Below are 57671 nucleotides of genomic sequence, written 5' to 3'. Positions count from 1 at the left end.
CGCTTGGATTGACCCTCGTCGATTCGCTGTTTTATCCCTTTATTGTGGTCTTGGTAGGCTTGAGTAACATTCTCGTCGTGTATATTGGTGGGCAGGAAATCATGGCAGGACGGCTCACCCCTGGCAACATCACTGAGTTTATTTTGTACGTAAGTATGCTAACATGGCCCGTGATGGCCCTTGGTTGGACAACCAGCCAAACCCAACGAGCGGCGGCGTCGCAGGTACGTATCAATGAGTTTTTGACCACTAAAACCGACATTGTTTCGGAGAAAAATACAGTACGCGACATTCAAGGCGCCATCCGTTTTGACAATGTTTCGTTTGTTTATCCCGACACGGGCATCAAAGCCATCAAGCATTTTAATCTAAGCGTAAAAGCAGGGGAAACGGTCGCTATTTTGGGAACAACAGGTTCGGGAAAAAGTACCGTAGCCAGCCTTCTCACGCGTTTGTACGACCCTACCGAAGGGCAGATTTTGGTGGATGGTGTTCCGCTCAAAGAGTATAACCTTCAATCGCTCCGAAGCCAAACAGGCTACGTGCCTCAAGACGTGTTTTTGTTTTCAGATTCTATTGCTCAAAACGTAGCGTTTGGAACAACAGGCTTGCCGTTTTCTAAAATTGAACAAGCAGCCAAAGACGCTGATTTGTACACCAATATCATTGATTTCCCCGAAGGATTTGACACCAAAGTAGGCGAACGCGGCATCACGCTGTCGGGTGGCCAAAAACAGCGGCTTTCGATTGCGCGCGCCATTGCCCGCGACCCTAAAATTTTGATTTTGGACGATTGCCTTTCTGCCGTAGATACGCAAACCGAAAACACGATTTTGAGCAACCTCCAACGTATCATGCAAGACCGCACCTCGGTGATTATTTCTCACCGTGTGTCGTCGGCCAAACTCGCCGATTTCATCGTGGTTTTAAACGACGGAGAAATCATCGAACAAGGTACGCACACCGAGCTTCTCGAACGAAACGGCTCTTACAAAGAACTATACGACAAGCAGTTGCAAGGCGAAGAGGTGTAAAACACGCCAAACCTTGCTTACTTTTCGTCCAAACTCATCAAATAGAGCGTTTCTACTTTTTGCCTCGCCCACGGAGTTTTACGAAGGAATGCTAGGCTTGATTTGATACTGGGGTCAAATTGAAAACAGCGGATGTTGACGTATTCGGCCATGGTTTCCCATCCATAATGTGCCACCAAATGATGTAACATCATTTCGAGGGTAATGCCGTGTAACGGATTATTGGCTTGCGGATTATTCATACAATTTTAAGGTTATTTTTTCTTCAAAATTTCAATCAATTAGGTCGTTCCTGATACAAAATAACGTACTTCTGCCACCGTATCTTTCAACAACGCTCGCGTTCGTTCGGGACGGGCATCAGTCAAAAATACTTGACCAAAAGTATCATTTTCAACCAATTGTATCAGTTTTTGGATACGTCGGTCGTCGAGTTTATCAAAGATATCATCGAGCAACAACAACGGCTTCATTTCTTTTTCAATGGCAATAAGGTCAAATTGAGCCAATTTCAAGGCCAACACAAACGACTTTTGCTGTCCTTGCGAACCAAATTTCCGTAGCGCTACCCCGTCCATTTCAAACCCAAAATCATCTTTATGGATGCCCATGAGTGTCCGTTGGGCATTCAAATCGCGCGACCTATGCGCCCGAAAATGATCACGAAAATCGAGGCTTTCAACTTCTGATTCGTACTTAATCGTTACGGACTCTCGCCCCTCTCCCAAAAACGAATAATAGTGCTGCACCAAAGGCTCAAAACCTTCCAAAAAGCGCTGACGACGTTCAAAAATTCGGTTAGCGAGCGCAACAAGTGGCTCGTCGTACGTATCTAGCAAATCATCGTCCACGTAGCGGCGGTCGTAAAATAGCTTCAAAACGCCGTTGCGTTGCGCCAATAATTTATTGTATTGAAGCAAATTTTGGAGATAGTGTTGATCAAGCTGCGACAATACCCCGTCAAAAAAACGGCGTCGTTCTTCGCTCCCGTCGCGGACTAAATCAGTATCATTGGGCGCTACCAACACCACAGGATACAGCCCAATGTGGTCGCTGATACGCTCATACGGCTTTTTGTCGGACAAAATTACTTTTCGTTGTCCGCGCTGCAAACTGCACGTAATTTGGACAGTTTTATGATCTTTCCAGAATACCCCATCCACCATCATAAAATCAGCTTCGTGCTGAATGCTAAAAGCATCTTGCACCTGAAACGCGCTTTTGGTCAGCCCCAACCAATAAATAGCGTCGAGCAAATTGGTTTTGCCACTACCGTTTTCCCCCACGATACAGTTGAGGGAACGACTAAACTCAAAACGTCCCTCTTCGTAGTTTTTAAATCCCATAAGTTGGAGTTTTTCTAGGTATAGCTGTGGCATTGAATGGTTTTATGCTTAATTTCGCGTGGCAAAGATAGAACAGTCAACAGTTCACCGTTCATTGTTTGACCAGAAAACCTTATTTATTGTAAAAAATGGCAACCAAAACCAAAGCAACCCCAGCTAAAATAACCCATCCCAAAGAGAGATACATGTATTGGTATGAGTCGATGTTGCTTCAACGTAAGTTTGAAGAAAAAGCAGGACAACTCTATGGGCAACAAAAAATACGTGGTTTTTGTCACCTTTATATTGGTCAGGAAGCCTGCTCTTCAGGAAGTGTCAGTGCCCTTACCAAAGACGACAAGTGGATTACAGCTTACCGCGACCACGGCTTCCCATTGGCGCTAGGTACAGAACCTAAAGCCATTATGGCCGAGTTGTACGGAAAAGCAACGGGTACGACCAAAGGAAAAGGCGGCTCCATGCACATTTTTGACAAAGAGCATAATTTCATTGGCGGCCATGGTATCGTAGGAGCGCAAATTCCACTAGGTGCTGGTATTGCTTTTGCGGAAAAATACAACAAGACATCAAACCTTTGTATGTGCTTTTTTGGTGACGGAGCCGTTCGCCAAGGTGCACTACACGAAGCGTTTAACATGGCAATGACGTGGAAACTCCCCGTGATTTTCGTCGTTGAAAACAACGGATACGCCATGGGTACGTCAGTCAATCGTACTTCTAACGTGACCGATTTATATACCATTGGCGAAGGTTACGATATGCCATCAGAGCCCGTGGACGGCATGGATGTAGAAGCCGTACACGACGCCGTTAGCCGTGCTGCTGAGCGCGCTCGCCGTGGCGATGGCCCTACTTTCCTCGAATTCAAAACGTACCGTTACCGTGGTCACTCTATGTCTGACCCTCAAAAATACCGTACTAAAGAGGAAGTAGAAGAGTACAAAAAGCGTGACCCAATCGAAATGACGAAAGACCGCATTTTGACAAATGGCATCGCGACTGAAGAAGATCTTGCGGCGATTGATGCCAAAATCAAACAAATTGTGGAAGAATCTGTAAAATTCGCGGAAGAGTCTCCGTGGCCAGATCCATCTGAAATCTTTACGGATATGTACGTAGAACCTGATTATCCGTTTATTGTTGATTAGCCAATGGTCGATAGTCCACAGTCGATAGTCCATAGTAATTTTACCATCGACCATCGACTGTGGACTATCGACTGTCTCAAAAACCATGAAAACGTTAGGAAGGTATTTTATTTTTTTAGGGTCTTTGCTACGAAACCGTGAGAAGTTTCGGGTCTATGTAAAGTTAGTACTCGACGAATGTATTGAGATTGGTATCAATTCCGTCTTTATCGTGGCAATCGTGGCGACCTTTTTGGGGGCAGTAACTTGCGTCCAAACGGCCGACAACTTAGTAAGCCCTTTCGTTCCCAATTACATCATTTCGCTCATTGTGCGCGACAGTAGTATTTTGGAATTTGCCCCCACTATTACGTGTATCGTACTTTCAGGAAAAGTAGGCTCTCACATTGCAGGTGGGCTGGGTACCATGCGTATTACGGAGCAAATCGACGCCCTTGAAGTAATGGGAATCAACTCCATTTCGTACTTGGTTCTCCCCAAAATCGTAGCGGCCATCGTCATGTTCCCCATGTTGGTCATCCTTTCGGGTTTTCTTTCAATCTTTGGAGGATACGTTGCAGGCGTAGCAACGGGCGTCATTACCCCTGAAGACTATATTCGCGGTTTACGTTTCGATTTCCGTACGTTCAACATTCCTTTTGCCCTCATCAAATCGGTCTTTTTTGCCTTCTTGATTACGTCTATCTCTTCTTTCAAAGGCTTTTTTACCCAAGGCGGAGCGCTCGAAGTAGGTCAAGCTTCTACCGCAGCCGTAACCAACAGCTGTATTGCCGTTTTGATTGCCGATTATTTGCTCGCACAACTTTTGCTTTTGTAAAAAACGTATCGTCGGGTTGCATCTGTGAGTCAGGTTGCTCACAACCTGACCTTATCCCGTTTTTGAATCGGGTTGTGAGCAACCCGACTCACAAGGGCTCACAACCTAACCTCTTTCTACCAACTAATTTCTCCCAGCCCGCGCCCGCGAAGGTAATTATTGGCTTGGCTAAAGTGTTTGGTTCCGAACCAACCGCCGCTGTTGGCCGACATCGGCGAAGGGTGTTTAGCCTTCAACACAAAATGGCGTTTGGGGTCAATTATCTTTCCTTTATCTTGCGCATATCGCCCCCAAAGCATAAACACCACCCCTTCTTTTTTGTCGTTGATACACTTGATGACGGCATCCGTAAAAAGCTCCCAGCCACGCCCTTGGTGCGAGCCTGGGCTTGCTTCTCGTACAGTCAGCGTCGAATTGAGCAGCAATACACCTTGCTCAGCCCAACGTTCCAAATTACCCGATACTGGAAACGGCTGCCCGAGGTCTTCCTGAATTTCTTTGAAAATATTGATGAGCGATGGTGGTTTGGAAACACCGTCATTAACCGAAAAACACAAGCCATTGGCTTGTCCGCGCCCGTGGTAAGGGTCTTGCCCCAAAATCACCACTTTTGTTTGGTCAAACGGACATTTATCAAAAGCATTAAACATCAGTTTTCCAGGCGGATACACTTGTTGGGTTTTGTATTCCTCCCGTACAAATGCCACCAAATCAGCAAAATACGGCTGTGCAAACTCCGATTGCAAATAAGCTTTCCACGAAGCGTCGATTTTAACGTCCATTTTTCTAATTTTTGCGTCAACTATTGGTTTTTCAACTACAACGACCTAATTTTGGTTACAAAGTTAGGAAAGTATCAAACAACCATGACATCAGCGATAACAGAAGGTGTGAGAGTTAGCGTTATGACGCAGTATCAGCCCGAGTATTCGAGCCCGGCGCAAGCTCATTTTGTGTTTACGTATCGCATTACCATCGAAAACCACAGCGAGCATACCGTTCAGCTTCTACGCAGGCATTGGCATATTTTTGATTCCAATGGCACCATTCGGGAAGTAGAAGGGGAAGGCGTAGTGGGTCAACAACCCACGCTCGAACCTGGCGAAATTCACGAATACGTATCGGGCTGTAATCTTCGTACCAGCATTGGCAAAATGGTAGGCACTTATCTCATGGAGCGCCTCGTGGATGGAAAGCAGTTTAACGTTGCCATTCCCGAATTTACCATGATTGCGCCCTATCGTTTGAATTAAAGACAACTTCTTACCTAATCACCCTATTTTGCAATTACGTTCGCTTTTCAACTACTTTTTGAAAGCTCAAGACGAGCACGGACTTCACTCTCCGTTTGTATTTGATTTGTACCTAAATACAATAAAAAAAGACCCTCAACTCCCTTCTTTTGAGGTTATTGAAGCTATTCGCCAAACGATGCTTCACAGCCAAGAAACCCTCCAAATCACGGACTACGGCGCAGGTTCTCGGGTCAATGCTTCTTCTACTCGACAAGTAAAAGACATTGCCCAGCATTCCAAAAAATCGGCGCGGTTGGCGCGGCTGTTCTATCGCCTCATTCAGCGTTTTGAGTATCATTCTATTTTTGATTTAGGCACCTCGCTTGGGCTGACAACACTCTACATGGCGCAAGCCAATCCCTCGGCCCACATCACTACCTTTGAAGGCTGCCCCGAAACGGCGAGCGTTGCCCAGCAAAATTTTAAGTCGTGGGCCAATCGTGCATTGTCTCCACAGCAATCGTTACCCATTCAGACGGTGGTAGGAAATTTGGACGAGACACTTCCCAAAGCCGTTGAAGACACCCAACGCCTTGATTTTGTTTTTTTTGACGCCAATCATCGCTACGAACCTACAGTAAGGTACTTTGAAACGTGTTTGACCAAAGCGCACAACGATAGTCTCTTCGTTTTTGACGACATTCACTGGTCGCCTGAAATGGAACAAGCGTGGGAATACATCAAAGTCCACCCATCCGTTTCAGCCACCATCGACTTAGCCGCCGTGGGTTTAGTTTTTTTTCGGCAGCAGCAACGCAAACAGCATTTTGTGCTTCGTTGGCCGTTTTGGAAGTAAAAACAAATGGGCAAAAGGCAAGTTGGCAAAGGGTAATCTAAAGCGCAACAAACTCTACTCGGCGGTTTCTTTTGCGGTTTTCTTCAGAAGTATTGGGAGCAAGAGGGTCAAGAGGGCCTCGACCTCTACTTTCGAGGCGGTCGGCACTGATGCCCTTTGTTTTTAAATATTCGACCACTGCTTGGCAACGCTCCCGCGAAAGTTTGACGTTCAAGTCAAAATCTCCCGCATTATCGGTATGCCCACGGATTTCGATTCGTGCCGTTGGATTTTTTTGTAAAATCGCCACCAACTCATCCAACTGTGGCGCCGACTCTGGGCGTAGCACGGGGCTACTTTGGTCAAAATAAATATTATTTAGCGTAATTACCTTCCCCTTGACCAACTCGCTAAAAGGCGATGGTGCAGGAGCTTTCGGTGGTTCTTTAGAAAATACCGACGTTCTAGGCGGTTCGTTGGTCGCAGCAGTAGCCTTGGGAGCAGCAGGGGGCGGCGTGGTCGCTACCACAGGAGGCGGCGTAGGGGTTGGCGCGGGTGGTGCAGGAGCAGCGGGAGCCGCCGTTTTATCTAATCGGTACGTTAGTTCGTACGACTTACCAGTCAGCGCCGTTTCTATCGTTATTTGTTTGGTATCAGGGGTGAATCCTTTGGCCGAAGCCTCCACTTCTAATTGCTCTTCAGCATCGTAGGTCAGTTCAGTAAAACCATCTTTTAAGGCCATAAACTCAACGTCATTATTACTTTTGGTACGTACATTGAGAATACTGCCGATAATGGGTCGATCCGTTGCTTTGTCTAACACCCTAATTTTTAGTACCGATGGTTTTATTTTTTGAAGCTCAAACCCCAACACTCGGTCGTGCTTGATGTCGTTGATATTGGCCGACGCCTCGGTATATCCTTTGGCCGTCACGTAGATACTAACGACGGTATTGGGCAAGACATTGATGGAAAAATTTTTATCAGCGCTGTTAAATTTGGGCTCAAACTCCTGGCCTGTTTTTGAATCTTTGGTTCTCAATTTAACCCGTGTAAGCAGCGCATTTGTTTCCACGTCTCGAATCGCGAAGGTAACTTTGATCAATCCCGACTGTTTTTCTGAATCAACAATCTGGGCGTCTTTAACCTTTAACTCCCCTTTGCTATTGTCCAACGTCGATTTTACGACCGTTTCTTTGGTCTTCTTAGGCTTAACCGTATCAGCAATGGACACTGCCATAAGGGTTTCCTCTTTTTTGGTAAAATAACGGGCTGGGAGAGCAAATGAGCCCCATGCTTCTCCTACACACACCCCCACTAAAAGCAACATCGTCTTCATACAGGCCAAATATCGGGCTTATTTTTTGTTCATCAAACAGTTTTTTAGCACGGTTTTAGTAGCAAATTACCGTCTATCGTGGCTTACGATTTGATAGTCAGATATTCTTGTTTTATTTTGCAAATCAATAGTTAGTAAGCCAACTTGTGTTTCTAGGTCTATAGTAAACGATAAAAATGACTCACCCATCTGATTCCCGTGCTTATTTTTTTAAAATCGACACCACCATTAAGAAAATCAGGAACGTCCTACAAAAGCGTTTTAATGAAGCTGGCTTTGACCTGACCGTGGACCAATGGGTGCTCATCGACCACGTGGCTCGCAACGAAGGAATCAGCCAAAATACCCTTGCCGAGCTTACCACCAAAGATGCCCCGACCGTTACTCGTATTCTGGATTTGCTCGTTAAAAAAGATTTGGTCGAACGGCGTATGTCGGAGGAAGACCGTCGGAAATTTAATATTTATTTAAAACCCGAAGGCCAAAAGACCTTTGAAACGGTATTGCCTGTCGTCAAAGAGATTCGTCGGCAAGGCTGGGGACAGCTCAGCGAGGAAGATTACGGGCATTTTGTTCGGATTATGGACTCGATTTATCAAAATTTTAGCGATTAAAAGTGCGCCTTTTCGTCGAAAAAATCCCCTATTCTAGCATTATTTATTACCAGTTAGTACCTGTTTAACCCCTTAAATCGTCTGCCCAAAATAAGGATTTGATATTTTTTACACAAAACCCTCCTATATTTGAAGGCAGAATTGGGACCAAACACACCCTCCATGTCAAAAAACTTAGTAATAGTAGAGTCGCCGGCTAAGGCCAAAACCATTGAAGGATACCTCGGGAAAGACTTCACCGTCAAGTCCAGTTTTGGGCACGTGCGTGACTTACCCGATAAAGATTTAGGGGTAGATGTCAAAAATGGTTTCCAACCCCTCTACGAAGTATCGCCTGATAAAACCAAAGTTATCAACGAGTTGAAAAAGCTTGCCAAGTCTTCCGAAGAAGTATGGCTCGCTACCGACGACGACCGTGAAGGAGAAGCCATTTCGTGGCACCTCAAAGAAGCATTAGGCTTGTCTGATGGCACCAAGCGGATTGTTTTTCGAGAAATTACCAAAACCGCCCTACAAAAAGCGATTCAAAGTCCACGTTCGATAGACATGGATTTGGTCAATGCCCAACAGGCACGTCGTATTCTCGACCGCCTTGTAGGCTATGAGCTTTCGCCTGTCTTGTGGCGTAAAATCAAAATCGGCAACAACAGCGCCCTCTCAGCAGGACGGGTGCAATCGGTGGCGGTTCGCCTCATCGTAGAACGCGAGCGAGAAGTAGATGCCCACGAGTCGAAATCCACCTATAAAGTAACGGCACGTTTCGATTTGGCAGGGGGCAAAGTATTGGAAGCCGAACTTCCTAAAAACTTTGAAACCGAAGCCCAAGCACGCGCTTTTTTGGAAAAATGTAAAGGAGCCACGTTTAGCATCCGTAACTTGGAAGTTAAACCTGCCAAAAAATCACCCGCTCCGCCATTTACTACCTCTACCTTACAACAAGAGGCTTCGCGTAAGCTGAGTTTTTCGGTGGCCCAAACCATGACGGTAGCTCAAAAACTCTACGAAGCAGGTAAAATCTCGTACATGCGTACGGACTCTACCAACTTATCGGAAGAGGCACTCCAAAAAGCAAAAGACCAAATTACGACCGAGTACGGCGACAAATACCACCAACAGCGGGTTTTCAAGACCAAATCGGAATCGGCACAGGAAGCCCACGAAGCCATTCGTCCGACCAATTTTGGAGAACTTAAAGCCAGTAGCGACCGCAACGAGCAACGCTTGTATGAGTTGATTTGGAAACGTGCCATTGCATCGCAAATGTCTGATGCGCAGCTGGAACGTACGATTGCCACCATTGGCATTTCGACTACTGCGGAAGAACTCGTAGCTCAGGGAGAAGTCATTAAATTTGACGGTTTCTTAAAGGTATATCTGGAATCGAAAGACGACGAGGAAGAAGATACCAAAGGAATGCTTCCTCCGCTCAACATTGGGCAGGTGTTGGCCTTAAATATTCTTAAAGCAACGGAGAAATTTTCACGTCCAAAACCACGCTATACGGAAGCGAGTTTGGTGAAGCAACTCGAAGAAATGGGCATTGGGCGACCATCAACCTATGCGCCTACGCTTTCGACCATCATTCGCCGCGAATACGTGGTAAAGCAAGACAAAAAAGGACAAGAACGCGAATACAATGAGCTTTCGCTCCGCAACGACCAACTTACCGAAACCAAAGGTAAAGAGACGTTTGGGGCCGAAAAATCAAAACTTTTTCCCACCAACACAGGCATGGTGGTGAATGACTTTTTGGTGGACTTATTCCCTGACGTCGTTGATTTTTCTTTTACGGCTAATGTCGAAAAAGAATTTGACGAAATTGCCGAAGGTAAACTGTCGTGGCAACAAATGATTGATGGTTTCTACCAAGGTTTTCACCAAAAAATCGGAGATGTCGAAGGCTCAAACATCGTTAAGAAAAATACGGTTCACGACCTAGGCATCGACCCTAAAAGTGGGAAGCCCGTTTCGGCACGTATCGGCAAATTTGGCCCATACGTTCAGATTGGCGAAAACATCGAAGGGGAACCCAAACCACAATACGCCAACCTCAAAAAAGGGCAGTTGGTAGAAACTATCTCGCTCGAAGAAGCACTCGAACTCTTTGCCCTGCCGCGCGAAGTTGGGTTCTTTGAAGACAAACCGATGATTGTGGGAGTTGGGAAATACGGGCCTTACGTAAAACACGACGATAAGTTTTATTCGCTCGACCGCAACGACGACCCTTATACCGTAGGCGAAGAGGCGTGTGTACTGGCCATTAAGCTCAAACGCGGCGACCTTGCCAACGAAGGTGAAGGACTCGGCGAGCTGGAAGGAAAACCAATGACTACTGGCACAGGACGATACGGGCCGTTTATCAAGCACGATGACAAATACTATTCGTTGCCTAAAGGCGCTAGTTTACAACGCCTTACCCGCGAAGAAGCACTGGAAATCATCCAGAAAAAGCGGGAAGCAGAAAGCAACAAAGTCATCAAAGAGTTTCCCGAAAACACAACGGTCAAGGTACTCCGTGGCCCTTACGGCCCTTATATTGCCGTTGGAAAACGCAACATCAAAATACCAAAAGATACCGATCCAGCGTCTCTTACGTTGGAAGATTGCCTAAAACTAGCAGGGAGCTAGGACTTGGCAATCTCAATTTAAGCTATTTTTTGAAAGTGCGGGCGGTTATGAATAACCGCCCTTTTTTATGTAAATTTTTTAGGATAGGAAGCTTTGAAATCGCCCAAAAAACAAGTAGTTTTTAACCAAAATTGTGTTATTAACTTACTCAGAATCAATACCCATTGCTAAACTACTTACCATCATGGATCAACGCATTATTAACCTCTTCGACGAGTACACCCACAAACCCCTCAAGCGCGAAGATTTTTTTCAACGCCTTACTTCACTCACGGGCAGCACCGCCGCTGCCATGGCCGTTTTACCGCTTTTGGAAGTCAATTATGCCAATGCAATGACGGTCAAACGCAACGATGAGCGTCTTACGACCGAGTATGTTACTTATCCAGGAGAAGAAACCCAAATGAAGGGTTACTTAGCTCGCCCAGCAGGAACTGGCAAGTACCCTGCGGTGGTGGTCATTCACGAAAACCGTGGACTTAACCCGCACATTGAAGACGTTGCTCGCCGCGTGGCTTTGGCGGGCTTTATTGCCCTTGCTCCCGACGCCCTCTCGCCCTTTGGAGGAACACCCAACGGAGACGACGAAAAAGCACGCTCCTACTTTGGACAACTCGACGCCAAAAAGAACCTCAGTAATTTCATCAAAGCTTTTGATTACTTAAAAGGCCGTGCCGATTGTACGGGCAAAACTGGCTGTGTTGGGTTTTGTTGGGGCGGTGCAATGGCCAATCAGCTTGCCGTAAACGTGCCCTCGCTCAACGCTGCCGTCGCTTACTACGGACGCCAAGCCGAAGCAGCCGATGTCCCTAAAATCAAGGCGTCGTTGATGCTCCACTACGGGGGTCTCGACGAGCGCGTAAATGCGGGTATCCCTGCCTATGAAGAAGCCCTCAAAAAAGCAGGTACCGATTACCAAATTTTTGTGTACGAAGGTGCCCAACACGCTTTCAACAACGATACCGCACCTACCCGCTACAACGAAGCTGTGGCTAAACAAGCTTGGGGTCGGACGATTGAGTTGTTTAACAAAAAATTGAAGTAAATCTCAAAAAAGTGGGGTTGTAAGCAACCTTTGTCACGGGAGGTTGTGAGCAACCTCCCACACACGAAAAAAGCGGGGTTGTAAGCAACCCCTGTCACGGGAGGTTGCTCACAACCTCCTCAATACCAGCAAATGGTTTTGGCATCCAAAGCAAAAGCCCCTCCGATTGCTCGGTAGGGGCTTTTTTCTAACGATATGGATATAATCAAAAAGCTGTCCTAACCACCACGGCGTCCACCCATGCCGCCTCCACCACCTTGGCCACCGCCATCGTTGGAGTTATCACCGCCTTGTTTCGAGTCGTCGTTGTTCACGCTTTTCTTACGTTGGAAGAAGTTGCCATCAAAAGACATCTTACCAAAACGCTTGCGGAACGTAATACGGAAACCACGGTTGTACATGTAGTTAACTTGCTCCTGAGTAAATACGTTACCCGGTGTGCTGCTGCTTAAATTTGTACGCTGTTTGAAGGCATTTTGCAAGAAGTTCTCAGCACCAAAGCCAAGGCTTGCTTGTTTCTTTTTGAATTCTTTCAAGATGTTGAAGCTATAGCCCATAAATCCACCTTGCGTTCCTTGCAACTGAATTTCACGAGCACGTCCAAATCCGAACAACTGCGCACTCCAGTCTTTCCCTAATTGGTACTGTACTTGTCCAAAAAGGTTAAATGTCCAGTTTTGGTTGCTGATTCCCAACGCAGGGCTGTTCAACATGATATAACGCACATCGAAGTTACCATTGATGGTCAATCCACGGGCTGGTTTTACCATCGCAAACACGTTAAGTCCGTACGCACGGTTGCTTCCAATGTTTTGGAAAGTTGTTAACAGAGAATTGTTATTCACAACTACTGTTCCAGTACTTACGCCCTGTGCCAAGGTCAATTGGTTAAACAATTCTTGGCCACCACGATAACGAACCGTCTCAATCGAGTTGTCGGTCATACGGGTATAAGCTGAGAAGTTCAAGGTCGTTGTTTTGAAGAACGTACTCAAGTTTACTTCAAAGTTGTTGGTATATTCAGGGTTCAAGTTCGGGTTACCAAACGAGATATTGAAAGGATCACTTTGTGAAACGTTAGGATTCAAGAACTGAATCGAAGGACGCTGAATACGACGGTTGTAGCTAAAACGGATTGTTTTTCCACCTCGCAAGCTTTTCGATACCGTCAAACTTGGAATCAATGAGCCAAAATCAGGCAAGTTTGTTTCTGGCGCATCTTGGTACTTAGCAGCTAACTGCGTGTATTCGTAACGAAGACCAGGTTTGAAGCCCCACTTGTTTTTGGTTTGGAACAAGAAAGATAGGTAACCCGCATACACGTTTTGGTCGTAGCTAAATACGTTGGTACGAAGTGGATTGGCTTTCAATATACCTGTTCCTGTGCTGTCGTAGTTGAAACGGAAATCACTTTCGATGTGGCGCAAAATCATTTTAGCCCCTGTTTCGATTTGTACGTATTGGCTCAACGGGTCTTGGTAGTCAATTTGTACTGTGCGTTCTTGTGTCTTGCTCTTGTTGGGGTTACTTTCACGGTAAGTGATTTCGCCTACTGACAATCCTTGATACAAATCACGCGTGTAGCTGTTATCACCCGTGTTTTGGCTAAACTGGGCCAACACACTAAACTCTTTTCCTTCTTTCTCAAACTTGCGGGTATAGTCCAAGTTGAGGTCTAAGTTATTCCCCAAATTCTTGGTATTAATTTCGTTACCAAACGTAGGTGTTTTTACGCTATTAATAAAGCTATACGACTGCTGGGTGTTATCGAGATTAAACGCACGGCGGCTATTGCGGGCACTAAACGTAAGGCTATTTTTAGCATCAATCGAGTAATCTAAGCTCAACTGAACGTTTCCAAAACCACCCAACTGTTGTCCGTTATTTTCTTGACGTGTACGCAAAGTCTGACCGTTGGCAAGTTCGCGGCTGATGTCGATATAACCACCCGTTGGCGGGTACATCATACGGCCACCTGCATTGAGGCCAACTCCCAATTTCTTGGTACGCAAGTTGACGTTTCCAAACAAGTTGCTCGAACGATTACCACCTGCTATATCAACCGACCCTGTGATTCCTTGAAGGTTGTTTTTCTTGGTAATGATGTTAATAATCCCTGCCGAACCTTCCGCGTCGTATTTTGCTGAAGGCGACGTGATTACTTCAATCGTTTTGATTTGGTCAGAAGGAATCATTTTCAACGCATCGGCTACGCTGTTGGCAACGATGGTCGAAGGCTTGCCATTGATAAGCACGCGGATGTTTTGGCTTCCACGCATCGACACGTTTCCGTCCAAGTCCACCGAAAGCATCGGCACTTTACGAAGTACGTCTCCAGCGTCACCACCTGCGTTAGAAATATCTTTTTCGGCGTTGTACACCAAGCGGTCCACTTTGTCTTCGATAAGGGCTTTTTCACCTTTTACCGTTACTTCAGTCAGCGTAAGTACATCTGGTGGAAGGCTCACATTGCCTAAGTTTTGCTCTTTTTGTCCTTTACCAATGGTCAATTTAGCAACTTCGGTGTTTTTGTAACCGATAAAACTTACCACAAATTTAAAATCACCATCGGGCACACTCTTTAACAAAAATGCACCTTTCACATCCGTCACTGTTCCATCGACAGGCTTTCCTGACTTTACATCAAAAATGGCCACAGTAGCATACTCCACTGGCTTGCCTGATACTGAGTCAACCACAATTCCTGAGATACGACCGTTTCCTTTAGGAAGATCAGGCAACGCTTTCTGTTGTTGATTCATTCCTCCCATTGAACCGTTGCGATCCCCTCCTCTTCCCATACCACCACCACCAAAGCCTCCTCCTCCTGGGAACTGAGCAGAAGCGGCGTAATTCATACCTAAAACGGCTGTTAGAATGTAAAATATTCTCTTCATTGTTGTATTTATAAAAAGTCTGTCTATCTCTTAGACAATAATTCAAGTACAAATGTTGCTGACTCTCTGTTAGTATTCAGAGAAAAACGACCAAATGCAAGGTCTGGACGACTAAATGGGGGTAAATTATAGACGAACTATTAGTCAAATAGCGGCCAATTGATGCCAAAGCCCAAAGAGCGCCCTACAACAGGGTAAAGGGGAGTAGAGAAATAGCCACGGTTAAAAGGCCCTTGAAAACCTTGACCCGCGTTGGCCATTTTGATAAATAACCGCACACGGTTGATACGGGCATTGATAAAAAACTCCGTATAAACCACGCCTTCGGTTTTGATCGAGTTTTGAAGATGAAACTGCTGGGTCAAAGGCATATACGCATCCGCATAATACGTTGATTTATAGTGGATTTCTGCCCCTAACTGCAAGAATAACACTTTATAATAAACGAAGTCAAAAGTAGCTCTAAAGTTGGCCATGAAGCGAGGAATCCGCAGTACGTTGTCGTTCGACACAAGTGTGTAGTAGGTCTGGCTCAAAAACTGAAACTTCCCAGGTTTCCATTGCGCCAATGCCCCCACTTTTATTACACTAAAAGGCGACGTAAATTGTCGTACTACCGCTGCCGTATCATAATAAATATAATTGCTAATCAAATGATAATCAAGGCGTGGGCTGAAATGGACTTTTTTGGTATTGAGGTTAATCTGCCCGTAAATAGTGTTGGAGTTGACCAATCGAAATTGATTATCCCAACGAAGGTGATTACTATTGTAATACTGTTGAAGGAAAGTAGGCGACGACAAAGACGTGAGATAACCCACAGAAAACCATTTACTTACGATATCTCCTTTTATTTTAAAGTCTTTTCCTAGAAGATATTCAAATTCGGCAGTAGCGCGCTGGGTGCTATCTTTCAAATAATAAGCCAACCAAAGCCCCACAAAGTTTTCAAATCTCCTGTGTTTGCTACTTCCATCTGTATTTGATGACAAAAGAGAATCTAACACAATGCTGCGAGGTATTTGATTATGCTTTTCTACCATGTTCATCAAACGCACTCGGTAATGGGCGCGGTAATTGAAGCCAAGGTAACGGCCTTTTATACCAAATTTGTTTTCAACCAGCCTAAATGCAACTTGCTGACGGGTACTTGCCGAATTGTAAATATAAGACCTAGACTGGAGGGTATTTATTTTTTGTAAAGTTGGTATCTGGTAGGTAGAATCATAGTAGTAGTTATTGTAAAAACCGTATCGACTCCCCTGCGATAAATCGCTATCAGAATAAATATCAATGGTTCTTTTATAATCAAACACATGATACACCTGAAAACCCTGCGCCAATACGTATTGCTGGTAAATATGCCAATTGTTACGGCGTTCCCACGATTGGGCCGTTTTTAGAATTGCCGACGGGTTGTTGTATTCTATCGTTCCATCTGACCTAAAATTCAGTGTATCCGACGACATCCCGCCTTGCTCGTATGCACTGTGATTCAGGTGGTTAAACTGACCCATTAGCAGGTATTTCTCGTCTTTGGAACGATAATTTCCGTGAAATACAAAAGCCCAGTTTTGCGTCAGGTTGTTTTGGGAGTCGCTGGTACCACTCGTACCGAAGTACTTGTTGGTTGTAAAACGCTGGGCGTTGATACCCAAATTGAGGCGAGGCGTGATGTTTTGGCTGTGGTCAAAACGGGCAATGTTTTGCCCTAAACCACCCAATGCTAAATAAAGATTGGTGTAGGGAGACTTCGTATCAAAATACTTAACATCCTGAACAGCATAAGCGTAAGGCGTGTACGCATCGTACCCAAACTGCGTTCCAATCTGCTCAATAGGGCGGTAAAAGAGGGAACGAGAAGCCGTTCCCAAATTCCCCAAATCGACCAGCTGAAAATCAGCCCGCTGGACGAAATTATAGCGATGAAAACCGTCGTAAGACGTGTCTATGGCATAGAGCGTCTTGCGGTTGTTGAAGACATCTTCTTCCAAAAAATAGCGCGACGTATGCGGCCCATAAATCATTTTGGTCGAATCGTCGAGTTTGACTTGTCCACCTTGACCTAAGCCACCTCCCCCGCCGCCGCCAAACGACCCGTTTCCTGGCATACGAATTTGGCCGTAGCTTACTGCCGACCAAATGCTACAAACGATGATGAATAACCACTTTTTCACACCGCAAAGTTAGCATAAGTTTCTGCTCAATGCGTTTTCAAAAAGGATTTAAGAAAATTTAACCAATCAAACATTAATCTGGCAGTATCTTTACCATGATGTCTTTGTACATCACTTTGCTTTTGGGGTCGTGGGCTTGGAGGGCAAAAGTACCGTTGCTGATTTTACGGCCTTCCGTAATTTTTTGTCCTACTTCCTCAGGTTCGGTATAGTCAATCACTGTTTTGTCATTGATTTTGACCCGAATACGCTTGCCTTCCACGATGATGTGCTCGGTGTACCATTCGTTGTCGTTGACAAACACATCTTTCAAATCTTGCACGCCATAAACACTTCCTGTACGGCGCCAGTCGGTATGTGAGTTATTTACTTGAATTTCGTATCCTTTGGAAGGCCAGCCTTTTTCTTGGTACTTAGTATGAATGTACATACCAGAATTGGCACTTGGGAAGGTCATTACTTGGGCCTTGTATTCAAAATTTTTGAAGTCGTGGCCGTTGATTTCGCCGTCGTAAAACAAGTGACCGCGCGGGCCATTGACCACAATAGCGCCGTCTTCGACTTTGAACGAACTCGCATTTTCGCCTACTTTCCAGCCTGCCAACGATTTTCCGTCAAAAAGTGAAATCCATTTTCCTGTTTTTGCTTTTTGGGCAAACCCAGCCGTCGCCAAAAAGAGTAGTGCGACAAGACTAACCGTTTTTTTCATCTTTGTTATGGATATAAAGGTTTAAAACTGTATAAGGATGTCGAGGGGTTATTACTACTTTTGTTGTGTCAATTCTTTTTGTCAACCATCGTAATTTTAACGTGTTTTGATTGAGCAACTACTTCTTCGTCATGACTTTGCGCCTGTGGTTCCTTTTCAGTGGTCAAAAGGCAACTACCTTGTGCTTGATTTTACGGACAACAATCCCGACCTAGCCACCGTCGATTTGCAAAACAGTGAAGCTTTTTCGGGCTATGTTTTTGGAAAGCTGCAACAAGCCAAAGTGGTGGTAGGCGTAGGTGGCTATAACGAACACCGCACGATTTACCGCCGCAGTGCGCATTTCCAACAAACCGACGAGCCGCGTTGTATTCATTTGGGCATTGACATTTGGGCGTCGGCGGGTACACCCGTCTTTGCCCCACTCGACGGCAAGGTGCATAGTTTTGCTAATAATGCTAACTTTGGCGACTACGGCCCAACGATTATTTTGGAACATCAACTTGAAGGAACGACCTTTTATTCGTTGTACGGCCACCTCAGCGAAGAGTCCTTGTGGGGATTGTACGAAGGCAAGGTCATTGAAGAAGGGGAACGTTTTGCGAGTTTTGGCAATTACCCTATCAACGGCGATTGGCCGCCTCACCTTCATTTTCAGCTGATGACAGCTATGCTTGGCCTCAAAGGCGACTTCCCTGGTGTGTGTTCATTGGCAGAACGGGAAAAGTTTTTGCAACTTTGTCCCAATCCTAATCATATTTTGAAAATCGAAGAACTGTAATAGGGAGTGTCGAGGGTCGAGTGCAGACGGGGTCGCCCGAGCGATGTCGAATGTGTGGAGAATTGCTCTCGTGAAGAGGGTTGCTAGTGTGAAGAGGGTTGCTCACAACCCGACGAGCCTGCGAATGTCGAGTACAGACGGGGGCGCCCGAGCGATGCAGAACGTCGAATGTAAGAAGGGCGCCAACGTGAAGAGGGTTGCTCACAACCCGACGAGAAAGCCAGTAAATTACCGCACGAGCGGCTCCGTAGTGCCTCAGAATAACAAAAAAACTAGAAAAAGTAACTATAAATATGGGAAATCGTCGTTTGCGAATGGGACAATACAACCGCTTGAAAGTCATTAAGCAGTTGGATTTTGGGATTTATCTCGATGGATTTGAAGATGAGATTTTGGTCCCCAAACAGTACGTTCCAGCCGATATACAAATCGGGGATTTTTTGGATGTCTTTATCTATCGCGACTCCGAAGACCGTGCCATTGGTACCACACTTGAGCCCTACGGAACCGTAGGCGAGTTTGTGTATTTGACGGTCACGATGGTCACTTCGTTGGGCGTTTTTATGGATTGGGGACTCCCTAAAGACCTTTTTATTCCGTTCAAACAACAACGGGATAACATGCTCTTGGGTAAAAGCTTCTTGATTTTTATCCACCTCGATACCAAAACCGACCGTATTGTGGGTTCGGCCAAAATTGAACGCTTTTTGGAGGAAGATATTTCGGAACTTTCGGAAGGGATGCAAGTCGATATTTTGCCCTACGAATACACCGACATGGGGATCAAAGCCCTTATCAATCAGCGGCATTTGGGGGTTTTGTACCGCGATGAGGTATTCAAAAACATCGAATTAGGCAAGCCTACGGTGGGGTACATTAAGAAAATCAGGGAAGACCAGAAGATTGATTTGGCACTGGTAGAGCAGTCGTACAACCGCATCGAAGGCAGTAAAAGTGACCTCTACACCCAACTCCAAGAAGCTCAAGGATTTTTACCTTTTACGGACAAATCAGCTCCCGAGTTGATTTATAAAACCTTCGGAATGTCAAAAAAAGACTTCAAAAAAGCCGTGGGCGGATTGCTCAAAGAGCGTAAAATTGAGCTAAAAGACGACGGAATGTACTTGTTGTAAAGCAAAAAGAGCGTGGCCATGGGTCACGCTCTTTTTCACTAATTTCTATTGTTTACCCCAATAGATGTCTTTATATTCAAACGGGAATGTCAGCGTTAATAGGTAGCTACCACCCTAAAGACGCACCTACTGAGGAAAAGGTTGGAATCGTTTTCAATTATTTTTCACTTTCTTTCATTTTTTTCAAATCTTCCTTCTGGTCATCACGTAGCGTCGGGTATTTGATGCCCAATTGCTCCAAATACGTTTTGTATTTTGTGGGGTCATAATAATACTTCGACAACTCAGGTTTGAACTTCTCCATGATGTTGCGATTCAAATACACTGCAGGGACTTCTTTGGGCGAAATAAGTGGTTCGTACTTCTGCTCTTTGGTTTGGTCGTTGCGGTAATACTCCCACGCTTCTTTGATGATTTCTGGCTTCAACAGCATGTCTATCAGCGTCATAGCCTCCGCTTTTGCACCATACACAACGCCTTTGTGCGCGATAGGCGTCGCCATTGAAATGGCATTGGCCCAGTGGTGACCTGGCAAGCCAGGTATATTGGAAGGATACCGCAGCACGATGGTGGGCAACGACCACGAAATATCCGCAATGTCGTCAGACCCTCCTCCAATCGACATCATTTGCCCGCCCATCATACGAGTAGGCGCCGAAGCCACTGGCAAGCTAATGGTATCTAGTTTGGTCGCTAACCCCGAAATTTTAGGCGCTTGCAATTCTTTTTGCGAAGCTTTGGCCAGCATTTGATCTTCTTCTGACCACGTAGGTAATCCTACTTTTTTGATGTTTTGGTACATGGCCTCGGCAATCGGCTTGTTGAAGTGCCCAGGCCAAGCTGATCCCAAAATTTCGTAGGTAAATTTAGTATCGGTCATCAAGGCCGCACCTTCTGCAACTTTCACCCCGATGTCGAACAATTTTTTGATTTTAGGATAGGTACGTTCGCGGAAATAATACCAAACCGCCGCTTTGGAAGGCACCACGTTGGGTTGGTCGCCTCCGTCCGAAATCACGTAGTGCGAGCGCTGCGTTACCTCTAAGTGTTCGCGTCGAAAATTCCAGCCGACGTTCATCAATTCGACCGCATCCAACGCACTCCGACCGCGCCACGGGGCTCCCGCCGCGTGCGCCGCCGCGCCTTCAAAATTGAAACGAACCGAAACAAGGCCGTTGTTTCCTGCATCGCCGTAGCCAACGCCTAAATTATCGCCCACGTGCGTAAAAATACACGCATCCACGTCCTTGAAATAGCCATCGCGAATGTAAAATGCCTTCGCTCCTACCAACTCTTCGGCTACGCCAGGCCACAACACCAACGTGCCTGGGATTTTTTCCCGCTCCATGATGTCTTTGACCGCCAACGCCGAAATGATATTGAGGGCTTGTCCCGAGTTGTGCCCTTCGCCGTGGCCAGGTGCGCCCGTCACGATGGGGTCTTGGTAGGCTACTCCAGGTTTTTGGGACGCTTTAGGAATACAGTCCACATCCGAGCCAATGGCGATGATGGGTTTTCCACTGCCCCATTTGGCGAGCCACGCGGTGGGCATGTTGGCAATACCACGTTCGATGGTGAAGCCATTTTTTTGCAACAATTCAGTCAGATAACGCGAACTTTCAAATTCTTGGAAACCAAGTTCCGAAAAACTGAAGAGCATATCGTTGATTTGCTGCCCCAATTCTGCGCGTTTCTCAACGCCAGCCACAGCCTCTTGTTTGAGTTTTTCGAGGCGGGCTTGTTCGGGGGTAAGTTTGGGCGCTTTTTTGGATTGGGCAAAACTAACCATGCCTAATCCCACCAAAAGCACTACGGTGTAGAGCGTTTTTTTCATAGTTTGGGTTAAGAAAAAGTGTAACTTACCCAAATGTAGGAAAAAACGCTCATTTTGGCCTATTTTGCCCTTAAAAGTAATTTTTAGCGGGTCGTTTTTAACGCAATTCCCCCGTCGTATCCGTCAAAATGAATAGGGCTTTATATTTTAATGCGTTCAACCTACTATGATTGTTGAGATAACAGCTTATCAATTTCTTTTCGAAATTTTTTCGTTGACCGATGAAGCTTGGGAGCTGGGACTTTTTTGAAATCAAACGCCTTTCTTTCCATCCACACAATTTTTTCATTTTTCACATCTAACTTGTGTTTCTTTACAAAAGCAGGGTATCGATTGTACTCAGGTTCGAGTATATCCACTTTTTTTATGTAAGATGGCTTTAGCGACTTCACAACTTCCTCTTGCACCTTCATACCATCCAAATAATAAATCGGAGATTTGCCCATCCCAATAACCAAACCCGTTGCGGCAGTCCCCTCGCCCCCACGGGCAAAAATCAACATCTCTTTTATCCCGTCTGTTTTTGATGTAATCTCAACTCGTTTGAAGAAAATATCCTTTGAGCGCATTTCCTGCACAATCTTATTGAATTCTGTATATGAATTTTCATCAGGAAGGCGTTCGTCTTGAGCTGTTTTTTGAGGTTCAAAAGGTTCTAAACGCCCATGCTTTTTCATAGACTCAGTCCAGTCTGAACCGATTTCAATATTTGCTTCGCCTGTTATCTTATCTATCTCAAGTATCAGCGCTTCATCAAATCTGTCTTTTTTCCCCTTATCATTATTCCAAGAAACAACATGTCGCAGATCATCCAATACCACTTCATAAAACGCGATTCCTCCATTTTCGTTGTACAGGTCCAACGTCAGCGAAGCCAGTTCTCCCTCTTTTGTATATTTTTCATCTCTAATTTTCAATTCAAACCCTGCTTCTTTGAAATACCTTTGTACTTTTTGAAGAGTTGGAATAGAAATTTTGTCAGGATAGACCGTGTATTTAATTTGGTCTTGGCTAAGTTTTAACATTGACATCTCCCCAGCTACTCCACCCGCCTCATGCTCCTTAGCATTCTTAGTACATTGGCTGATTTTGAGAGATTTGTCACCATAAATCAACGCTATCTGTGGTTTCCAATATGGATTTCTTATACTAATCTCCAAATAACCACCTTGTTTACCCAATTCTCTGGCTTTGACCATATCAATCGCTTCAGGCTTGGTAGATTGGTTGGTTTTTAGATTTTTAACGGCTAAACTAATTTTATCTAGTTTACCATTCGAATCAAAAGAATGTTCTAGCACTTCAACTTTTACCTTCCACCGATTACCAATCAACCGATTGACTTCAGCAATATCTTTGAGATTCATGGAATTAGGATTCACAACGTAATATACCCCGCCTGATTCCAGCATACACAAGTCATTCAATGTCAGATTACTTTCACCGAAAGCCTCCATTGATTCCATATTTTGTTGCTTAAAATACCACCAAACATGTTTATCATGAACTCTCAAAGGATACGTTTTCGCGGGTACTTCTTTGGGGGTAGTCGTTGCTGGTAGTTCGTTATACACAAGCACTTCTTTACGCGGCGCAAAGGCCAAGACTCCCGCTACTCCCAGCGGTAATCCAAAAGCATACAATAGTTTTTTCATGGCAGAAGTTGGTTTTTGAAATAAAAAATGAATACGATTTGTGACGGGATGTTTTCCAAAAGAATGAACCAGAGAATGTGACGATTGGGTCGCCAATTTCAAAATCAAATAAGCGTAAGTTTTGGCATCAAAGCGAGCTGCTAGCTGCGCATCTACCTCATATTCATGGATTTCAGCAAGCGATTTTTTATAGAAATATATGGCGGGATTAAACCATAAAATCACTTTACATAGCTCAATCAGCAGCACATCTACGGAATGAAACAGCCGAGCGTGCATTTGCTCGTGCAACAACACTTGCTGTGTTTCTTCTTCGGTCAACGCCTGCGAATTCATAAAAACAACCCCAAAAAACGACGCGGCAGTAAAGGGTTCCGATACTTCTACCCAATCTTTACTGACGTCATTTTGGCGTTTTTTACTCAAAAGTGCAATTTTCCAAAGTCGTCGGGTCAACACAACCAAAGACACCAAAAGACCTATAACGTACCCCCCTATACTCCCTTGTTCCCACGTCAGCATCGCTAACCAATGCTTCTTTTCAGGGACAGGCTCATTTTTATTTAATTCACTACTAATCAAGCCACTAGACTTCACATCCAACGATTGGGCACTTTGCTCAAAAACCTCACTTTGTGGTGAAGTGACAGGTTCTTGCGCTACGGGAACGACGTCCACAATTCGCTTTTGCTCTATTTCTACCCACGGAATCATAAAACTCAACCCTAAAGTCAGCAGCAGGTAAATTCGGTTGAGACGATGAAAGGTAAATCGTCGAAATACCAAATAGTACAACCCATAAAACAGCCCCAGGCAGGCCGACACTTTGAGCAAATAGAGCAAGAGCAGCATCTTACTGGTTGTTTATAAATTGGCGAAGTCGTTCTATTTCAGCCGCGTCCAACGTTTTGTCATTGACCATAAACGACAATAAACTAGCGGGTGAATTATCAAAATAATTGGCTAATACCTTGTGAAAGGTTTGTTTTCCGTACGACTCTTTGGGGATAATAGGAAAGTATTCGTACGTCTTTCCGTAGGCTTTAAACCCAACAAACCCTTTTTTCTCCAAAATACGAACGACCGATGAAATCGTGTTGTAAGGTGGCTTAGGCTCGTCGTCGAGTCGCTCAATAATGTCTTTGACAAAGCATCGTTCCAAATCCCAAATGATTTGCATGATGCGCTCTTCTGTGCGTGTTAGTTCTTCCATGCCTCAAACTTACACCTGATTTTTCAGTTATACAACTGTTTTATCAGTTTTATTTAAAAAAGTTTTCAATAACCTGAAATACGTATATTTGTCTATTGCCCTTCTAACTTCACTTCAAACCATTTACTTACTCGTATGAGACAACTTTTTCTTGCCTTTTTTATGGGCGTGACCCTGTGCCTTCATGCCCAAAACGGTTACTTTTTCCCCAACAAAAAATTTAATCCTTCGATACCCACCCCCGAACAGTTTTTGGGGCACGCGATTGGCGATTACCAAACCCGTTACGACCGCTTGGTGGCTTACATGTACGAACTCGACCGCCTGTCGGAGCGCGTGCAGGTGAAAGTTATTGGAGAAACCTACGAAAAACGCCCGCACTTGGTCGTATTTTTTTCGTCGCCCGCCAACATGGCCAAGTTGCCCGAATTACAAAACGAGCACTTAAAACTCACCGACCCCAACACGGCCATGCCTGACGTAGCCAAAATGCCCGTTTTTGTTCAGCTCGGGGCCAACGTTCACGGCAATGAAACGTCGGGAGGAGAAGCCATGATTTTGGCGGCTTATTATTTCGCCGCCTGTGAAGACGAAGACGCCAAAAAGATGTTGGACGAATCGGTGGTCTTGATTGAACCCGTGCTCAACCCCGACGGGCGCGACCGTTTTGTGAGTTGGGTCAACCAACACCGTGGTACCCCTCTGGTATCCGACAACAACGACCGCGAACACCTCGAAGTATGGCCTGGCGGCCGCACAAACCACTACTGGTTTGACCTCAACCGCGACTGGTACTTGGCCGTCCACGTCGAAAGCCAGAACCGCTTGAAGTTTTACCACCAATGGCTCCCCAACGTCGTCACCGACCACCACGAAATGGGTACTAACGCCACTTTTTTCTTTGAACCCACCAAAGAAAACGCCGAAAACCCACTCGTGCCGCAGTACGTTTATAAAACCCTCAACGGGAAATTTGCCAAATACTACGAAAAAGCCTTGAACGCCATTGGGTCGTTTTATTATACCAAAGAGTCGTTTGATAACTTGTACCCAGGCTACGGCTCCAGCTACCCCGACATGGAAGGTGGACTGGGGTTGTTGTTTGAACAGGCAAGCTCGCGGGGTTTTGTACAAGACAGCCCCAACGGCCCCGTTACCTTCGCGTTTACGATACGCAACCAACTCGTTTGCGCCTTGGCGACCTGCCAAGCTGCCGTGGACGAGCGCCCAAATTTGCTCAAATTCCAACGTGAATTTTTTGCTTCGGCCATTTCAGAAGGCAACAAAAACCCCATCAAAGGCTATGTAGTAGGCGAAAGTGTGGACGCAACGCGCCTACGCCGTTTTACGCAAACGCTGTTGCACCACCACATCGAATGTTATCAATTGACCGACAACCTCACCATCGACGGAAAGGTGTATGAAAAGGGGAAAGCGCTCTTTGTTCCCACTGCTCAGCCCCAGTACCGCCTCGTGCAAAGTGTGTTTGAGAAACCTACCAAATTTGCCGACAGCCTTTTTTATGACGCTTCGGCGTGGAACTTACCGTTAGCGTTTGGATTAGCCCAAGGCGAGGTTCGTACACCAATTGCAAAGGGAGCGCGCATTGGCCAAGAATTTATGCAATCGACGGTAACTATTCCTACCAAATCACCCTACGCTTACTTGCTCGACTACTCCGATTTTATGGCGACCAAAGCGCTATATCGTTTGGTAAGTCAAGGTATTTTGGTCAAAGTTGCCACCAAATCATTTAAGATTGGGGACAAATCGTACAGCCACGGGGCGTTGATGGTGCCCGTTGAAACCCAAAACCTTTCGCCCGATGCCCTTTACGAAGCCATCAAAGCGGCTGGCCAAGAAGCAGGCGTTTCGTTTGTAGGTGTACCGACGGGTTATAGCCAAATGGGGGTCGATTTGGGAAGTAACACCTTCCAAAAAGTAACCAAACCCGAAGCGCTCATTGCGGTGGGTCAGGGGGTAAATGGCAACGAAGTAGGCGAAGTGTGGTATTGGCTCGATACGCACGTAGGAATGCCTATTACTAAAGTCGATGTCGGGATGCTTCCACGACTCAACCTCAGCAAGTACAACGTCATTGTGCTGGTTTCGGGACAATACGACCGTGCGCTCGCGCCTAAAATCAAGCAATGGGTAGCCAACGGCGGTACGCTCGTAACCCTTAAAACGGCTTCCGAATGGGCGATTCGCAGCGACATTGTCAAAGAGAAATTACGGACAAACACCAAGGCCGATTCGACAGCACTGGCCAAACGCGGGCGTATTAACTACGAAGATGCCGTCGCTTCGGAAGGCTCAAAAAATACAGGAGGAGCCATTTTTGAGGCTGATTTGGACATTACGCACCCCATTGGCTTCGGCTACAAAAACCGCAAAATTGCCCTTTACCGAAACAATAACACCTTTTTAGAGCCTTCTGCTAGTCCTTACAATACGGTGGTTCAATATTCCGACAAACCCTATTTGACGGGCTATGTACATCCTCAATCGTTGAAAAAAATTAGCAGTTCTGCCGCCGTTGTTATAGCTCCAGAGGGAAGCGGACGCGTCATTCTTTTCTCCGACAACCCCAGTTTCCGTGGAATTTGGTACGGGACCGAAAAGATGTTTTTCAACGCGTTGTTTTTCGGTGCCAACATCACTACACCTAACCCATTGGGGGGAGAATAGCGTGCGTCAGGGTACTCATACCCTGACCATTCAGCACAAAAGGCGGGTTGGGAGCAACCCGCTTCACCGTGCGTCAGGGTACTCATACCCTGACCATTCGACGCAAAAGGCGGGTTGAGAGCAACCAGCTTCACAGTGCGTCAGGGTACTCATACCCTGACCATTCGACGCAAAAGGCGGGTTGGGAGCAACCCGCTTCACAGTGCGTCAGGGTACTCATACCCTGGCCATTCAGCACAAAAGGCGGGTTGGGAGCAACCCGCTTCACCGTGCGTCAGGGTACTCATACCCTGACCATTCAGCACAAAAGGCGGGTTGGGAGCAACCCGCTTCACCGTGCAGTAGAAATAGTCGTATTTTGGTTTCTACTATTTTATAAACGCTGCTTTTAACGACAGTAAACAATGCTTACCAAGGAAGAAATTGAGTTTTTGGACACCAACGGTTACCTTAACTTAGGGCAGTTACTTACCCCCGAACAAGTAAAACAAGTCAACGACCGACTCGCGGAGTTGATGAACAACGAAGGTGAAAATGCAGGCTCAGAATTAGCCGATTCCAAATACATTCGCCATCCCAAAGAAGAAGGTGCCGACCGCTTGGCCGATTTGGTCAACAAAGGCTCCGATTTTGACATTTTTTACACCCACCCACGGGTATTGGCAGGAATTGAAGCCGTTTTGGGGCACGAATTTAAGTTGTCATCGCTCAATTATCGGGCCGCCAAGCCTGGGAAAGGTCACCAAAAACTCCACGTCGATTGGCGCAATGCCGTCGCCGACGGCTCTTTTAAGGTGTGCAACAGCATTTGGTTGTTGGACGATTTTACGGAACAAAACGGCTCCACCCGCATCGTTCCCAAAACCCACAAGGGCAGCGCCCTGCCCGACGAAGCCATGGCCGACCCCAACGACAAACATCCCGACGAAATTCGCATCATTGCGCCTGCGGGTTCGGTATTTATTTTTAATTCGCACGTTTGGCATGGGGGCACGACCAACTTCACCGAGCGCGACCGTCGCAGCATACACAGTTATTTTTGTACCCGCGACCAACCTCAGCAAATTGACCAAAAGCGCTACATTACCCAAGAAACAAGTGAACGTGTTGGGGAAGTAGGTCGCCATATTTTAGACGTATAACTAACTGAAAAAGAAGACTTATGTCAACTCCCAAACTCCTCACAATTCCTGCGGATAAAATGCACAAAACGCTCAAGCGGATTCTTTTGCAACATCAATTCCCCAAAAAAAGAGCCGAAGAATGTGCCATGACTTTTACGCAGAATAGTGTTGACGGAATCTATACCCACGGCATCAACCGTTTCCCTCGCTTCATCCAATACGTTCGCAACGGTTATGTGATTCCCGACGCCAAACCGACGATAGTTCACCGTTTTGGGGGCATTGAGCAGTGGAACGGGAATTTGGGAGCGGGGCCTTCCAACGCCATTTTCGCTACCGAACGCGCCATGAAATTGGCCCAAAAACACGGGATCGGATGCGTAGCGTTGGCCAATACCAACCACTGGATGCGCGGTGGGGCGTACGGCTGGCAAGCAGCAAAAGCGGGTTTTGCGTTCATCGGCTGGACCAATACCACTGCCAACATGCCCGCATGGGGAGCCACCAATCCCAAACTAGGCAACAATCCGTTGGTATTTGCCGCTCCCTACGGCGACGAAGCCATCGTGCTCGACATGGCCATGTCGCAGTATTCGTTTGGAGCAATGGAATTGGCCGTCATGAAAAATGAAAAACTTTCCGTAGTAGGCGGATACGATAAAGACGGGAACCTCACCGACGAACCTGACAAAATTTTGGAATCGTGGCGGTCGTTGCCCGTGGGTTTTTGGAAAGGCGCTGGACTTTCGTTTTTGTTGGATGTCTTGGCCGCTACTTTAGCCAATGGATTAGCCACGCACGAAATCACGCAAAAGCCCGCCGAAATGGCTTCTTCTCAGATTTTTATTGCGCTCGATTTGTCGAAACTAAGCAACTTTTCAAGTATTTCTTCGACCATTGACGCCATTATTGAAGATTATAAAACCTCCGTTCCCATCAAAGAGCAAGGCCACGTAAGCTACCCAAGCGAGCGAGTACTAGCAACCCGACTCAAAAACAGTCAACAGGGCATTCCTGTACTGGAAAACGTCTGGAAAGAAGTGACGGGATTTTTATAAGAAGCAAGTTTGCAAAGGGCAAGTTTGCAAGGGGCAAATTGCAAGCTTGCCCTATTTACTAAATTGCCCTTTGCCTCATTTGCCACTTGCCCTATTTACTAAATTGCCCTTTGCCTCATTTGCCCCTTGCCCTATTTACTAATTGCCCTTTGCCGTATTTGCTCATTTGCCCCTTGCTTTTACGCCCACACCTGCGTTCCTTCGGTGCAATTTTTACACATTTCAATTTCAGAACGGGAGCGAATCAGAGCTTGACGAAAATCGGTGTAGGCTTTGCTTTGCCAAAGGGTTTGAAAAGAAGTTTCAGACACGTCGCCAAGACGATAATGAGCGTCTTTATCGAAGCAGCAAGGGACAACTTTCCCATCCCACGTAATGACGCACGAATGCCACATTTTCCAGCAATGTCCGTCGAGGCTATTTTTGATTCGGTAGGTGCCGTCGGTATTTTGGGCATAGCGAGAATACTTATCAATCGTCGGGATAAGCGGGTCGCCTTGCTCGTATTCGTAAATTTGAGCGGTTTTAAAGCCTATTTCATCCACCCCAATTTCTTTTGCGAGGCGTTTGGCATCTTCAATTTGGTGTTCGTTGGGACGCACGACCAAAAACTGAAAAACAACGTGTGGCGTTTTGGAACGGAGTTGCTTCTTCCATTTCAAGATGGTACGCGTTCCTTCCAACACTTTTTCAAGCTTCCCTCCTACTCGGTACTGCTGATACACCTCCTGCGTTGTGCCGTCGATGGACACAATCAAACGGTCGAGGCCGCTTTCCACCGTGCGACGGGCCGCTGCATCGGTTAAGTAATGTGCATTGGTGGAAGTAGCGGTATAAATCCCTTTTTTGGAGGCATAACTGACCAATTCCAAAAACTTAGGATGCAAGTAAGGTTCCCCTTGAAAATAAAAAATGAGGTACAAAAGGGTATCGGCTAGTTCGTCGATGGTGCGTTTGAACAAATCACCGTCCAACATTCCCGTAGGCCGCGTAAACGACCGCAAACCGCTGGGGCATTCGGGGCAGCGTAAATTGCAGGACGTCGTAGGTTCAAACGAAATACTCATCGGAAGTCCACGATGCAAAGCTTTGCCCGTGGACTTCGACTCGTAGAAACTATAAATAACTTTGAGGGCGTTCCAAACCCGCTTGCGCGTGAGTTTGGATAAAAAATTCAGCCCATCTTGTAGGTTGCGATTCATGGAGTGGTTGTTAACACCAAATAACGATGGAGTCAACTATTAACCCAAAAACTGGCGCAAATAGTTTCGGCTGGTCAAAATCGCGGACTTCACATCTTCGATACTGCCTTCATACGCCTTGTCTTCTACCTCAATACACACAGGACCACGGTAGCGCACGTCGGTCAGGGCCGCAAAGAATTTTCGCCAATTGACATCACCTAAGCCTGGGAGTTTTGGACTATGGTATTCGAGCGGATTGGCCATAATTCCTACGCGGTCGAGCTTATCTTTATACACTTTTGCGTCTTTGAGGTGGATATGGTGCAAGCGGTCTTTGTAATCGTAAATTGGCTTGGCTTCATCCATCATTTGCCAAATCATGTGCGACGGGTCGTAGTTCAATCCTAAAATAGGACTTGGAATAATTTCAAACATTCGGTCCCAAATCGCGGGCGTCGTGGCCAAGTTTTTACCTCCAGGCCATTCGTCGTTGGTAAAAAACATGGGGCAATTTTCGATACCAATCTTCACGTTATGTTCCTCGGCTACCTTGATGATTTCGGGCCACACTTGGCCAAACGTCTTGAGGTTTTCGGTCACATTTTTGGACGGGTCACGCCCAACAAACGTATTGACATTCTGCAAACCTAGCTTTGCCGCCGCCTTAATGAGGGTTTTGATGTGCTCACGGAAATAAGCCGCCTTTTCGGCATCGGGGTCCATGGGGTTGGGATAATAGCCCAAGCCCGAAATCGTAATTCCTTTTTCTTTGGCATAATACACCAAGTTTTGGGCGTACGCGCTGTCGGTCAGCACCCGCTCGGCGTTGATGTGCGCCACCCCCGCATAGCGGCGCGCATCGGCATTATCGGAGGGCCAGCACATCATTTCTACACACGAAAAGCCATGATTGGCGGCAAAATCAATCACGTGTTCGTACCCAAAATCGGCCAAGATGGCACTCACAAATCCAAGTTTAAGCATGTTTTGAAATGGTTTTTATCAATTATTTTTGTTTCTAAAGTGCTGCTAGAAATAAGACTACTCCACAAAATACATCTCTATTTCGCCTTTATTTTTGGCAGCAATTTTTCCTCTTGGGATACAATTATACGTCTCTTTAATCAATTCGTACGTCGAACCACTCACGTTTACTTTTCCTGGTTCGCTGTGCTGCTCCATTCGCGCAGCCGTGTTGACGGTATCTCCCCATATATCGTACGCAAATTTATTAATCCCAACGATACCCGCTACCACTGGCCCCGAACAAATCCCTACCCGCACCTCAAAATAAAGTTCTCCTGCCTTGATTTTTTCCGCTTTTAGTTGCTTCATAAAAGCGCATATTTCCAACGCTGCCTGCACGATGTTCTGGGCGTGATGATCGCTAGGGGTAGGCAAGCCCCCTGCACACATGTAAGCATCCCCAATCGTTTTAATCTTTTCGAGTCCGTAGTTTTTGACAATACGATCAAACGCCCTAAAGCAGTGGTCAATTTCGGCGACTACTTTTTCGGCACTTTGGTTTTGACTGAATACAGTAAAGTCTTTAAAATCAGCAAAAAGTACCGACGTTGACTCGTACTTTCGGGCTTTGGCTCTTCCCGTCGCTTTTAACTCATCGGCGATGTCTGACGGCAAAATATTCAAAAGTAAGTCATCCGATTTTTTCTTTTCGATGACCAACTCACGGGTTCGTTCGGCTACTTTTTGCTCCAAGATGACGTTTTGTTCGCGCACAATCCGCTCATTTTCCCTCGTTTGTGCCAGCAGAAGTTCCTGCGATTTTAGCCTTTCTTGCGCTACGGCTTGGCCTTCCCATTCAAAACGTTTGGTCAGCAAATACGAAAGGGTAATTGCCTCCGTAAGAAAGCCTAACGACACATACGACAAATCAAAAATGTACGTTGGGGTGCCTGTCAATTTGCTTTTGGTATCCAGCGCGGCCAACAAGAAGAACAGTAAATACGAAACAAAAAAGTAATACCCGATTCGGTTGCCTTTTCTGCCCGCCTGAATCCCAAAAGTAGCCATAATTAACACCACCATCAGGCCATGGAAGTTGGTCACGTACGCAAGGCTAAGCGGCGACAAAAACCGATGCCAGAAGATAAACGTCAAATAATAAACAAAGAGCCCCCACCCAATTTTATACAGTCGAGTACTTACTTTTTTGATGTCCAAAAAGAGCAGAGCAAAAGAAACTCCAATTGGCATATTGAAAATGGAAGTAATGAACATACCATAAAACAAATCTGCTTTGGGGTGCACATACAAGAGAAACCCTTCGACGTTGGAGGCCGTCAGGTAATAAATAAATACCAGCACCGCATAGTGTGCGTAGGCTATTTTTTGAAGAGAAAAAAAGAAAAAGAGGTTGAGGATAACCACAAAGCCCATGATTCCCGTAAAAACCCCCAAAACGATGCGTTGAGTGCCTATTTTCTCCTCATATACGTTTTCATTCCAAAGCCGAAGTGGCACCGCAAGTCCTAATGACTGGAAGCGTAAATAATAGGTCTGGACGGCTGGGGGCAACAAAAAAAGCTGGTATTGGTGCTTATATGCTTTCTGTTGAATGGGCGTCATAAACCCCTCTTGGACTACGTGCCATTTTTGGGTAGCAGGTTCTTGGTAATAAAAATCGACCCTCGACAAAATAGGCTGCGCTATTTCTAGCAAAACTTGGGTAGCGGTTTCATTCCGAACTTGGACTTTCACCCAATAATAATCTTCATCATTGAAACTCAGCACCTTCTGCTTTGATAAGGTAAACCTATCCGCAAATTGGGGCGAAGCAACGTCCTCTATTTTCAAACGACCACTTGTGTCTTTCAAAATCAACACTTGCTCGGCAATATCGACTACCTTTTGTTTTCCGTCCCAATTGATAACAGGGTTTTGCCCTAACACGGTCATTCCCCAGCAAAAGCACAAAATACCAACCAGCCTGCTTGTGTTGCTGGTGGCTAACGTTGCCCATTGCGTAAGTAGTTGTACAATTATTTCCATCGTATGGCATCGTTTAATGCGATTGTCTCCCCTCCAATAATGCTTACACATTGTCATGTCCCGCTTCCGAAAACTGCGTAGGAATATTGAGTAAAAAGGCAAAAGTTATCCACCACACGCCTGCATATATCCCATAAGGCAAATACCCCAAATACCCTAAAATGGGCATTTCAAACAAATGGTACGCATCTACATACGGCACGCTGTAGGCCCAATAAAGCGTATTTTCGGTGATTATTTGGCCATTGACGTGGTCGGCACTGAAGTAGTTCCAGCACTCAACACACACGCCCGAAACGACCCACGAAAGGGCAATCAGCAAAAGTGGCGACCAATTCCCGTCTTTAATGGACGTAAAAGGTGACCATATTTTCATTTCGGACAACAAGATGGCTAAGATGATCAACGGGCTCAGCCACACGGCAAAGAAAAGCGTATCGGGGAAAAAACTGATGGAAAACATCACCCCAAAGCTCAGCACCAATAGCGTCATTTTTAGCCACTTGGGCAACACCAATTTTATTCCCTTGGAATACTTTGCCTTAAAAGACTCAAACGTATTGAACAAACTATACCATTCGAAAGCAATAGGAAAGACGGCCGTAGAAGCGAGCATGGAGTAACTCAAAAACTCCGCTGGCGGTAGTTGGCCTCCTTGAGGATAGTACCAATTGTCATCCACAAAGAAGTTGAAATACTCAAAAAACATCCACCCTAAAATCGAAGCAAACGCAACACCAACCAATTCTCGATGGCGTATCGTCACCAACGACCGTCTGTTGTTTCTGGCGTACACGATTCCATCAATCATCAACGTAAAACTCCACCAAAGCAAAATATCGATGAATTTAAGAAACCAACGAATGCCTTGGAATTTTCCCCACAACAAAATGAGACACCCACACCAAACCACCAGCGAAATCCAAAACCAAAGGGGCAAAGGAGCTTTTTTCTTGGCCGAAACGTACACCACTACTCGCTTAAAACCAAAAAGCCTTGGGTACATATACAACAACGCGATGGCCACAAAAAAGACAGAAATAATGGCAAATATATACCCATTAAAATGCGATTTGGCTTGGGGAACAATGGCTGGATACGTAAATAAATTGGGGGGAAAATCGCCATTAAACGCAATAATAGCCCCGAGATAAGGTAAAAGAAAAAGCAGCACTAACGAGGTAATAATCCACAGCACTTTTTTGGAGGTTTCCATACAGCATTATTTTTCAAGTGTAAGGTTATGTTTAAGGGCATTCAAAAAGATAGTCAGGAGTAGATCTAGTTTTAAAGCATCATCATACCAATGAAACCATATTTTAAGCGGTAGCAACACGCCCGAAAGTGTCTTTTCGTTGACACTATACGTCACAAAAGACGTACTGTCTCGTAGCTGCTTTCGATAATACGCCAGCCACTGTTTTTCGTTGGCAAACTCCCGTCCATTCCATTTTTCGAGCCCCATAACGGAGCAAAACGTAGAAAACCGCCGTGCACGGTAGCCATTATCACCGAGATAATAGTCCGTCAATAGTTCGGTACACCGCATCCCGTTCGAACTTCCAATCTCGTAGTGATGGGCAATCACATACGCATCCATATCCCCCAGCATATCCGAAGCCGACGCATCTACGTTTATCACTTCTTGTGCATCGTTGCCATTCACCGATTTTCCGTTGTTTTTCAAGTAATCGAAAAGAAAATCGGCCGAACTACTTGCGATGTCGCCCAGCCATGTCACGACATCCACGTTGGAGTCAACGTGCGGAACAAATGGAGTAAGAAATGACAAAAATGAAGGCAATGGGCTAACCACCTGCTTATAATTGATGGCATCCAAGCCCGCCAAGGTGTGGGCAACGTCACAAAAATGCCCTTCGGGCAGCATCACATCTTGATGATCAGCTTCGTAAATAAAGGGCACTTTTCCCGCTCGGGTATCGCCAAAAATCTTGTCGTGGTCGGTATAAGTCACGACTCGATACACGGGCATATACACCAGTTTTTTATACCGAACAACTTCTTTCCCATGATTCACGGGAGAATCATGGAGAGCTGTCTCAAAACGGCTTTCTATCGCTGCCGCCCCGCGTATCAGTTCACTATTCCAGCCCCATTGGTCGTAAAAGATTTTACGCAAACGAGTGATCATTTGCTTGGTATTGTTTTGCTCAGGTGCCCAATAATCCTCTTCTTCTTTCAATAAACGGATAAACTCTTCAATCGTAAGTACACTTCTGGCATGATGCCCGGGTTCAGGTTGATTCGAAACAATAGGTTGAAATAGATTTTTCATAGTAGGGTAAGGTAAAGGTTAAGCTCCTAAGGGAGTAGGTTTTGAGGCGCAACAAGGAAAATGTCAACGCATTGAAAAAGAAAGAGAATGTCAAAGAGCAGAGGCAAATGGAGGAAATTTCTAGCGCAGAAATTAGCTGGACGAATATAATCTATTTCGTCAACTTCTCACGCAAAACGCTTTAATAGTTTTAGGGCTAGGTTTGTAGCGCTAGATCATCAAGAAGACGATTGGTCGGAGAATCAGGGAAAGAGATAGCGGTTAGATTATCGATGGGCGTTTGGACTCAAAATAGGCGGTACGATATAGTGAAACCCCTTGCGTTTTTCACAGTTATTGTACCGAGCAGCTATCGAAGAGGTCATTTCATTGAGCAAAGCGGCGAGCTTAATGAATCTGTCATTGAGTGAGTTTAGGCAGCTACTAAGAGGATAATTACTCAATAAGGTTAACTAAAAACTCATTTTAAATAACTTCCCTTCATCATTTTTATCGTTAAGTTCCAAAATAATACTACTTTCAAGATTCATATTGGGAGGAAGATTATCTTTAATGGCAGAGAAAATATATTGTATATCATGTCTTTCACAAATGTTTCGGCATAACTCAATGAGTCTATTTTTTACTCCATTATCATCGCCTGAAATAACATCATCATGATAGACAAAACGAAAATGAGATTTATCTCGATAATTTATCAGAATTGCTAAATCAAAAGCAACACAAAGTATTTTGTAATAGGTGGCACCATCTGATTTGGCTGAATTAGGAAATTCAGGTCTAAAATCAATATTAAAAGTGTTATTAGGAACAATTTTGATAATCGCATTGTCATTCAAAATTTCCTTTGCTATTTCAGAGAAACTCCTTCTAATACTCATGTACAAGGTACAATTGGCCGTGTTGTCTAAAATTTCTTTCAGTTTATCTTTTACATCTTGTAAATCTCCTTTTTGCTTTTCTTCGATTTCTGTTTTCTTTTTTTCAATCTTATCTATTTCTTCTAGTTGAGCCTGAAAACGAACTAACTCTCGTTCTATTTCTACTAGATTCTTTTGATAAATTGCATATTTTTTGAATAGAGAAGTATCTTGAATTATATCCCTGAACGCTTTTTTTCTACTATTTAATTCTGACAGTCTTGCATTAATATCTTTTTCCTGCTGTTTTTTCTCATCAATCGTTTGACGAATTTGGCTATTTCGTTCTTGGGTAATCTGATGGTTAAAGTCTATCAATTGCTCATACGATTTTGATAGCTGCTGTGGAAAGTGTATTTCAACCTCCTCAAACAAGTTTTTAACTTTTTCTAAGTCGAAAGAAAATTCATTTCTTATTGAATCGCTTAATTTTTGGATTTCGTATTCAATCTGATATAATTGAGTATTAAGAAGTGCTATTTCGTACTCAATTTCACCTACTAAAGTATTGATAGTTTCTTTATCTTTTTGATAAAAATTTAGGTTATCTAATTCTTTTGAGAGTTTATCTCTCTCTATTTGAGTGGTCTGAATTTTACCAACCAATGAATCTTTTTCTTCGGTTTTGATACCAAAAGATTTTTCTTGATTTTTAATAGAAGTATTATCTTCCTTTATAGAATCTTCTAACTCATATTTTTGCTTTAGTAATCTTCCATCAAAACCTAGCAAACTAAAAAGCAACGGTTTCCAATCTTTATCTTTGTTTTTTGTAAACTTTCTTAATTGAAAAATCGTATTCATTTTTGGCTCATAGTCACCCTGAGTACGTAACGAATAATTAATTAATCGCCGATATGCTTCATCATTTTCTTTACAAAAATCAAAATTCAAGAGTTCATTTAATTTACCTTTTGCTTTTTCCAACGCAAGAATTTCATCAAATTGATCGATTAAAGGGTACCCATCTTTTGATTTTTCATTTAGTTTAAAGGCTATTTTCGTAGGAGTATCCACACTTCTTTTCAGTATTAAATAACGCCCATCATTCAACAGAATTTCCAAGTAAAATTCATAGCCAGAAAACTTTTCTTTCGCCGAATCTTTGTAAAAGAAAAAAGATTTATCAACGCCTTTTAAAAGCATAAAATCAACCAAATCTGCCAGTTTAGTCTTTCCAACGCAGTGTTGGTTTCCAGTCCCATCTTCTTTTTGGGAATCAGCAACAATAGCATTTAACCCACCTTTTTTAGTGATAAAGGTAACATTGTGAAACGGGCGATTACTATAAAGTTTACTTAGTTTCATTCCTAAAATATCTTACTTACGAGCAAGTTCAGATCTGCGTGTGACAATAGAATCATTATAATTTTCATGGTACAATTTATTTAGTTGAAACAAGTCTATTTCAGGCAGATAACTTATTTTATTTAACAAAAACAGAAAGTTTAAAACATAAGGAAATATGTCTTTTGCTTCTTTACCGTATGTTGCTACAACTAAACTTAACAACTCATCATATAAAAGACTATTTTTTCTCAGCTTATCAATCACAAAAGCACTTAGATTGATTATTGATAAATCTAAATTAAGATATTTATGAGCAGTTATCATAATGTTCTTCCTATATGGCAATTAAAGTACAAATGATGTAAAAATATCCAGATAAGCCTACGGTCTTGTTTTAATTCTATTTGATTTGCATCGAAAATAGTATCATACAAATACATAAAAATCTCTTCAAACTTACCAAAAGTACTTCTTTTAATTTCAATCTTATTACTCATTTCTTCTGCAAAATTATAATATATTTTGGCATACTCTTGATTATTAAAATTTGACAAAAATTCGTCAATATCTTCAAAATATTGTTGAGATTTTCGTCGAATTTGATTTTCATAATATTCAGTTGACAAATTATTTATCTCATTTTTCCTTACTTTAGATATATTTATTATAGCATTTTCATCTGTCAATATTGCTATTCTACGAATTGCATTAATAGAATTTGAAAAAGCCAAAATGGTATCTTTAATATCAAACTCCGTAATGACTAAAGGTAACGCATACAACCCAATTTTAAAAGTCTTTGCTACATCATCATACTGTCTTAACCAAGTATGAATGGTATCTTTCCCTTTGATATCAACATTTTTAAGACCTGTTTCGGCTTGGATATACTGTACGGCTTTTTCCCTGCTCTCGGTCTCTTTCCGATTAGTGAAAATTAGGTAGTTGTCTACCTCTCCGTTTTCTATAAGTGCTTTAATATTCGCAATTTCACCATTGATTATGCTGGTTTTATTACCGAAAAAAGGATTGTCAGAGCAACTCGCTTGGTAATCATTGGTGTGCTTTGCTTGAATGATAAACTTACCACTCCAAGGCTCTGATAATGAGGGATAGTTATTTGCCTTTCCTGTAAAACGCCCATCTCGACCACCATCTCGACCTTTTGTAAATGCAACTGTAGCTGTACCAAGCACTTTTTGGCATAGTACATTAACCAGTTCTTCAAAGTCGTCCTCTGATAAGTTTTCTAAACGGTAATCCATTGTGTATAATTGTGCGTTGGGCAAAAGTACAGCTATTTTTGGCCTTCTGAAACCTATTTAATGGAAAAAATCGGCTGAAAATAGTAAAGTACAAGCAACTTGAAATCTGCTCATACTTCACTATCATTTTCTTAACTTACCTCAAAAGAATACACACTACCTTCTCGAAAGCTTTAAAGCTTTCGAGAAGGTGAGGAATTTCCTACAGCATTTCCACTTTCATCACATTATCATCCGAAATGCGGTCGATGAGTTTGTTGTAGGGGTCGATGCCGCCTTTGAGGGGCTTACCTTTTACTACCAACTCAATCGTGTGCTTGCCTGGGCTGAGTTTGTGTTTTTGGAGGTAAAGCGGCACTTTTTGCTTCATGCCTAGCTTGTTTTTAGACTCCTCCGTAAACACCCCGATGTCGATATAATTCGGGGTTTTTCCCTGCGCAATTTCCTTGCCCGTTTTGTCAAAATACAGCTTTTTGGTTTCTACGGTCAGCTTTATTTTGTACTGGTCGCCTTTCAGCGGCGTCGCTTCTACGCCCGTTACTTTGTTTTCGTACAAGGTGATTTTCTTGATACAATCCTCCACAAAATACTTGAGCGAATCAGGCGTTTGGGTGTAAATACTGTTGTACCATTCGTCGGTCGTCGTAAAAGGCGCTTTCTGGCGGAAGGCCGTCCGTTCGGCGTAGTCTTTCAGCCACGTGTTGAGGCGCTGCTCGCCCACCATGTCTTGCAGGGCATAAAACGTCAACGTGCCTTTTCCGTACCAAATGTACGCCCCGTTTTCGTTGTCCATCAGCGGCTGTTCGCCTTTGTTTTCCGTTCCACGACCGCGTAAATACTGGTCGAGGGCGTATTTGAGGCGCTCTTGCATCACGTCGCGGCCGTAAGTGTGGTGTAGCACCATGTGCGAACTGTACTCGGCCAATGCCTCAGCGATGTTGTTGGCTCCCCGCGTGAAACTCGGCATCACTTGGTGTCCCCACCACTGGTGCGCTACCTCGTGGGCCGTTACGTAATACGCATAATCGGTTTTGTTGGGGTCTGAGAAATCGGCCAAAAATCCGAAGTTTTCCGAATACATAATGGTATTGGGAAACGACTGCGCAAACGTCTGATAACGAGGAAATTCCAAAATACGCATCTGTCGGAACTGGTACGGACGGAAATTGGACGAGCAGTACCGCAAGGCGTCTTTCAGTCCGTTCATAAAGTGGGTAATGTTTTGGTTGTGCGTAGGATGATGAAAAATCTCCACTTTAATATCCTGTCCATCAGAGTTTTTAACGGTTTCGCGGTGGACAGCATAACGCGCCGACGCGACGTTGAAGAACAAATCCATGAACTCGTTTTGTTGGTAATGAAAGTACTTACGACCATTTTGCGTCCATTCTTTTTGTAGATACCCAGGCATAATCGCAATTTGGTCGGGTTCGGTACTGACCGTACCTTCAAACGTTATCCAGTCGCCTTCTTGGGTAAACAAGAAATTCTGTAACCCCGTGGAATCGGTGCGTTTGGGCATGTCAAATTCCCGAATCGGTAATTTGTATTTTTTCCGATACCGCTCCGACGAAAGTTCGGCTTGCTGACTGTATCCAATGCTCGGGAACAAATCGCCTTGGTTCACAAAAGTACCATTGTCCGTAATCGTAAACTGCTCTTCTCCCCCATTGCGAAAGCCTCTAAACTCACCATGCGACGCGATTTCAAGCACCGCCGAGTCGTTGGGCATCAGCTTTTTAGGCAATTGATAAATATAAAACCGTTGAATCGTATCGTTCAACAATTTCTTAGGCTCTACTCCGTCGATTTTTAGACTCATTCGGTAATGCGGGAAACCGCCTCCCACGTTCAAAATCAGCGAATCCAACGGGCGGTTATGCTTATTTTTTATCACAAATCGACCTCGAGCATCTATCATTCGTTTTTTAGGAAACAAATCTACCTCTACCTTTACCGATGTCACTTTGGGCTGTGCTTTGAGGTAATATTTGCGGTATTTTTCTTCGTACTCCGCGCTTCGTTTGCGGCCCTCTTCGGCGGTACGGTACTTGTTCAATACACTTTGGTTGTAATAAATAAAGCCCGCTGAACCTAACCAAACAAGGGTAAACACCGACAGCAACGCCCCTGTAGCAGGCGTAAAACGCTGCATGGCCAAACGCCAACGATTTTTGAAATTGGTTTCGGTACCGCGCGACCAAAACAGGTTGCCAATCACCAAAAAGACTGCCGCCAATCCGCCCCAGCACAACAAATACCACATCGTATTTTCGGTGAACCCAAACCCGTTCATGTCTGAATACGTCGAAGTAGGAACGGCGTTGAAATACAGCAACATGTATTTGTATTCAGAAAAAGCCCGCGTGCCGTACAGCACCGCCCAAAAAGCAATGTTGACCACGTGCCCCGTCATTTTGTTGTTGACCAACGTATGAATCAAAAACGTAATCATGGTCAAGAACGTCCACTGCAAAATAGGCACTACGTAGCCTTGCAGGTACAGCGCAAAGTTGTAATCGAAGTATCCTTTGATGGTCTGCCAGATAACGCCGCACAAAATCCCCACGACAGGAATGAACAGCATCACCCCAATCATGGCCAAAAACTTGGAGCCATACACCAACCAGTTGGGCAAAGGCAACGCATCGCCAATAAGGTGAAAATTGACCGTTCGGTCGCGGTGCACGACTTCGCCCGTAATGAAAATAATCAGGATAATCACCACAAAATAGAATGTACTGTCTTTCGACTCTAACATCAAATAAGTAGTTGGCAATGAATCGGTTCCGTACATCATCCCTGCGTACTGATTGTCTAAAAACAAGAACAACGCCGCCGCCAACAAAATAGCAATAAAGAAGGGGTCTCGAACAATGTTCCGAAACTCCACTTTGGCCATACTGAGCATTTGTCTCAAATAACGACCCGTGGTGTAGGCTTTTTCGGCCACGGGCAAATCAGCCAATGAGCGTGGAGCAGCCGCTTTTTCGGTCTTCTTTTTGGAGATTTTTTGAGATTTTGGGGCAATGAAGCGTTGGAAATCAAAGCGAAACAACAAAAACAAAAGTGGAGCAAGCCCTACACCTATCCACAACAAACGGTTCCATAAGAAATTACCCTCCAGAGGAAAGAAGCGGGTATTTTGTTCCGTAACTGTCCAATAACGTGTCAAATCGTCGAGCGCTCCCAACGCAAAAGGGTCCAGAATAGCGGCCAGCGACTTGTTGTCCAAATCAGTCATCAACGAAGAGGCGACCAAGTAAGTCACCAACAAAACCACCCCACCCGCATAGGTAACAAACACGCGTTTTGTCAAGGCCACCAAGCTAAAAAAGAGGCTTCCCGCAAAAAACAAATTGGGAACGCCTACGACCAAATAAGGCCACAGGTAGTTGAGTAAATTGTAAGGGCCAATGCGTTCGACATTATCGCCAACGTCAAAGGTTTTTCCGATAAAACAGCCAAACAAATGCCCCACAATCATTCCTGAACCAATAAATAACAGTGTCAGAAATGACCCAACGAAACGACCCATCAAGTAGCCTTTTTCGGAAATGGGGTAGCTGAAATAATAATTTTGGGTTTTGTGCTCAATATCACGATAGACGGGCACGCCCATCACCGCCGTCGCAAGCATGATGCCGAATACGCTCATCACCGCAATGAAAACCCCCGCAATCGCAGGGCCGTTGATGAATACTTTTTCGGACGAGCCTCCGCTGATACTCACCGAACCAAACAGTGCCAGCACCAACGAAAATAGAAACATCACCGCCCAATAGCCCCAAGTTGCGGGTCGCTTAAAGCGGTATTTTAATTCAAAAGAAAGTATGGTTGAAAACATAAATTTAGCTGTGTTTGACTTCGCTCTTTAATTAAAAATGACCCAAAAGACTACACCGCCAGCCCTTGTCGAACTGTGATTTCGGAGAAATACACATCTTCTAAATCAGGCGTAGCCGCTTCAAAGCCTTCGAGTGACTCGTCGGCGATGACCCTGATTTGGGTTTTACCCATCTTCAGCGAAGTCGAAATCACTTGGTAATTTTCGCGATAGTCGTTCAGCTCGTGTTTTTCAATACTTTTCTTAAACACCTTACCTTCAAGGCTTTTGACCAATTCATTCGGATTCCCTTTGGCTACAACTTCGCCCAAACAAATGATGGCCATGTGCGAACAAAGGTTGGTTACATCTTCCACGATGTGGGTTGAAAGAATCACAATCGTGTTTTCTCCAATTTCAGACAGTAAGTTGTGAAAGCGGTTACGTTCGGCAGGGTCGAGGCCCGCCGTTGGTTCATCGACAATGATAAGTTTGGGATTGCCAATAAGCGCCTGTGCGATGCCAAAGCGCTGTTTCATCCCTCCCGAGTACGTCCCCAAGTTTTTCTTACGGGCTTCGTAGAGGTTTACTTTTTGCAGAAGCGCCGTTACAATATCCTTACGCTCGCCACGGTTCGAAATCCCTTTCAGGTCGGCGATGTGGTCGAGCATGGTTTCTGCACTTACGCGCGGATATACGCCAAATTCTTGCGGCAAGTATCCTAAAATTTTACGTACGTCTTCTTTTTGGCGTAGCACGTCCAAGTCATCGAGCGAAATACTACCGCTATCGGCCTCTTGAAGGGTAGCAATGGTACGCATCAAGGAGCTTTTACCCGCACCGTTGGGACCCAAAAGCCCAAACATCCCCTGCGGAATGGTAAGTGTTACATCTTTAAGCGCCTGTACTCCATTGGAATACGTTTTGGAAAGGTTGGTAATGGTTAGCTGCATGAGAAAAAATGGATTTTAGGTTTTAAGGTTTGTGCGAAAATAGAAAAAAACACACGCCGTCTGTCATTTTTAGGATTAATGGCGATATAGGCAGATGAATGTTAGGCAATAGCAAATGAGTTTATTGTTTTGTAGATTTGTAAAAAAAGAAACTTATGACATCTCTTCAATACATAACTGATAAGAGGGGGCGTAAAAAAGCCGTCATTATTCCAATTAAAGAATGGGAGAAGTACCAAAAAGCACTCGATTTGCTGGAAGAGAAACAAGAACTAGAGGCACCCATCTTTACTAAAGATGAAATAATAACGAATATTAAAGAAGCAGTGGAAGAAGTAAAGCTATATCGTCAGGGGAAAATTGAGCTTCAGACAGCAGAAGATTTCTTGGCGGAGCTTAAACAAGAAGGTTATCTATGAAAATCATCGTTAGTAGAACATTCAACCGTGATTTTAAAAAATTGGCTAAAAAGTACAGTTCACTTGGTACCGACATTGCCGCCCTCTTTGAACTTCTCCGAAACAACCCAAAATTGGGAACACCGCTTGGCCATAATTGCTACAAAATTAGAGTTGCTATTGCCTCAAAAAAACAAGGCAAAAGTGGAGGTGCAAGGCTGATTACATGTGTAAAAATGATTGACAATCAGCTTTTTTTGCTTACTATTTACGACAAATCAGAGAAAGAAAATATAACCTCTCAAGAACTTTCTTCGTTATTGAAAGAAATTGAGTTTTCTGATTAATTATGAAACCTTCCTACCATTTACGCCGCTGGCAGAAAGGAGATGAGCGTTCGCTAGTTCGCTATGCCAACAATTACCAGATTTGGCGCAACGTGCGCGACGCTTTCCCGCATCCTTATACAAGTGATGATGCCTTTCATTGGATACACCTGTGCACATCCGAAAAAATACCCACGGTGTTTGCCATTGAGGTCGATGGAGAAGCAGTAGGTTGTGTGGGAATTGTTTTACAAAAAGATATTTTCTGTAAAAATGCCGAAATTGGCTACTGGCTTGGAGAGCCTTTTTGGGGAAAAGGAATCATTACTGAAGCTGTACTAGAAGTCACAGACTATGCCTTTCGTACCTTCAATTTGCAGCGCCTTTATGCAGGGGTGATGGCCCATAATCCTGCCTCTATGAAGGTGTTGGAAAAAGCAGGCTATCACTTGGAAGCCATTCTGAAGAAGTCTATTTATAAAGAAAATACCTTCATTGACGAGCACCTCTACGTCCGATTTCGAGAAGGGTAAATGAGAAACGGGGAGGTTATGAGTAACCTCCCCGCACATTAAAGTGGAGGAGGTTACTCATAACCTCCTCCACCTACTAGTTTTCAAAAATACGTCCTTCGATGTGCTGCTCCATTTCTAAGCGCGGCACACCTTTCGACCACCATTCTGGGGCAGGTTTTCCCTTTAAGAAATGATCAAAAAACTCCATCATCCGCACTGAGTAGTCTTTGCGGTTCGGTTGTTTGGCCAATCCGTGGTTTTCACCTTTGTATTGCACCATCACAACGGGTTTCTTCAAGCGACGTAACGCCGTGTAATATTCCACTCCTTGGGTAAAATCAACGGCTCCGTCGGCATCGTTGTGCAACAGCAGAAGCGGGGTTTGTACCTTTTTGACGTGGTAAATCGGAGAGTTACGGTTGTAAGCGTCCCAGTTTTCCCACGGCGCTACCAAACGTCCCTGCGAACCTTCAAAAATTTGTCCGTTGCTTGTCCCTGAGTTTTTATAAATCAAATTGTACATCGAAATCATGTCCGTCAACGGTGCTCCAGCGGCGGCGGCCTTAAACATATTGGTTTGCGTAATCAAAAAGCTGGTTTGGTAGCCGCCCCACGAGTGACCGTGAATACCTATTTTGGCTTCGTCAATGACGCCCGTTTTAAGCGCTGCTTTTACGGCTGGCAATACGCACCAAACCGCCGACATCCCTGGGTCGTTGAGTTTATACACAATGTCTGGAATAAATACGGCATAACCATTTGAGGTATAAATCGAAGGATTCCAGCCTGTACCCGAATAAGCAGGATTAGCGAAATTATGGAGCGTCTGCGATAGTTTTTCGTAGTAATACACCACCGTTGGGTATTTCTTACCTTGTTCATAGCCCGCTGGCAAAAACAATGCTCCTTGCAACGTATCGCCTTTGTCGCTTACGTAATCGACCAAGCGGGTTCCTGCCGACCACGCAAATTTCTCAAGCAATGGCGCATTTTTGGTCAATTGCTTCTCGCCGCCAAGCTCTGCACTCGTTGTCACAAAATACTGACGTGGCTGGGTAAATGTTTCTTTGGCAAACACAAACGTCTCCGCCTTTTTGGCTTTGGACAAACTACCAACGGCCGCATCTTGCCACAACAAAGGCTTCACAGTGATGGTCTTTCCGATGTCCAAACGCGCTACTCCACTTTTTTTCGTCCACTCGCCATAGGTATGCAAATACAACGGTTTTTTCAAATCAATTCCTTTTTCTTCGGGGTCGAGTTGATAGCGTTGGTCGTAGCGAATCTTGTCTTTTTTACCGTTTTGGGTCAAATTAACCGCCACCAACGCTTTGCCTTTGGTATCTTTTTCGTCAGTAGGGACTTGCCAAATATCCCATCCGTCCGACAACAACACCGATTTGCTATCGCTGCTCCAGCCGACGGCTCCTTGCGGTGGGGTTTGTTGGTTGTGATCATCATCCACATCGACAAACGACGTCGGTACTTTTTCGGTCAAATTACGGCTGTTTTTGGTCGTCATGTCATAGACCCAATAGTTAGTTCCTTCCCAGTAAATAAACTTAGTACCATCGGGAGAAGGCTGCGCACCTGACCAAAAGTTAGGCAAATAATGCTTCGTTCTTACTTTTTCGCGTTTGCCCGTTTTGAGTTCCGTTACGTAAACATCCACGTAATTGCGGCCGTCGAGGCTACTTTCTAGTTCATACTCACTGTTGTCGGTGCCAATACCGTACAACTGTTTGGGAGCGATAGAAATGGATTTTACGCTGCTGTCGGCCAGTTGTACAAATTTCTTAGCCGCCACGTCGTACATCGACACGTAGTTTTGGTTTTTATCTTGCGTCTCCTGAATCTGTTGTCTCGACTGCAAACGCTTGTCTTGCCAGTTCCAAATCGTCACTTCGGGCTTTTCAGTGTCGTCTTTTTTATCGGCACTCGCTACTGCTTTGGTCGAGTCAGTCTTCACTTTGGCGAGGGCTTTTTGCAAATCTTCCAACGTTTTGACCGTAGTATCCGCCTTGATTTTGGCTAACTTCTCCGCGTCAGACAGCTTCTTTGTCGTGTCTTTGGGGGCCGCAGCGGGCTTTTTCTCTTCTTTTTTGGCCAACTCTAACTTATGAACGCCAAAAAATAACCGTCCCAAATCCTCCGACCAATAAGGCGTACGGTTAGGGCTTACGGTCATCCCTTTGGGAAAACCAAGGCTATCGCTTTTGGGGTCGTACGTAACAAGTTCGGGCATCGTTCCAAAGTTTTTAATCCCCAACACGCCCACTCGTTCGTTTTTGTATTTCTCGTCTTTAACGCTTTTGAGCAAAGCCAAGCCATCACCTTTTTCAGTCCAGTTCAGCGACTGATAACGCGCCTTGTCATTGTCCATCGTCAGCGTCACGCCCGTAGTCATGTTCCGCAATTGGACTCCGTTTCCTGCTTTTTCGTTGGCATCAATGGTCATCGCTAACCAGTTTCCCGATTTGTCAAAGCCCATTTCAGCCACGTTCCCTACGTTTTGGGTTTTGCTGCTGCCAAGGTCGTGCAACAATAAATCGGTGCCTTTGGCAGCATCACCACCGCCAGCCGAAGGGCCTGCACCGCCACTTGCAGTAAGCAAAAGCGCCAAGTGCGAAGCTTTTTCGCCGTTGAAGGCAAAGCTTTTTACGCGGTCAAATTCCGTTTTTTTGTTCGACGCCAATTCTACCAAAAATACTTTGTCAGGAATGGGTTTTCCACCAGGTTTAGCAGCCGCTTTTTTGTCTTTGTTTTTGGCAAATACCTTAAAAGCTACCCACTTGCTGTTGTCAGAAAAGCTAATTTGCGGAAACGACGGTGTACCAATCGGATATACGTATTTGGTAGTATCGGACGTTTTCTGAATAATCAGTTCGGCATCACTTTCATAGGTTGCCAATACATAAGCATACCATTGGCCGTCGGGCGAAAGTTGGGTGCCACCAAAAGAAGGAATGGCTTTCCAGTTGAGGACGTCTTTCCAACCCATGGCAGGTTTGGGCTTCGGTTGAGCCAAGGCCACCGTACTGAGCATCACCCCAAACAGAAGGAAGAGTTTTTTCATATACAAGGGAATTTAGAATGGATGAAATTGAATTTGTACCAAAGGTAGAGAAGGAATCGCACTTTTGCTTGGAATTAGCGACGAACTGGCCTTCAGCAAGGTTTAACAAAAGGAAATTGTTAACTTCGCAGCCTTTTCGTTCGAAATTATTGAAAAGATTTTAGCCTTAGAAAATGAGCAGAACCATAGATATTAGCAATCGCCGCGCGTCGTTCGAGTTTTTTTTTCTCGAAACCCATACCGCTGGGATTGTCTTGACTGGCACCGAAATTAAATCCATCCGCGACGGAAAAGCCAACCTCACGGACGCGTATTGTATTTTTTTGGACAATGAACTTTATGTGCACCACTTGCACATTTCTCCGTACGAAAAAGGGACGTATGCCAACCACAATCCCGTACGTGACCGTAAATTGTTGTTACAAAAAAGAGAGCTTAAAAAACTGGCTGCAAAACTCAAAGACCAAGGCTTGACGATTATTCCGACGCGCCTTTTTATCAATGAAAATGGCCTTTGTAAAATGGAAATTGCCCTAGCCAAAGGGAAAAAGCTCTACGATAAGCGCGACTCCATCAAAGAACGCGACCTCAAACGAGGCCGTGGGGAGGAATAACTCCCAAACTTGGAAAGTTGATGAACGAGCCTTTCCAAGTTTTAACTCTTCCCATTACTTAAACTTGGAAAGGCTGAAAGAAAATTTGCGTAGCTAAATAACTACACGTATATTTGTAGCTAAATAACTACACAATGAATCTACGAAGAGATGTTTTTCAGGCCATTGCCGACCCCACTCGCAGAGCAATTCTGATGTTGGTTGCTTCACAGGCCATGACTGCGGGAGCCATTGCGGCCAATTTTGACACGGCACGCCCTACCGTTTCCAAACATTTACAGATTCTTACCGAATGTGAGTTGCTGTCTCAACACCAAAACGGTCGAGAAATTTATTACCACCTCAACCCACAGAAGATGAGGGAAATTGCCGACTTCATTGAGCCTTTCCGTCAGTTTTGGGACGACCGATTTAACAAGTTAGAAGCCATCATGAAAACCTATCAAGCCAATCAATAACCCATGGTGCAGCCCAAAACCAACGTCCATGCCGAAGATGGAAAGCAAGAACTCTTGATTACGAGAGAGTTTGATTTGCCCATTGAACTTCTTTTCAAAGCCTACGTCGTGCCAGAAATCGTCGAACAGTGGATGGGAACGAAAGTGCTCAAACTTGAAAATCATGCCCACGGCGGATACCAATTTGAAACCACCGACCCACGGGGTCACGCGCATCGGTTTAGCGGGGTCATTCATGAGTTTGTCCCTAACCAAAAAATTACGCGAACGTTTGAAATGGAAAATACGCCCTTCGCTGTGCAGCTTGAGTTTTTAGAATTTGAAAAACTCACCGAAACAACCAGCAAACTGACGATGCACATCGTGTTTAAGTCAATTGCCTACCGTAATCAGTTGCTACAAATGCCGTTTGCTATGGGTATTAACCTCGCACACAACCGATTACAGGCATTTTTTGCCAACTAATTCATTTTCAAAAAAATCAAAAACAGCATACACATGAACAAGCAATTACCCCAAGAACGCCGCGAAGAGCTAATCAACCTTCTAAAAACGCGTTTTGAAAAAAATAAAAACCGCCATGCAGGAATCGATTGGGCCAATGTACAAGCCAAAATCGAAGCAAATTCGAATAAAATGTGGTCGCTCAACGAAATGGAAGAATCCGAAGGTGAGCCCGATGTAATAGGTTACGACGCCGCAACAGACGAATATATTTTCGTTGATTGCTCAGCCGAAAGCCCCAAAGGTCGCCGTAGTTTTTGTTACGACCGTGCTGCCCTTGACGCCCGCAAAGAGCACAAACCCACCAACAATGCCTTGGAATTTGCAGAAGAAATTGGGGTTGAACTTTTAACGGAAGAGCAATACAAAAATCTCCAGCAGCTTGGGAAGTTTGATACCAAAACTTCCAGCTGGATTCAAACGCCTGCCGCTATCCGCCAACTTGGAGGGGCTCTTTTCTGCGACCGCCGCTACAATCACGTTTTTGTGTATCACAACGGCGCCGAATCGTATTACGCCGCTCGCGGGTTTCGGGGGTTACTGAGAGTGTAAAAGGTTTGCTGTGTACTTTGGATTGCATACCACTAAATAAAGTCGATGAGAATTTTAGCATTTTTGATTGTCATTATTAGCTACGTCAGTACGGCGTATGCCCAAGGACTGTCTGAGACGAACAAGGAGAATATCCGTTTTTTTATTGACTGCATAAAAAAACAGCAAAAAGAAAAGCTGGCTGATAAAGTGATGTATCCGTTCAATAGAAACTATCCCCTTCCACCGATTCGCAACAAGAGCGAGTTTATCAAACGCTACCATGAAGTGTTCGATGCTGCGTTTACTCAAATGATTTCGAAATCAAACCTTTCAAAAGACTGGGCAACCGTTGGGTGGCGAGGGATTATGTTTTCCAATGGAGAACTCTGGCTAGATTATGACGGGTCTTTGCGGGCTGTCAATTATTCTTCAAAAATCGAAGAAAGCAAAAGACAGGCACGGATTGAAGAAATTCGCACTACGCTTCATAGCAGTTTGAAGGAATTCAGTCAGCCCATTTTAGTGTTTAAAACCAGTAAATTTCTTATCAGGGTTGATCAAATGAAAGATAACACGTACCGTTACGCTTCGTGGACATTGCCCAACAAAATGAGTTCTAAACCCGACATCATCATCCCAAAAGGTGAGTTTTTTTCAGAAGGAACTGCCAGTGAACCCAATTACCGATTCAAGAACAAAGAATTTACGTACGAGTGTTCATTTAATACAATGGTTGAGGCTTTACCGTCTTATTTTGTTAGAATTTTTAAGGAGGAAAAAGAAATTTCACATCAGAAGGCAAGCCTACTTTACTAATCTCCATTTGCTACAACTCCACGTTATTGTACCCGAAGATTTTGTTTTATCTATCCCTTCATCCGTTAAATCCGTGCCATCCGTGTACTGTTATCGACGATTTTAAGTACACAGATGGCACGAAATAGTCGGGCATGGTACAACAACAGTACCTTTTGGAGATTTTTACGTCCTAAAACAAAAACGATGAAAAGGCGAATTTTTCTAAAAAGTATTCCTGCTTCGCTCCTGGCTTCCTCTTACTGGACGACTGCCTGCCAAGCAGAAAATGGGATCAATCCTGCCGACAAAACAGTGGTCGTGATTGGCGCGGGTATTGCAGGTTTGGCAGCAGCCAAAAAGCTACAAGAAGCAGGTTTTAAGGTGAGCGTCTTGGAGGCACAAGATAAAGTGGGAGGACGGGTGCGCACCAATCGTTCGTTAGGGATTCCGTTTGACGAAGGCGCAAGTTGGATACATGGCATCGACGGCAACCCCATCACCGCGTTGGCGCAAGAAGCAGGCATGACGACGTTTCAGACGCTTGATGAAAGTATGAAATCGTACGACATTGGAGGAGCTCTCCGAAAAACTTCTACCTACGACTCGGCCGAGGATGAGTTTTATAACATCCTCGGTTCAATGATGAAAAGGGGTAGCAACGACCAAAGTTTTGCCAGTGTTTTCAATCGACTTTACCCCGAAAAGCAAAACGACCGCTTGTGGAAGTTTTTTCTTTCGACCTACGTCACGTTCGATACTGGTGATTTGGATAAGCTATCATCGACCCTCTACAATGAAGGAGAAGAATACGGAGGTGTAGAAAAAATCGCTACCAATGGCTACGACACCCTTGCTACTTATTTAGCCAAGAACCTATCTATTAGCTTAAATCAACGCGTTTCGGCCATTGATTACCGTACTTCGGCCATTCAAATTACCCACAACAATACCGTTACTCAAGCTGACTTTGTGATTGTAACGGTGCCTTTGGGCGTGCTCAAAAACAACAAACTTCTTTTTACCCCCAACTTACCCGCCGCCAAACAAACAGCAATTCAAAAAATAGGAATGAATTGCGTCAACAAATTTTTGCTCACGTGGAATACCACTTTTTGGGACGACGTTCAATACATTTCTTACACGCCCGAAGTGCGTGATAAGTTTAATTATTTTGTGAATCTAAACAAATTTATTCCCTCCGCCCATGCCCTCATGACCTTTGCCTATGCCGACTACGGCCGAGCCACCGAGACCATGACCGACGCCCAAGTGACGACCGAAATTATGGCGCATTTGAAAGATATGTACGGAACATCGATTCCTGCTCCTACGCGTTTGCTCCGTACCCGATGGAGTACCAACGAAAACGCCTTTGGAGCCTATTCATACACCGCCGTTGGCACCGAAATGCGGCATTTTGAAGACCTTTCCGAAGAAATTGACAATAAGCTATTTTTTGCAGGAGAACATACCGAAGCCGACTACTTCTCTACTGCCCACGGTGCTTATCTGAGCGGAATTCGCGAAGCCGACAAAATCATTGCCTTGCTGTAATCTGTCAATACAATTTCTCTTTTCCAACCTTCTGCCAACTTGCCGCGTCCTAGAGAAAAACAACCCATTCTTTTTCTATGCGCCGCTTCGTTTACTTGATTTTTGTTAGCCTTTTCATTGCTTGCCAATCCAGTGATTATGTGGGCACTAACAAAGAACTGACAGGAACTTGGAAGTTGATTTCCTATTGTAAGTCCACAGGCACCTCTGGCTGCACCCAAACCACCGTTCCCAACGACAAGGGAGTATTTATTTCGTTTTCCAAGAAAAATGAATTTAACGAATACTACCGAAACACCCGCCCCATCGACTACAGTTTTCTAGGATGTGGCGGCGGGAGCTACCAAATCGAAGGCAGCCAAGTGCGCATTCGTGCCACGTGTATGTCTTCTTCCAACGGACAACTCATCGACCTTACCTCTCTCAGCCAAACTCGATTGGTGCTCAACCCTTCGGGAAGGGGAGAGTTCCTTTTTGAAAAACAGTAAAACACAGCCTCCATGAAAACAAGTTTGCTTTTATTCGCTTTGATGCTCACTTGCTGCTTTGCCTGCGAAACATCTTCGGACGTAAAAGCAGAGCGAAACGGCGTATGTTCGCCCGTACAACTTACCTCCAACCTCGACGCACCCACGGGGCTCGACCTTTTTACGATACAATCCACCCAACTTTCCGACCACATTCTCACTGTTTCTTTTGCGTACGGCGGTGGTTGCGACCCCAACCACGCCTTTGCTTTGTACGTTGACCCTTCTCGGCAAGAAGACTCTAAAGGAGTTTACCGAGAAGGGCGCATCGTTTTTACCACACAAAACCCTTGCAAAAGGCTCGATTATAAAGATTTTTGCTTTGATTTGTCCACCCTAAAAAAAGAAGTCTCCTCTGGACGGCTTCGAATCAGGGGAACCGAGCAAGAAATCAAGTTTTAGTATTACCATACCCTTCTGCTATGCCCCATAAAAAGGCCGTTATTTTTGATATGGACGGCGTTATTATTGACTCTGAACCCTTGTGGAAACAAGCTGAGTTTGACGTTTTTTCTTCGTTGGGAGTAGTTGTATCAGAAGAATTTACTCCAATTACCCAAACTATGACAACCACCGAAGTTACTGAGTTTTGGTTTGAAAAATATCCTTGGCAAACTATTTCGTTGAAAGAAGTAGAAGAACGAGTCATTTCGCGGGTCATTGAATTGATTGAGACCAACAACTGTACTATTTTAGGTATAAGAGGCTTTATGGAACGCCTAAAAGCACAGGGGCTAAAAATTGGCGTTGCCACCAACTCGCCTTATCGTATTATTCCTCCTGCTCTTCAAAAAGTAGGTGTTTATGAGTTGATTGATGCGATTTCGTCGGCTGAGTTTGAAGAAAAGGGAAAGCCTGACCCTGCGGTTTATTTATCTGCTTCCCAAAAACTAGCCATTATGCCCCACGAATGTGTTGTTGTGGAAGACTCCCACTCAGGGATGATAGCAGCCAAAAGTGCAGGTATGACGGTCGTCGCATTTACCAATGGTCAACTCCATACATCTTTTGAACTCGCAGATTTTACGCTTAGTCATTTTGACGATTCAAACGAAGCGTTTCGTGTTCTGACAACTTCTGCGTAAACTTGTGAGGTTCTCTACTTCCGCTTTATGACTCCGCTTACTGCCCAGCTTGCCGATGCGTTTGGACTTAGTGTTTCGCACATTGAAGAAATGATGGCAATTGCTTTCCCCAAAAAAGTACGTCGAGGAGAGTTTTTGTTGCGAGAAGGCGAGGTTTGTACGCACGTTGGCTTGGTGGTCACAGGGGCACTGCGGACATTTTACATCAATGAAGAGGGCGAGGACATTAGCTTTTTGTTTCACTTCAACCACCGCCTCGAACACCTCGCTTTTATTGATTATGAAAGTGTGCTGCTGGGAACTCCTACCAAGCTCAACATTCAAGCGACCAAAAATTCATTGGTCTATCTGATTCACAAAGACGACCTGGCGGCTCTCTATCAAAAAAACGAGTTTTGGCAAAAGTTTGAAAAACACATGGCAGATCGTGTGTATTTATCGGCCAAACGACGCGTCGAGGACTTACTCTATTATTCGCCAGAACGGCGCTATCTTCAATTGCTTACCGATAATCCGTTGGTGTTTCAAAAATTCCCTCAAAAACACATCGCCAGTTACTTAGGCATTACGCCCCAGTCCCTGAGTCGAATTCGTAAACGGATTACGATTAATTACCTTTAGTGTACGTTTTTTAGGGTTTCGTCCATCTACCTTTGTCTCACGGTCTGACTATCGTCTGACCTAAACACACGGTCAGACGACAGTCAGACCGTACCTTTTCGGCTAAGACGTCATTCAGACCATATATTTTCGGCTAAGACGCCATTCAGACCATATATTTTTCAGTTATGTGTTGTCTTACTGTCGTCTGACAACATATTTACAACACCTTTAGCACATATTTTATGAGCACAGCCATCATTGGGGCAGGGATTGGTGGACTTACCACCGCCCTTACCCTTCAAAAACGCGGAATCGACGTCGCTATTTACGAAAGTGCTTCCGCCATCAAACCCGTAGGGGCAGGAATTATCATGGCCAACAACGCCATGCAAGTATTCCAACAGTTGGGACTAAAGTCGTCGATTGAAAAAGCAGGCAACAAAATCTCTCGCCTGCGCATCACCGACCCGCAACTCGCCGACTTGTCGGTGATTGACTTGCGCCCTTTTGAAGCTAAATACGGTGTACATAACGTCGCGATTCATCGCGGTGAGTTGCAGCGCATTCTTGCCGACGCTGTTGGTTATAAGCACATTCACTTATCAAAAAGAGTAGCTAAAATTGAAAAAAATGATGACTTTACAATCCACTTCGAAGATAACACTTCCGTAAAAAGTCGCATTCTCATCGGAGCCGACGGCCTCAAATCAGTGGTTCGGAATCAGCTTTTTGAAAAAAGTGAGCTGCGAAATGCGCATCAGTTTTGCTGGCGGGGAGTGGGTGAAATAGAACTTCACGAACGGCATCACCACGCGCCCGTAGAAGCATGGGGCAAAGGAAAGCGTTTTGGATTTGTTAAAATCAGTGATAAAAAAGTATATTGGTACGCGCTGGTTAACTCACTGTCTTTCAAGACAAACAACGCAAATTTACTAGAGATTTTTCGCGAATTTCATCCCGATATTTTAGCAATTATTGCCAACACGCCCCACGCCCAAATCATTGAAAACGAAATCATTGATTTAAAACCGATTCCCCAGTGGCATTCCGAGCGTGTTTGTTTGGTTGGCGATGCGGCCCACGCCACCACGCCCAACATGGGACAAGGAGCCTGCCAAGCCGTAGAAGACGCGTACGTGCTGGGAAAATTGCTGGATAAGGGGCTTCCACTCGAAAAAACGTTTGCCGATTATCAACGACTCCGACAAAAGAAAGCGCGAATGATAGTGAACACCAGCTGGCAAACAGGAAAACTTTCTCAACTCGAAAACGATTGGGGAATTTGGGTGCGAAATACCCTGCTAAAACTCATCCCGTCGCGCATCAATCAGAAACAAATGGAAACTGTTTTTCGGTTAGCCACTGTTTAATTTTTGCTTACCTCCCAAAAGTTTTCAACTTTCGGGAGGTTCAAATGAAAAACATCAAATCCATGAAACAGCACATTGCTCATCTAGCCTTGGTAGTAACCGATTACGACGAGGCTATCGAATTTTACACCCAAAAATTACACTTTGATTTACTCGAAGACACCCAACTAAGTCCAGCCAAAAGATGGGTGCGTATAGCGCCCAAAGGTACTACTTCTGGGCGTGCGCTTTTGCTGGCCAAAGCAGCCAATGACGAGCAACAAAGCCGCGTTGGAAATCAGACGGGAGGTAGGGTTTTCTTGTTTTTGAATACCGACGATTTTTGGCGAGATTACCAATTGTACCTCGATAATGGCGTCAAATTTGTGCGCCAACCCGTTGAGGAACCCTACGGTACAGTGGCCGTTTTTGAAGATTTGTACGGCAATTTGTGGGATTTAATTGAGCATAAATAGCTTTTTCTAACCCTCCCGAAAGTTTGAACCTCCCGAAAGTTTTAAACTTTCGGGAGGTTCGTTCGCTACCCTCGCATTTTTTCCACCACTTCAACGATGTGATGGATGGCAAACGTTATTTCTTCCTCCGTCGTAAAACGACCCAAGCTCATCCGCAAAGACGCATACGCTTGGTCGTCGGTCAAGCCAAGGATTTTTAGCACATAAGACGGCAATACCGACGCCGAAGTGCAAGCCGACCCCGTAGAAACGGCCACATCGCGCAGGCTCAGTAGTAAATTTTCGCCGTCCACGTTTTCAAAACAGATATTGGTCAAATGCGACAGTCGATGCGGAGTTGTTCCGTTGACAAAGGTATCGGGCACTTTTGACAGAATTTCACTTTCTAAGTGATTGCGCAACTCCGCCAATCGAGCCGTTTCCGATTTCATTTCTTTTTGGGCAATTTCACAGGCTTTCCCTAGCCCGACAATCCCAGGCACGTTGAGCGTACCCGAACGACGCCCCCGTTCGTGCCCACCACCGTCCATTTGCGAAGCTATTTCCACGCCCGAACGCACTATTAACGCACCAATTCCCTTGGGGCCATATAACTTATGCGCCGACAAACTGAGCAAGTCAATTCCTTCCAACGGCATATCAATCGGCAGTTTTCCTACCGCTTGCGTGGCATCCGTATGAAACAAAGCCCCAGCTTGGTGCGCTACCTCCGCGATGTCTCGAATGGGTTGAATCACCCCAATTTCGTTATTAGCATACATCACCGACACTAAAATTGTATCCGAACGCAAGACT

50 protein-coding genes (2 of these 50 cut by a window edge) are annotated in these 57671 nt (G+C 44.7%); 28 read left to right on the top strand and 22 right to left on the bottom strand.

From position 1 onward, the window contains the following. A protein-coding gene (locus FHS57_RS03195) for an ABC transporter ATP-binding protein (RefSeq protein ID WP_183971421.1) crosses the window boundary here: on the top strand, positions 1-1034 show its 3' portion. 748 nt of this gene lie to the left of the window's left edge; only the last 1034 of its 1782 coding nucleotides appear in the window; its start codon lies beyond the left edge, outside the window; its stop codon occupies positions 1032-1034. A 17-nt stretch (positions 1035-1051) separates the two neighbouring features. On the opposite strand, the gene FHS57_RS03190 is transcribed toward FHS57_RS03195, so the two are convergent. Both FHS57_RS03190 and recF read right to left on the bottom strand, forming a co-directional pair. Continuing rightward, positions 1052-1276, bottom strand: a complete 225-nt coding sequence (locus FHS57_RS03190) for a VF530 family protein (protein ID WP_122929281.1) — start codon at positions 1274-1276, stop codon at positions 1052-1054. A gap of 39 nt (positions 1277-1315) precedes the next feature. After that, positions 1316-2413 (bottom strand): DNA replication/repair protein RecF, encoded by a 1098-nt coding sequence (gene recF, locus FHS57_RS03185; RefSeq protein WP_183971419.1) that lies wholly within the window; start codon positions 2411-2413, stop codon positions 1316-1318. 95 nt (positions 2414-2508) lie between these two features. Between recF and pdhA the strand changes: the two genes are divergently transcribed. Further along, positions 2509-3528: a pyruvate dehydrogenase (acetyl-transferring) E1 component subunit alpha gene (gene pdhA, locus FHS57_RS03180; RefSeq protein ID WP_028526261.1), complete on the top strand. Its 1020-nt coding sequence runs from the start codon at positions 2509-2511 to the stop codon at positions 3526-3528. 85 nt (positions 3529-3613) lie between these two features. Further along, positions 3614-4345: an MlaE family ABC transporter permease gene (locus tag FHS57_RS03175; protein ID WP_183971417.1), complete on the top strand. Its 732-nt coding sequence runs from the start codon at positions 3614-3616 to the stop codon at positions 4343-4345. A gap of 116 nt (positions 4346-4461) precedes the next feature. Here FHS57_RS03175 and ung read toward each other — a convergent pair whose 3' ends face one another. After that, positions 4462-5127 carry a uracil-DNA glycosylase gene (ung, locus tag FHS57_RS03170; RefSeq protein WP_183971416.1) on the bottom strand — a complete coding sequence of 222 codons (666 nt, stop codon included), beginning with the start codon at positions 5125-5127 and terminating at the stop codon, positions 4462-4464. 84 nt (positions 5128-5211) lie between these two features. On the opposite strand from ung, the gene apaG reads away from it, so the two are divergent. Together apaG and FHS57_RS03160 are read left to right on the top strand one after the other, a co-directional pair. After that, positions 5212-5598 carry a Co2+/Mg2+ efflux facilitator ApaG/CorD gene (gene apaG / locus FHS57_RS03165; protein ID WP_028526258.1) on the top strand — a complete coding sequence of 129 codons (387 nt, stop codon included), beginning with the start codon at positions 5212-5214 and terminating at the stop codon, positions 5596-5598. 58 nt (positions 5599-5656) lie between these two features. Further along, positions 5657-6436, top strand: a complete 780-nt coding sequence (locus tag FHS57_RS03160) for an O-methyltransferase (protein WP_229601244.1) — start codon at positions 5657-5659, stop codon at positions 6434-6436. A gap of 37 nt (positions 6437-6473) precedes the next feature. Here the strand turns inward: FHS57_RS03160 and FHS57_RS03155 are convergent, their stop codons facing one another. Next, a complete protein-coding gene (locus FHS57_RS03155; RefSeq protein WP_229601243.1) occupies positions 6474-7754 on the bottom strand; it encodes an OmpA family protein in 1281 nt (426 codons plus the stop codon). Positions 7755-7930: 176 nt separating this feature from the next. Between FHS57_RS03155 and FHS57_RS03150 the strand changes: the two genes are divergently transcribed. The 3 genes from FHS57_RS03150 (at position 7931) to FHS57_RS03140 (ending at position 12041) form a co-directional block, all read left to right on the top strand. After that, positions 7931-8368: a MarR family winged helix-turn-helix transcriptional regulator gene (locus FHS57_RS03150; RefSeq protein ID WP_028526256.1), complete on the top strand. Its 438-nt coding sequence runs from the start codon at positions 7931-7933 to the stop codon at positions 8366-8368. Between the two features lie 162 nt (positions 8369-8530). Beyond that, complete coding sequence (gene topA, locus FHS57_RS03145) at positions 8531-10996, top strand: type I DNA topoisomerase (protein ID WP_183971413.1); 2466 nt, start codon at positions 8531-8533, stop codon at positions 10994-10996. 184 nt (positions 10997-11180) lie between these two features. Then, positions 11181-12041 carry a dienelactone hydrolase family protein gene (locus FHS57_RS03140; protein WP_183971411.1) on the top strand — a complete coding sequence of 287 codons (861 nt, stop codon included), beginning with the start codon at positions 11181-11183 and terminating at the stop codon, positions 12039-12041. A gap of 218 nt (positions 12042-12259) precedes the next feature. Here FHS57_RS03140 and FHS57_RS03135 read toward each other — a convergent pair whose 3' ends face one another. From FHS57_RS03135 to FHS57_RS03125, 3 genes are all read right to left on the bottom strand, one after another. Then, on the bottom strand, positions 12260-14938 hold the full coding sequence (locus tag FHS57_RS03135; RefSeq protein WP_183971409.1) for a TonB-dependent receptor: 2679 nt from the start codon (positions 14936-14938) through the stop codon (positions 12260-12262). 140 nt (positions 14939-15078) lie between these two features. Next, positions 15079-17115 (bottom strand): putative porin, encoded by a 2037-nt coding sequence (locus tag FHS57_RS03130; protein ID WP_183971407.1) that lies wholly within the window; start codon positions 17113-17115, stop codon positions 15079-15081. Positions 17116-17188: 73 nt separating this feature from the next. After that, positions 17189-17824 carry a 3-keto-disaccharide hydrolase gene (locus FHS57_RS03125; RefSeq protein ID WP_183971406.1) on the bottom strand — a complete coding sequence of 212 codons (636 nt, stop codon included), beginning with the start codon at positions 17822-17824 and terminating at the stop codon, positions 17189-17191. A 106-nt stretch (positions 17825-17930) separates the two neighbouring features. Here FHS57_RS03125 and FHS57_RS03120 point away from each other — a divergent pair, with 106 nt between their 5' ends. Then, positions 17931-18605 (top strand): peptidoglycan DD-metalloendopeptidase family protein, encoded by a 675-nt coding sequence (locus FHS57_RS03120; RefSeq protein ID WP_183971405.1) that lies wholly within the window; start codon positions 17931-17933, stop codon positions 18603-18605. 293 nt (positions 18606-18898) lie between these two features. After that, positions 18899-19738, top strand: coding sequence for a CvfB family protein (locus tag FHS57_RS03115; RefSeq protein WP_183971404.1), 840 nt, complete (start codon positions 18899-18901; stop codon positions 19736-19738). A 157-nt stretch (positions 19739-19895) separates the two neighbouring features. On the opposite strand, the gene FHS57_RS03110 is transcribed toward FHS57_RS03115, so the two are convergent. The 3 genes from FHS57_RS03110 to FHS57_RS03100 all read right to left on the bottom strand — a co-directional run bounded on the left by FHS57_RS03110 (position 19896) and on the right by FHS57_RS03100 (position 24440). Beyond that, positions 19896-21572 (bottom strand): amidohydrolase, encoded by a 1677-nt coding sequence (locus FHS57_RS03110; protein WP_183971403.1) that lies wholly within the window; start codon positions 21570-21572, stop codon positions 19896-19898. A 164-nt stretch (positions 21573-21736) separates the two neighbouring features. Then, positions 21737-23824 (bottom strand): M56 family metallopeptidase, encoded by a 2088-nt coding sequence (locus FHS57_RS03105; protein ID WP_183971402.1) that lies wholly within the window; start codon positions 23822-23824, stop codon positions 21737-21739. Positions 23825-24080: 256 nt separating this feature from the next. Beyond that, the gene (locus FHS57_RS03100) at positions 24081-24440 is read right to left on the bottom strand and encodes a BlaI/MecI/CopY family transcriptional regulator (RefSeq protein ID WP_028526247.1); all 360 of its coding nucleotides are present in this window, start codon (positions 24438-24440) and stop codon (positions 24081-24083) included. A gap of 135 nt (positions 24441-24575) precedes the next feature. Here FHS57_RS03100 and FHS57_RS03095 point away from each other — a divergent pair, with 135 nt between their 5' ends. From FHS57_RS03095 to yiaK, 3 genes are all read left to right on the top strand, one after another. Further along, a complete protein-coding gene (locus tag FHS57_RS03095; RefSeq protein ID WP_183971401.1) occupies positions 24576-27131 on the top strand; it encodes a M14 family zinc carboxypeptidase in 2556 nt (851 codons plus the stop codon). 404 nt (positions 27132-27535) lie between these two features. Next, the gene (locus FHS57_RS03090) at positions 27536-28273 is read left to right on the top strand and encodes a phytanoyl-CoA dioxygenase family protein (RefSeq protein ID WP_183971399.1); all 738 of its coding nucleotides are present in this window, start codon (positions 27536-27538) and stop codon (positions 28271-28273) included. A 20-nt stretch (positions 28274-28293) separates the two neighbouring features. Next, complete coding sequence (gene yiaK / locus FHS57_RS03085; protein WP_183971397.1) at positions 28294-29313, top strand: 3-dehydro-L-gulonate 2-dehydrogenase; 1020 nt, start codon at positions 28294-28296, stop codon at positions 29311-29313. Positions 29314-29492: 179 nt separating this feature from the next. Here yiaK and FHS57_RS03080 read toward each other — a convergent pair whose 3' ends face one another. From FHS57_RS03080 to FHS57_RS03035, 10 genes are all read right to left on the bottom strand, one after another. Further along, complete coding sequence (locus FHS57_RS03080; protein WP_183971395.1) at positions 29493-30515, bottom strand: radical SAM/SPASM domain-containing protein; 1023 nt, start codon at positions 30513-30515, stop codon at positions 29493-29495. A 39-nt stretch (positions 30516-30554) separates the two neighbouring features. Beyond that, the gene (locus tag FHS57_RS03075; RefSeq protein WP_183971393.1) at positions 30555-31481 is read right to left on the bottom strand and encodes a sugar phosphate isomerase/epimerase family protein; all 927 of its coding nucleotides are present in this window, start codon (positions 31479-31481) and stop codon (positions 30555-30557) included. A gap of 57 nt (positions 31482-31538) precedes the next feature. Next, the gene (locus FHS57_RS03070; RefSeq protein WP_183971391.1) at positions 31539-33509 is read right to left on the bottom strand and encodes an adenylate/guanylate cyclase domain-containing protein; all 1971 of its coding nucleotides are present in this window, start codon (positions 33507-33509) and stop codon (positions 31539-31541) included. 43 nt (positions 33510-33552) lie between these two features. Beyond that, positions 33553-34725 (bottom strand): hypothetical protein, encoded by a 1173-nt coding sequence (locus FHS57_RS03065; RefSeq protein ID WP_183971389.1) that lies wholly within the window; start codon positions 34723-34725, stop codon positions 33553-33555. Positions 34726-34731: 6 nt separating this feature from the next. Then, on the bottom strand, positions 34732-35805 hold the full coding sequence (locus FHS57_RS03060; protein ID WP_183971384.1) for a hypothetical protein: 1074 nt from the start codon (positions 35803-35805) through the stop codon (positions 34732-34734). A 452-nt stretch (positions 35806-36257) separates the two neighbouring features. Continuing rightward, on the bottom strand, positions 36258-38033 hold the full coding sequence (locus FHS57_RS03055; RefSeq protein ID WP_183971382.1) for a DUF2326 domain-containing protein: 1776 nt from the start codon (positions 38031-38033) through the stop codon (positions 36258-36260). 12 nt (positions 38034-38045) lie between these two features. Then, positions 38046-38339 carry an ABC-three component system middle component 8 gene (locus FHS57_RS03050; RefSeq protein ID WP_183971381.1) on the bottom strand — a complete coding sequence of 98 codons (294 nt, stop codon included), beginning with the start codon at positions 38337-38339 and terminating at the stop codon, positions 38046-38048. Next, positions 38336-39280: an ABC-three component system protein gene (locus FHS57_RS03045; protein ID WP_183971380.1), complete on the bottom strand. Its 945-nt coding sequence runs from the start codon at positions 39278-39280 to the stop codon at positions 38336-38338. The genes FHS57_RS03050 and FHS57_RS03045 overlap by 4 nt, the downstream gene beginning before the upstream one ends. A gap of 202 nt (positions 39281-39482) precedes the next feature. Beyond that, complete coding sequence (locus tag FHS57_RS03040) at positions 39483-43127, bottom strand: ABC transporter permease/M1 family aminopeptidase (RefSeq protein WP_183971379.1); 3645 nt, start codon at positions 43125-43127, stop codon at positions 39483-39485. A gap of 50 nt (positions 43128-43177) precedes the next feature. Continuing rightward, positions 43178-44059: an ABC transporter ATP-binding protein gene (locus FHS57_RS03035; RefSeq protein ID WP_183971378.1), complete on the bottom strand. Its 882-nt coding sequence runs from the start codon at positions 44057-44059 to the stop codon at positions 43178-43180. 155 nt (positions 44060-44214) lie between these two features. Here FHS57_RS03035 and FHS57_RS03030 point away from each other — a divergent pair, with 155 nt between their 5' ends. The 3 genes from FHS57_RS03030 to FHS57_RS03020 are packed head-to-tail and all read left to right on the top strand — an operon-like array spanning position 44215 to position 45316. Beyond that, entirely contained in the window at positions 44215-44478 is a 264-nt protein-coding gene (locus FHS57_RS03030) for a hypothetical protein (protein ID WP_183971376.1), read from the top strand. Beyond that, positions 44475-44804, top strand: a complete 330-nt coding sequence (locus tag FHS57_RS03025) for a type II toxin-antitoxin system RelE/ParE family toxin (protein WP_183971374.1) — start codon at positions 44475-44477, stop codon at positions 44802-44804. The genes FHS57_RS03030 and FHS57_RS03025 overlap by 4 nt, the downstream gene beginning before the upstream one ends. A 2-nt stretch (positions 44805-44806) precedes the next feature. Next, complete coding sequence (locus FHS57_RS03020) at positions 44807-45316, top strand: GNAT family N-acetyltransferase (RefSeq protein WP_183971372.1); 510 nt, start codon at positions 44807-44809, stop codon at positions 45314-45316. A gap of 76 nt (positions 45317-45392) precedes the next feature. On the opposite strand, the gene FHS57_RS03015 is transcribed toward FHS57_RS03020, so the two are convergent. Further along, entirely contained in the window at positions 45393-48374 is a 2982-nt protein-coding gene (locus FHS57_RS03015) for an alpha/beta hydrolase family protein (RefSeq protein WP_183971370.1), read from the bottom strand. Between the two features lie 173 nt (positions 48375-48547). Between FHS57_RS03015 and smpB the strand changes: the two genes are divergently transcribed. The 12 genes from smpB (at position 48548) to FHS57_RS02955 (ending at position 56876) form a co-directional block, all read left to right on the top strand. Further along, on the top strand, positions 48548-48988 hold the full coding sequence (gene smpB, locus FHS57_RS03010; RefSeq protein ID WP_183971368.1) for an SsrA-binding protein SmpB: 441 nt from the start codon (positions 48548-48550) through the stop codon (positions 48986-48988). A 134-nt stretch (positions 48989-49122) separates the two neighbouring features. Then, complete coding sequence (locus FHS57_RS03005; RefSeq protein ID WP_122929238.1) at positions 49123-49446, top strand: ArsR/SmtB family transcription factor; 324 nt, start codon at positions 49123-49125, stop codon at positions 49444-49446. Positions 49447-49449: 3 nt separating this feature from the next. Then, complete coding sequence (locus FHS57_RS03000; RefSeq protein ID WP_221225532.1) at positions 49450-49911, top strand: SRPBCC family protein; 462 nt, start codon at positions 49450-49452, stop codon at positions 49909-49911. Positions 49912-49944: 33 nt separating this feature from the next. Continuing rightward, a complete protein-coding gene (locus FHS57_RS02995) occupies positions 49945-50502 on the top strand; it encodes a DUF4256 domain-containing protein (RefSeq protein ID WP_183971366.1) in 558 nt (185 codons plus the stop codon). Positions 50503-50547: 45 nt separating this feature from the next. Further along, positions 50548-51300, top strand: a complete 753-nt coding sequence (locus tag FHS57_RS02990; RefSeq protein ID WP_183971364.1) for a hypothetical protein — start codon at positions 50548-50550, stop codon at positions 51298-51300. Between the two features lie 186 nt (positions 51301-51486). Then, positions 51487-52836 carry a flavin monoamine oxidase family protein gene (locus tag FHS57_RS02985; protein ID WP_183971362.1) on the top strand — a complete coding sequence of 450 codons (1350 nt, stop codon included), beginning with the start codon at positions 51487-51489 and terminating at the stop codon, positions 52834-52836. Positions 52837-52913: 77 nt separating this feature from the next. Beyond that, positions 52914-53324 (top strand): lipocalin-like domain-containing protein, encoded by a 411-nt coding sequence (locus FHS57_RS02980; protein WP_183971360.1) that lies wholly within the window; start codon positions 52914-52916, stop codon positions 53322-53324. 12 nt (positions 53325-53336) lie between these two features. Beyond that, positions 53337-53765, top strand: coding sequence for a hypothetical protein (locus FHS57_RS02975; protein ID WP_183971358.1), 429 nt, complete (start codon positions 53337-53339; stop codon positions 53763-53765). Positions 53766-53785: 20 nt separating this feature from the next. Next, the gene (hxpB, locus tag FHS57_RS02970; RefSeq protein WP_183971357.1) at positions 53786-54448 is read left to right on the top strand and encodes a hexitol phosphatase HxpB; all 663 of its coding nucleotides are present in this window, start codon (positions 53786-53788) and stop codon (positions 54446-54448) included. A gap of 27 nt (positions 54449-54475) precedes the next feature. Next, entirely contained in the window at positions 54476-55069 is a 594-nt protein-coding gene (locus FHS57_RS02965) for a Crp/Fnr family transcriptional regulator (RefSeq protein WP_221225531.1), read from the top strand. A gap of 224 nt (positions 55070-55293) precedes the next feature. Then, positions 55294-56421: an FAD-dependent monooxygenase gene (locus tag FHS57_RS02960; RefSeq protein WP_183971355.1), complete on the top strand. Its 1128-nt coding sequence runs from the start codon at positions 55294-55296 to the stop codon at positions 56419-56421. A 62-nt stretch (positions 56422-56483) separates the two neighbouring features. Next, on the top strand, positions 56484-56876 hold the full coding sequence (locus tag FHS57_RS02955) for a VOC family protein (RefSeq protein WP_183971353.1): 393 nt from the start codon (positions 56484-56486) through the stop codon (positions 56874-56876). A 65-nt stretch (positions 56877-56941) separates the two neighbouring features. On the opposite strand, the gene FHS57_RS02950 is transcribed toward FHS57_RS02955, so the two are convergent. Beyond that, positions 56942-57671 carry the 3' portion of a cysteine desulfurase family protein gene (locus FHS57_RS02950; RefSeq protein ID WP_183971351.1) on the bottom strand. The gene runs 410 nt beyond the window's last position, so only the last 730 of its 1140 coding nucleotides appear in the window; its start codon lies beyond the right edge, outside the window — the gene reads right to left on this strand; the stop codon is at positions 56942-56944.

It is taken from the genome of Runella defluvii, from assembly GCF_014195535.1.
GTDB lineage: Bacteria > Bacteroidota > Bacteroidia > Cytophagales > Spirosomataceae > Runella > Runella defluvii.
This window is presented reverse-complemented; position numbering and strand designations above follow the sequence as displayed.

What these genes read in the sequence shown, in the direction of transcription:
- FHS57_RS02975 (WP_183971358.1), top strand. Translation starts at nt 53,337, where the DNA reads ATGAAAACAAGTTTGCTTTTATTCGCTTTGATGCTCACTTGCTGCTTT.
- FHS57_RS03070 (WP_183971391.1), bottom strand. Translation starts at nt 33,509, where the DNA reads ATGGAAATAATTGTACAACTACTTACGCAATGGGCAACGTTAGCCACC.
- hxpB (WP_183971357.1), top strand. Translation starts at nt 53,786, where the DNA reads ATGCCCCATAAAAAGGCCGTTATTTTTGATATGGACGGCGTTATTATT.
- FHS57_RS03100 (WP_028526247.1), bottom strand. Translation starts at nt 24,440, where the DNA reads ATGGAAGAACTAACACGCACAGAAGAGCGCATCATGCAAATCATTTGG.
- FHS57_RS02955 (WP_183971353.1), top strand. Translation starts at nt 56,484, where the DNA reads ATGAAACAGCACATTGCTCATCTAGCCTTGGTAGTAACCGATTACGAC.
- FHS57_RS03050 (WP_183971381.1), bottom strand. Translation starts at nt 38,339, where the DNA reads ATGATAACTGCTCATAAATATCTTAATTTAGATTTATCAATAATCAAT.
- FHS57_RS03015 (WP_183971370.1), bottom strand. Translation starts at nt 48,374, where the DNA reads ATGAAAAAACTCTTCCTTCTGTTTGGGGTGATGCTCAGTACGGTGGCC.
- FHS57_RS03155 (WP_229601243.1), bottom strand. Translation starts at nt 7,754, where the DNA reads ATGAAGACGATGTTGCTTTTAGTGGGGGTGTGTGTAGGAGAAGCATGG.
- yiaK (WP_183971397.1), top strand. Translation starts at nt 28,294, where the DNA reads ATGTCAACTCCCAAACTCCTCACAATTCCTGCGGATAAAATGCACAAA.
- FHS57_RS02995 (WP_183971366.1), top strand. Translation starts at nt 49,945, where the DNA reads ATGAACAAGCAATTACCCCAAGAACGCCGCGAAGAGCTAATCAACCTT.
- ung (WP_183971416.1), bottom strand. Translation starts at nt 5,127, where the DNA reads ATGGACGTTAAAATCGACGCTTCGTGGAAAGCTTATTTGCAATCGGAG.
- FHS57_RS03095 (WP_183971401.1), top strand. Translation starts at nt 24,576, where the DNA reads ATGAGACAACTTTTTCTTGCCTTTTTTATGGGCGTGACCCTGTGCCTT.
- FHS57_RS03190 (WP_122929281.1), bottom strand. Translation starts at nt 1,276, where the DNA reads ATGAATAATCCGCAAGCCAATAATCCGTTACACGGCATTACCCTCGAA.
- FHS57_RS03135 (WP_183971409.1), bottom strand. Translation starts at nt 14,938, where the DNA reads ATGAAGAGAATATTTTACATTCTAACAGCCGTTTTAGGTATGAATTAC.
- FHS57_RS02960 (WP_183971355.1), top strand. Translation starts at nt 55,294, where the DNA reads ATGAGCACAGCCATCATTGGGGCAGGGATTGGTGGACTTACCACCGCC.
- FHS57_RS03020 (WP_183971372.1), top strand. Translation starts at nt 44,807, where the DNA reads ATGAAACCTTCCTACCATTTACGCCGCTGGCAGAAAGGAGATGAGCGT.
- FHS57_RS02990 (WP_183971364.1), top strand. Translation starts at nt 50,548, where the DNA reads ATGAGAATTTTAGCATTTTTGATTGTCATTATTAGCTACGTCAGTACG.
- FHS57_RS03080 (WP_183971395.1), bottom strand. Translation starts at nt 30,515, where the DNA reads ATGAATCGCAACCTACAAGATGGGCTGAATTTTTTATCCAAACTCACG.
- FHS57_RS03005 (WP_122929238.1), top strand. Translation starts at nt 49,123, where the DNA reads ATGAATCTACGAAGAGATGTTTTTCAGGCCATTGCCGACCCCACTCGC.
- FHS57_RS03140 (WP_183971411.1), top strand. Translation starts at nt 11,181, where the DNA reads ATGGATCAACGCATTATTAACCTCTTCGACGAGTACACCCACAAACCC.
- FHS57_RS03025 (WP_183971374.1), top strand. Translation starts at nt 44,475, where the DNA reads ATGAAAATCATCGTTAGTAGAACATTCAACCGTGATTTTAAAAAATTG.
- FHS57_RS03000 (WP_221225532.1), top strand. Translation starts at nt 49,450, where the DNA reads ATGGTGCAGCCCAAAACCAACGTCCATGCCGAAGATGGAAAGCAAGAA.
- FHS57_RS03030 (WP_183971376.1), top strand. Translation starts at nt 44,215, where the DNA reads ATGACATCTCTTCAATACATAACTGATAAGAGGGGGCGTAAAAAAGCC.
- FHS57_RS03065 (WP_183971389.1), bottom strand. Translation starts at nt 34,725, where the DNA reads ATGGAAACCTCCAAAAAAGTGCTGTGGATTATTACCTCGTTAGTGCTG.
- FHS57_RS02985 (WP_183971362.1), top strand. Translation starts at nt 51,487, where the DNA reads ATGAAAAGGCGAATTTTTCTAAAAAGTATTCCTGCTTCGCTCCTGGCT.
- FHS57_RS03125 (WP_183971406.1), bottom strand. Translation starts at nt 17,824, where the DNA reads ATGAAAAAAACGGTTAGTCTTGTCGCACTACTCTTTTTGGCGACGGCT.
- apaG (WP_028526258.1), top strand. Translation starts at nt 5,212, where the DNA reads ATGACATCAGCGATAACAGAAGGTGTGAGAGTTAGCGTTATGACGCAG.
- FHS57_RS03150 (WP_028526256.1), top strand. Translation starts at nt 7,931, where the DNA reads ATGACTCACCCATCTGATTCCCGTGCTTATTTTTTTAAAATCGACACC.
- FHS57_RS03055 (WP_183971382.1), bottom strand. Translation starts at nt 38,033, where the DNA reads ATGAAACTAAGTAAACTTTATAGTAATCGCCCGTTTCACAATGTTACC.
- recF (WP_183971419.1), bottom strand. Translation starts at nt 2,413, where the DNA reads ATGCCACAGCTATACCTAGAAAAACTCCAACTTATGGGATTTAAAAAC.
- FHS57_RS03175 (WP_183971417.1), top strand. Translation starts at nt 3,614, where the DNA reads ATGAAAACGTTAGGAAGGTATTTTATTTTTTTAGGGTCTTTGCTACGA.
- pdhA (WP_028526261.1), top strand. Translation starts at nt 2,509, where the DNA reads ATGGCAACCAAAACCAAAGCAACCCCAGCTAAAATAACCCATCCCAAA.
- FHS57_RS03060 (WP_183971384.1), bottom strand. Translation starts at nt 35,805, where the DNA reads ATGAAAAATCTATTTCAACCTATTGTTTCGAATCAACCTGAACCCGGG.
- FHS57_RS02965 (WP_221225531.1), top strand. Translation starts at nt 54,476, where the DNA reads ATGACTCCGCTTACTGCCCAGCTTGCCGATGCGTTTGGACTTAGTGTT.
- FHS57_RS03045 (WP_183971380.1), bottom strand. Translation starts at nt 39,280, where the DNA reads ATGGATTACCGTTTAGAAAACTTATCAGAGGACGACTTTGAAGAACTG.
- FHS57_RS03115 (WP_183971404.1), top strand. Translation starts at nt 18,899, where the DNA reads ATGGGAAATCGTCGTTTGCGAATGGGACAATACAACCGCTTGAAAGTC.
- topA (WP_183971413.1), top strand. Translation starts at nt 8,531, where the DNA reads ATGTCAAAAAACTTAGTAATAGTAGAGTCGCCGGCTAAGGCCAAAACC.
- FHS57_RS03075 (WP_183971393.1), bottom strand. Translation starts at nt 31,481, where the DNA reads ATGCTTAAACTTGGATTTGTGAGTGCCATCTTGGCCGATTTTGGGTAC.
- FHS57_RS03090 (WP_183971399.1), top strand. Translation starts at nt 27,536, where the DNA reads ATGCTTACCAAGGAAGAAATTGAGTTTTTGGACACCAACGGTTACCTT.
- FHS57_RS03035 (WP_183971378.1), bottom strand. Translation starts at nt 44,059, where the DNA reads ATGCAGCTAACCATTACCAACCTTTCCAAAACGTATTCCAATGGAGTA.
- FHS57_RS03110 (WP_183971403.1), bottom strand. Translation starts at nt 21,572, where the DNA reads ATGAAAAAAACGCTCTACACCGTAGTGCTTTTGGTGGGATTAGGCATG.
- smpB (WP_183971368.1), top strand. Translation starts at nt 48,548, where the DNA reads ATGAGCAGAACCATAGATATTAGCAATCGCCGCGCGTCGTTCGAGTTT.
- FHS57_RS03040 (WP_183971379.1), bottom strand. Translation starts at nt 43,127, where the DNA reads ATGTTTTCAACCATACTTTCTTTTGAATTAAAATACCGCTTTAAGCGA.
- FHS57_RS02980 (WP_183971360.1), top strand. Translation starts at nt 52,914, where the DNA reads ATGCGCCGCTTCGTTTACTTGATTTTTGTTAGCCTTTTCATTGCTTGC.